Annotated in this window: 49 protein-coding genes (2 of these 49 running past the window's edge); 31 read left to right on the top strand and 18 right to left on the bottom strand. The window is 37.8% G+C overall.

What is annotated here, in order from left to right; all coding sequences use genetic code 11:
- The 6 genes from LVD47_RS05090 to LVD47_RS05065 all read left to right on the top strand — a co-directional run.
- A protein-coding gene (locus LVD47_RS05090; RefSeq protein WP_236974470.1) for a methyltransferase domain-containing protein crosses the window boundary here: on the top strand, window positions 1–670 show its 3' portion. The gene continues 200 nt to the left of window position 1, outside the view; 670 of the gene's 870 nt are visible here — the last part of the coding sequence; the start codon falls outside the window, past its left edge; the stop codon is at window positions 668–670.
- Between the two features lie 174 nt (window positions 671–844).
- A complete protein-coding gene (locus tag LVD47_RS05085; RefSeq protein WP_236974469.1) occupies window positions 845–2,422 on the top strand; it encodes a M28 family peptidase in 1,578 nt (525 codons plus the stop codon).
- An 819-nt stretch (window positions 2,423–3,241) separates the two neighbouring features.
- The gene (locus LVD47_RS05080; RefSeq protein ID WP_236974468.1) at window positions 3,242–5,050 is read left to right on the top strand and encodes a zinc-dependent metalloprotease; all 1,809 of its coding nucleotides are present in this window, start codon (window positions 3,242–3,244) and stop codon (window positions 5,048–5,050) included.
- On the top strand, window positions 5,047–5,625 hold the full coding sequence (locus LVD47_RS05075) for a hypothetical protein (protein ID WP_236974467.1): 579 nt from the start codon (window positions 5,047–5,049) through the stop codon (window positions 5,623–5,625). The genes LVD47_RS05080 and LVD47_RS05075 overlap by 4 nt, the downstream gene beginning before the upstream one ends.
- Window positions 5,626–5,676: 51 nt before the next feature.
- Complete coding sequence (locus tag LVD47_RS05070) at window positions 5,677–6,237, top strand: hypothetical protein (protein ID WP_236974466.1); 561 nt, start codon at window positions 5,677–5,679, stop codon at window positions 6,235–6,237.
- Window positions 6,238–6,278: 41 nt separating this feature from the next.
- Entirely contained in the window at window positions 6,279–6,839 is a 561-nt protein-coding gene (locus LVD47_RS05065) for a hypothetical protein (protein WP_236974465.1), read from the top strand.
- Window positions 6,840–7,096: 257 nt separating this feature from the next.
- On the opposite strand, the gene LVD47_RS05060 is transcribed toward LVD47_RS05065, so the two are convergent.
- The 6 genes from LVD47_RS05060 to hemA form a co-directional block, all read right to left on the bottom strand.
- Complete coding sequence (locus LVD47_RS05060; RefSeq protein ID WP_236974464.1) at window positions 7,097–7,588, bottom strand: gliding motility lipoprotein GldH; 492 nt, start codon at window positions 7,586–7,588, stop codon at window positions 7,097–7,099.
- Complete coding sequence (gene dnaJ, locus LVD47_RS05055; RefSeq protein ID WP_236974463.1) at window positions 7,575–8,735, bottom strand: molecular chaperone DnaJ; 1,161 nt, start codon at window positions 8,733–8,735, stop codon at window positions 7,575–7,577. The genes LVD47_RS05060 and dnaJ overlap by 14 nt, the downstream gene beginning before the upstream one ends.
- A 3-nt stretch (window positions 8,736–8,738) precedes the next feature.
- On the bottom strand, window positions 8,739–9,314 hold the full coding sequence (locus tag LVD47_RS05050; RefSeq protein ID WP_236974462.1) for a nucleotide exchange factor GrpE: 576 nt from the start codon (window positions 9,312–9,314) through the stop codon (window positions 8,739–8,741).
- Window positions 9,315–9,379: 65 nt separating this feature from the next.
- A complete protein-coding gene (locus tag LVD47_RS05045; RefSeq protein ID WP_236974461.1) occupies window positions 9,380–9,889 on the bottom strand; it encodes a TlpA family protein disulfide reductase in 510 nt (169 codons plus the stop codon).
- A 1-nt stretch (window position 9,890) separates the two neighbouring features.
- On the bottom strand, window positions 9,891–11,453 hold the full coding sequence (locus LVD47_RS05040) for a YifB family Mg chelatase-like AAA ATPase (protein ID WP_236974460.1): 1,563 nt from the start codon (window positions 11,451–11,453) through the stop codon (window positions 9,891–9,893).
- 190 nt (window positions 11,454–11,643) lie between these two features.
- The gene (hemA, locus tag LVD47_RS05035; protein WP_236974459.1) at window positions 11,644–12,900 is read right to left on the bottom strand and encodes a glutamyl-tRNA reductase; all 1,257 of its coding nucleotides are present in this window, start codon (window positions 12,898–12,900) and stop codon (window positions 11,644–11,646) included.
- Between the two features lie 173 nt (window positions 12,901–13,073).
- Here hemA and aspS point away from each other — a divergent pair, with 173 nt between their 5' ends.
- Window positions 13,074–14,864, top strand: coding sequence for an aspartate--tRNA ligase (gene aspS, locus LVD47_RS05030; RefSeq protein WP_236974458.1), 1,791 nt, complete (start codon window positions 13,074–13,076; stop codon window positions 14,862–14,864).
- A gap of 568 nt (window positions 14,865–15,432) precedes the next feature.
- Complete coding sequence (gene dinB / locus LVD47_RS05025) at window positions 15,433–16,632, top strand: DNA polymerase IV (RefSeq protein ID WP_236974457.1); 1,200 nt, start codon at window positions 15,433–15,435, stop codon at window positions 16,630–16,632.
- 425 nt (window positions 16,633–17,057) lie between these two features.
- Here dinB and LVD47_RS24015 read toward each other — a convergent pair whose 3' ends face one another.
- Window positions 17,058–17,276, bottom strand: a complete 219-nt coding sequence (locus tag LVD47_RS24015) for an Rpn family recombination-promoting nuclease/putative transposase (RefSeq protein WP_369427746.1) — start codon at window positions 17,274–17,276, stop codon at window positions 17,058–17,060.
- 137 nt (window positions 17,277–17,413) lie between these two features.
- Between LVD47_RS24015 and LVD47_RS05020 the strand changes: the two genes are divergently transcribed.
- Window positions 17,414–20,371 (top strand): DNA polymerase III subunit alpha, encoded by a 2,958-nt coding sequence (locus LVD47_RS05020; RefSeq protein WP_236974456.1) that lies wholly within the window; start codon window positions 17,414–17,416, stop codon window positions 20,369–20,371.
- 172 nt (window positions 20,372–20,543) lie between these two features.
- Here LVD47_RS05020 and serC read toward each other — a convergent pair whose 3' ends face one another.
- Window positions 20,544–21,614, bottom strand: coding sequence for a 3-phosphoserine/phosphohydroxythreonine transaminase (gene serC / locus LVD47_RS05015; protein WP_236974455.1), 1,071 nt, complete (start codon window positions 21,612–21,614; stop codon window positions 20,544–20,546).
- A 179-nt stretch (window positions 21,615–21,793) separates the two neighbouring features.
- Between serC and ald the strand changes: the two genes are divergently transcribed.
- The 5 genes from ald to LVD47_RS04990 all read left to right on the top strand — a co-directional run bounded on the left by ald (window position 21,794) and on the right by LVD47_RS04990 (window position 28,107).
- Window positions 21,794–22,906, top strand: coding sequence for an alanine dehydrogenase (gene ald / locus LVD47_RS05010; protein ID WP_236974454.1), 1,113 nt, complete (start codon window positions 21,794–21,796; stop codon window positions 22,904–22,906).
- Window positions 22,907–22,918: 12 nt separating this feature from the next.
- Complete coding sequence (locus LVD47_RS05005) at window positions 22,919–23,680, top strand: UDP-2,3-diacylglucosamine diphosphatase (RefSeq protein ID WP_236974453.1); 762 nt, start codon at window positions 22,919–22,921, stop codon at window positions 23,678–23,680.
- Window positions 23,655–24,479: a hypothetical protein gene (locus LVD47_RS05000; protein ID WP_236974452.1), complete on the top strand. Its 825-nt coding sequence runs from the start codon at window positions 23,655–23,657 to the stop codon at window positions 24,477–24,479. The genes LVD47_RS05005 and LVD47_RS05000 overlap by 26 nt, the downstream gene beginning before the upstream one ends.
- A 46-nt stretch (window positions 24,480–24,525) precedes the next feature.
- The gene (locus LVD47_RS04995) at window positions 24,526–26,997 is read left to right on the top strand and encodes a zinc-dependent metalloprotease (protein ID WP_236974451.1); all 2,472 of its coding nucleotides are present in this window, start codon (window positions 24,526–24,528) and stop codon (window positions 26,995–26,997) included.
- A 78-nt stretch (window positions 26,998–27,075) separates the two neighbouring features.
- The gene (locus LVD47_RS04990) at window positions 27,076–28,107 is read left to right on the top strand and encodes a S66 peptidase family protein (protein ID WP_236974450.1); all 1,032 of its coding nucleotides are present in this window, start codon (window positions 27,076–27,078) and stop codon (window positions 28,105–28,107) included.
- 243 nt (window positions 28,108–28,350) lie between these two features.
- On the opposite strand, the gene LVD47_RS04985 is transcribed toward LVD47_RS04990, so the two are convergent.
- Complete coding sequence (locus LVD47_RS04985) at window positions 28,351–29,820, bottom strand: M14 family zinc carboxypeptidase (RefSeq protein ID WP_236974449.1); 1,470 nt, start codon at window positions 29,818–29,820, stop codon at window positions 28,351–28,353.
- Window positions 29,821–29,946: 126 nt separating this feature from the next.
- On the opposite strand from LVD47_RS04985, the gene LVD47_RS04980 reads away from it, so the two are divergent.
- The 6 genes from LVD47_RS04980 (at window position 29,947) to smpB (ending at window position 37,672) form a co-directional block, all read left to right on the top strand.
- The gene (locus LVD47_RS04980) at window positions 29,947–31,209 is read left to right on the top strand and encodes a D-alanyl-D-alanine carboxypeptidase/D-alanyl-D-alanine-endopeptidase (RefSeq protein WP_236974448.1); all 1,263 of its coding nucleotides are present in this window, start codon (window positions 29,947–29,949) and stop codon (window positions 31,207–31,209) included.
- A 104-nt stretch (window positions 31,210–31,313) separates the two neighbouring features.
- Window positions 31,314–33,026, top strand: a complete 1,713-nt coding sequence (locus tag LVD47_RS04975) for a helix-turn-helix transcriptional regulator (protein WP_236974447.1) — start codon at window positions 31,314–31,316, stop codon at window positions 33,024–33,026.
- Window positions 33,027–33,047: 21 nt separating this feature from the next.
- A complete protein-coding gene (locus LVD47_RS04970; RefSeq protein ID WP_236974446.1) occupies window positions 33,048–34,304 on the top strand; it encodes a hypothetical protein in 1,257 nt (418 codons plus the stop codon).
- Between the two features lie 423 nt (window positions 34,305–34,727).
- On the top strand, window positions 34,728–36,863 hold the full coding sequence (locus LVD47_RS04965; protein ID WP_236974445.1) for a S9 family peptidase: 2,136 nt from the start codon (window positions 34,728–34,730) through the stop codon (window positions 36,861–36,863).
- Complete coding sequence (locus tag LVD47_RS04960; protein ID WP_236974444.1) at window positions 36,863–37,183, top strand: YbjQ family protein; 321 nt, start codon at window positions 36,863–36,865, stop codon at window positions 37,181–37,183. The genes LVD47_RS04965 and LVD47_RS04960 overlap by 1 nt, the downstream gene beginning before the upstream one ends.
- A 33-nt stretch (window positions 37,184–37,216) precedes the next feature.
- Entirely contained in the window at window positions 37,217–37,672 is a 456-nt protein-coding gene (gene smpB, locus LVD47_RS04955) for an SsrA-binding protein SmpB (protein WP_236974443.1), read from the top strand.
- A gap of 671 nt (window positions 37,673–38,343) precedes the next feature.
- Here smpB and LVD47_RS24010 read toward each other — a convergent pair.
- From LVD47_RS24010 to gltX, 6 genes are all read right to left on the bottom strand, one after another.
- Window positions 38,344–39,240, bottom strand: a complete 897-nt coding sequence (locus tag LVD47_RS24010) for an OmpA family protein (protein WP_236974442.1) — start codon at window positions 39,238–39,240, stop codon at window positions 38,344–38,346.
- A gap of 225 nt (window positions 39,241–39,465) precedes the next feature.
- Window positions 39,466–40,593: a DUF4097 family beta strand repeat-containing protein gene (locus tag LVD47_RS04945; RefSeq protein ID WP_236974441.1), complete on the bottom strand. Its 1,128-nt coding sequence runs from the start codon at window positions 40,591–40,593 to the stop codon at window positions 39,466–39,468.
- Window positions 40,571–41,095: a hypothetical protein gene (locus LVD47_RS04940; protein ID WP_236974440.1), complete on the bottom strand. Its 525-nt coding sequence runs from the start codon at window positions 41,093–41,095 to the stop codon at window positions 40,571–40,573. Before LVD47_RS04940 ends, LVD47_RS04945 begins: the two co-directional genes overlap by 23 nt.
- Before the next feature lie 23 nt (window positions 41,096–41,118).
- Complete coding sequence (locus LVD47_RS04935; protein ID WP_236974439.1) at window positions 41,119–41,688, bottom strand: RNA polymerase sigma factor; 570 nt, start codon at window positions 41,686–41,688, stop codon at window positions 41,119–41,121.
- 318 nt (window positions 41,689–42,006) lie between these two features.
- Window positions 42,007–42,204, bottom strand: coding sequence for a hypothetical protein (locus tag LVD47_RS04930; protein ID WP_236974438.1), 198 nt, complete (start codon window positions 42,202–42,204; stop codon window positions 42,007–42,009).
- A 2-nt stretch (window positions 42,205–42,206) separates the two neighbouring features.
- Window positions 42,207–43,748, bottom strand: a complete 1,542-nt coding sequence (gene gltX, locus LVD47_RS04925) for a glutamate--tRNA ligase (RefSeq protein WP_236974437.1) — start codon at window positions 43,746–43,748, stop codon at window positions 42,207–42,209.
- Between the two features lie 233 nt (window positions 43,749–43,981).
- Here gltX and LVD47_RS04920 point away from each other — a divergent pair, with 233 nt between their 5' ends.
- The 6 genes from LVD47_RS04920 to LVD47_RS04895 all read left to right on the top strand — a co-directional run bounded on the left by LVD47_RS04920 (window position 43,982) and on the right by LVD47_RS04895 (window position 49,802).
- Window positions 43,982–44,644, top strand: a complete 663-nt coding sequence (locus tag LVD47_RS04920) for a polysaccharide deacetylase family protein (protein ID WP_236974436.1) — start codon at window positions 43,982–43,984, stop codon at window positions 44,642–44,644.
- A gap of 155 nt (window positions 44,645–44,799) precedes the next feature.
- Window positions 44,800–45,153 (top strand): YkvA family protein, encoded by a 354-nt coding sequence (locus LVD47_RS04915; protein WP_236974435.1) that lies wholly within the window; start codon window positions 44,800–44,802, stop codon window positions 45,151–45,153.
- Between the two features lie 73 nt (window positions 45,154–45,226).
- Window positions 45,227–45,937 carry a RadC family protein gene (radC, locus tag LVD47_RS04910; protein WP_236974434.1) on the top strand — a complete coding sequence of 237 codons (711 nt, stop codon included), beginning with the start codon at window positions 45,227–45,229 and terminating at the stop codon, window positions 45,935–45,937.
- 345 nt (window positions 45,938–46,282) lie between these two features.
- A complete protein-coding gene (locus LVD47_RS04905; RefSeq protein WP_236974433.1) occupies window positions 46,283–48,028 on the top strand; it encodes an ABC transporter ATP-binding protein in 1,746 nt (581 codons plus the stop codon).
- 134 nt (window positions 48,029–48,162) lie between these two features.
- On the top strand, window positions 48,163–48,591 hold the full coding sequence (locus tag LVD47_RS04900; protein ID WP_236974432.1) for a hypothetical protein: 429 nt from the start codon (window positions 48,163–48,165) through the stop codon (window positions 48,589–48,591).
- Window positions 48,592–48,692: 101 nt separating this feature from the next.
- Window positions 48,693–49,802, top strand: a complete 1,110-nt coding sequence (locus tag LVD47_RS04895; protein WP_236974431.1) for a glycosyltransferase — start codon at window positions 48,693–48,695, stop codon at window positions 49,800–49,802.
- 73 nt (window positions 49,803–49,875) lie between these two features.
- Here LVD47_RS04895 and LVD47_RS04890 read toward each other — a convergent pair whose 3' ends face one another.
- Window positions 49,876–51,831, bottom strand: coding sequence for a M1 family metallopeptidase (locus tag LVD47_RS04890; RefSeq protein WP_236974430.1), 1,956 nt, complete (start codon window positions 51,829–51,831; stop codon window positions 49,876–49,878).
- Window positions 51,832–51,950: 119 nt separating this feature from the next.
- Complete coding sequence (locus tag LVD47_RS04885; protein WP_236974429.1) at window positions 51,951–52,550, bottom strand: hypothetical protein; 600 nt, start codon at window positions 52,548–52,550, stop codon at window positions 51,951–51,953.
- Between the two features lie 403 nt (window positions 52,551–52,953).
- On the opposite strand from LVD47_RS04885, the gene LVD47_RS04880 reads away from it, so the two are divergent.
- From LVD47_RS04880 to rpmA, 3 genes are all read left to right on the top strand, one after another.
- Window positions 52,954–54,099 carry a serine hydrolase domain-containing protein gene (locus LVD47_RS04880; protein ID WP_236974428.1) on the top strand — a complete coding sequence of 382 codons (1,146 nt, stop codon included), beginning with the start codon at window positions 52,954–52,956 and terminating at the stop codon, window positions 54,097–54,099.
- Between the two features lie 219 nt (window positions 54,100–54,318).
- On the top strand, window positions 54,319–54,624 hold the full coding sequence (gene rplU, locus LVD47_RS04875; RefSeq protein ID WP_236974427.1) for a 50S ribosomal protein L21: 306 nt from the start codon (window positions 54,319–54,321) through the stop codon (window positions 54,622–54,624).
- An 18-nt stretch (window positions 54,625–54,642) separates the two neighbouring features.
- Window positions 54,643–54,891, top strand: coding sequence for a 50S ribosomal protein L27 (gene rpmA / locus LVD47_RS04870; protein WP_236974426.1), 249 nt, complete (start codon window positions 54,643–54,645; stop codon window positions 54,889–54,891).
- 152 nt (window positions 54,892–55,043) lie between these two features.
- Here rpmA and LVD47_RS04865 read toward each other — a convergent pair whose 3' ends face one another.
- Window positions 55,044–56,303: a pyruvate dehydrogenase complex dihydrolipoamide acetyltransferase gene (locus tag LVD47_RS04865; RefSeq protein ID WP_236974425.1), complete on the bottom strand. Its 1,260-nt coding sequence runs from the start codon at window positions 56,301–56,303 to the stop codon at window positions 55,044–55,046.
- 106 nt (window positions 56,304–56,409) lie between these two features.
- Between LVD47_RS04865 and recR the strand changes: the two genes are divergently transcribed.
- Both recR and LVD47_RS04855 read left to right on the top strand, forming a co-directional pair.
- Window positions 56,410–57,030 carry a recombination mediator RecR gene (gene recR / locus LVD47_RS04860; RefSeq protein WP_236974424.1) on the top strand — a complete coding sequence of 207 codons (621 nt, stop codon included), beginning with the start codon at window positions 56,410–56,412 and terminating at the stop codon, window positions 57,028–57,030.
- A 2-nt stretch (window positions 57,031–57,032) separates the two neighbouring features.
- On the top strand, window positions 57,033–57,671 hold the 5' portion of the coding sequence (locus tag LVD47_RS04855; protein ID WP_236974423.1) for a glycosyltransferase family 2 protein. The gene runs 624 nt beyond the window's last position; 639 of the gene's 1,263 nt are visible here — the first part of the coding sequence; the start codon lies at window positions 57,033–57,035; its stop codon lies beyond the right edge, outside the window.

Raw genomic sequence — 57,671 nt, 5'->3', positions numbered from 1 at the left:
GGGTAGTGAGGTTTTGGATATCGGTTGCGGGGTTGGAGGCACTTCCATTTATATCAGTGAAACCACTGGAGGTAATTGCACAGGATTGAATATAAATTCGAGACAACTTAATCTGGCAAAAGAATATTCCCGGAAGTCAACTGCTTTAAATCGAATTTCGTTTTGCAAAGGAGATTATCACAATTTGCCTTTTGAGGACACAACATTTGATCACGTTTTGGCTATTGAGACCTTATCCCATGCTGTTGATATAGATGCTGTATTTTCGGAAGTTTCCAGGGTTTTGAGAAAAGGAGGAACATTTGTTTTCGCTGAAGCTTTAAGAAGTAAAAAAGAACTGGATATCGAAGAAAGTAAAGCCTTATATGACAGAGCATTTATGGGGTGTCAGGTGGATCATTTATACCACCCTGATGAGTTGAAACAGACCCTAGAGGATGTAGATTTTGATGTAAATGAGGTACGTGATTGGTCAGGTCTAGCGTGGCCGTCCGTAAAAAGACTCAAAAGGATCTCATATTTGAGTAAACTATATAACTTTTGGAAAGAACTTACAGGTGCTGATTTCAATGAATACAAAAAAGGAAATACACTATTGGCATCCGGACTCCAGCCGGCAATGAAAAAAAAGCTGTGGGGCTATTACATGTTTAAAGCTACAAAGCGATAGGATGAATTGAAGGTATAAGCACTTATGAGCTTATTCGCACCAAGTAGTATGTCGATTTTTTCTACAGAACTTGCAGATCCAACCGGTAAAGTCTTGGGTGTATATAAGGTGGGACCTATAATTATTCGTCAAATTCATCTTTATATATTAACTTTAGTTGTAAAATTGTTTTAGATGAGGAAAATATATGTGGCTTTTTCACTGATTTTGACGGTAATTTTTATTTACAGAGGACATGCCCAAATGTTGGAATCGGATCCCATGAAGATGAGTTATTTGGCGGATCGAATTTCGGAAGATAGTATAAGAAGTTACCTTGAAGTGTTGGCTTCGGATGAATTCGAGGGACGGGAAACGGGTATGGAAGGAAATTTCAAGGCTGCAGCATTTCTTGCTAAAAAATTGAAGCAATTCGGATATGAAACCCCTATTAATACAAGGGATTATTCACAATTTTTCCCACTGTATAAACAGAGCTGGAAAAAGGTGGATATCAAGATAGAGGGGAATGAATACCATGCCCAGAGAGATTTTTATGCACTTCCTTCCGGCAATCCTAATTTGCCTTCATTCAATGCGGGAGAGTTAGTGTATCTGGGGTTTGGTATACAGAATGATAATACGGATGATTTTTCGGAAGCGGATCTAGCAAACAAAGCAGTGATTATTCATGAAGGAAGTCCTCCGGAATTGAAATTGTCTGGTGGTGGGCAAAATGGGTTGTCAAATACCAAACTCAATGCGGCCACTGAAGCAGGTGTGAGACTGATATTAGTGATTTCCGAACACTTTTCTAGCCGGTTGGCTCGTTTGCGTCCCTTTTTGTTAAGTCCATCATTAACTACTAATATTCCTGAATCCAGCCGCACAAATGTCGTATATATTTCACCGGGAATGGCATCGTCGATTATGGCAGGATATGAAGATAAAATACTGAATTACAGAGAAGAGAAATATCAAAATAGAAAAAATAAGACCAGCCCAGTTGTTATTGAAAAGCCTGTGGTGGCAAACCTTCATAAAATAACAGAGTATGAATATGTTCCTAATGTAGTCGGATTCCTGGAAGGAAATGATAGAGACCTCAAGCATGAAGTATTGGTCATTTCCGCCCATTTTGACCACCTGGGAATACGCGGGAAAGATATATTTAACGGGGCCGATGATGATGGTTCCGGAACTTCTTCGGTTTTGGAAATAGCTCGCGTATTGGCAGATATTTCAAAGTCAGGAGAAGAAGGCTTGAAGAGATCTGTTTTAATCTTTTTTGCCAATGGGGAAGAAAAGGGTTTGCTTGGTTCTGCGTATTATTCTGACAATCCCCTTTATCCGGTATCGTCGACTATTACCAATCTGAATGTGGATATGATCGGGAGGCGTGATGAATTTCACGAGGATAATCCCTACTATGTATATATAATTGGGTCTGATAAGCTAAGCACAGATCTTCATGAAATTAACGAGTCGGTAAACAGTTCTCTTACCAATCTCGAGTTGGATTATAAATATAATGACCCAGCGGATCCCAATCGATTTTATTACCGTTCAGACCACTATAACTTTGCGAAGAAAAATATTCCTGTGATTTTTTATTTTACGGGTGTTCACGAAGATTATCACCGACCCACAGATACCATTGAAAAGATTGAGTTTGCGAAAATGACAAAAATTGTGGAATTAATTTTCGGTACTGCCTGGGAATTATTGAGTCGTGATGAAAGGCCTTTAGTGGATAAGAATGGGGAGCAGTAATTGGTGGCTTTCTTCCGCTAAAGCCTGTCAGAAGGAAGGCGGTTAACGGCGAACACAGTCTGTAATTAATGATCAGTAATCATCTGGTAGCTCGTGACTGGTGACTTAATCCGGAAAATTCACCATATTCCCCCCCCCCCCGAAGGGCAGGCGAATTGCAAAATATTAATTATGAGTCAGTTATAATATAAAGGATGATTTATCAATTTCGAGTCGTCCCCCAAATTTGGGGGATAGATATTTTGCAATTGCCTGGATTAACCCTGGCATATTCTATTGAAAATCAAATGTTTTTAATGGAATATCGCCATTATTTATGAATTTGTCATGAATAAAGCGGGTTAAAACTATTTGGTTGTTCCTTACTTTTTTTAAAAAACATCCTTTCTCCACCAACCTTTGGCTTACAAGCCCTGTCTTAATCAATGAGATAAGGTAAATCACGGACAACTGGTACCGGGAAATGGTAAAAATATATGTAATTTATCCTGGATCTATGAAAGAGCACAGAACATAGTTTTAGTTTGTTTTTATAGTATATTTTTCGATTTATCTGTAAGTAGTTATATTTTATTCTGTAGTTATTTTAATTATTAATTTTTTTATTTACATATTAGTTTTTTATCGATTGATTGTTATGATTTTGTTCCCGATTTCCGGTTGGTTAAATCCCATTATTTTTTAACCCATTTTAAATATTGAGGACAATGGAAAGATTAACTACTCTTAAGACCGAAGACCGAAGACCGAAGATATCTGAATCGTTTATTTTGTAAGTGGATATGTGCCGCTCTTTTTATCTTCGGCTTTTCACTGTCTATGAACGCACAGAAAACCGGATTCCTGGAGCCTGTACCTGCAGCAGAGTCAAGGCTGAATTTATCCGAAAACCAGCGATTTATGCAATTTAAGAACCGGGATGTTTACAAAGATGTGATCCTGGTAAATACCAGCGACCTCGCCGGGCATCAGGAGGACCAGGTGGTATCTTTTCGCATACCCGGTGTGGAGGGCGTAGTACGAGCCCGGGCAAAAAAGATCGAAGCCCGGTCTTTGGAGGATTATCTCTGGAACGGTGAGATTATCGGGGAGCATGGGGGATCAGTATACCTGCAGGCCGACAAAGGGGAAGTATATGGTATGATCCGGGTGGACGACCGGCCATTTGAATTGTACGCCCTCCAACAGGGGCTGAGCCTGTTGATGGAGTCAAATAGGTCTGCCGTAGCAGGACAGGTTTGTGGAAGTACCGGTGAGAGTGAAGGAAAAGAAACCGTCCGAGAACAGCCCCGGATTGAGGTGCGAAGTTGTGGATATCCTCGTATTTTGGTTGTGGCATCTCCGGATGCGGTAACGGCGAGAGGTGGGATTAATGGAATAGAACAGTTGGCCAACACGTGTATTTCTCAGTTGGACGATGCTTTTGATAATTCGGATTTAAATATTCATCTACAATTGGTCGGCGTGGAAGAATTGGATGGATTTTCTGAACCTTCTAGTATTGTTACTGCAGTTAGTATGCTTGAGAGTCAAGCATCAAGTTTACGGGATGATTATTATGCGGATTTAGTGGTAATGATATCTGATCGTTATGATGCTGGAGTAATTGGGAGAGCAGAGGGATTTGGTCCTCCTAATGCCTACGCAGTAGTAAATGAACATGCAGCTTCCACAGATTGGGTTTTTGTCCATGAAGTGGGGCATCTGTACGAGGCGCGGCACGAAGGGGGTGGAGATCTTGATATATGTTTACATCTTCCCGGTCAAGCCTGTGACAATCATCCGGATTATGCCCATGCACATCATTTTGAGACCGGCTTTATTTTCAAAGATGATCATTGGACAGTGATGAGATCTATTATTGATCTTCCGGGCCCGATTAATTACTTTTCGAACCCCGATGTGGAATTTGATGGTGAAGATACCGGTGTTGAGAACGTCCGGGATAATGCAAGACGGATCAATAACAACCGATGCGCCGTTGGAAACCTCAAAGGTGATCCCCCGCCACCCTTTAGCGTGGAAATTACGGGTCCTACCTATGGATATAATAATACCCTGTACACTTGGTGTTTTGATGAAGAAGGATGTAGTGGAACGGTGGATTATCTATGGGAGTACAGCACGGACGGCTTCCAGTACGATCCCTGGCTGATGGATGTACCGGTAGGATGCCAAATGGATGAATTACCCATGGACCAGGATCTGTACATTCGCCTGAGGGCGGATTGTTCTGACGGACAGGACGATACCGATTTTCATGTAGTGGAAAACCGGGATGCCTCGCCATTACCCGTTGCTAATGATGTATCGGAGGGAGCGCGTGTGGAATATACGGAGGATGTCAAGAATCGGGACGGGTCGGAAGGATTTGCAGTACGCGTATATCCTAATCCCACATCTGCGTCCACAGTTAATACTTCTATTACCTTACCACAAGAGGGAAAAGTGCAAATCAATCTGGTCAATCAACTGGGGCAGAGGGTAAAGTCATTTCCTGTACAAAATATCGGACAGGGAATCAGTAATATACCCCTAGATCTCGGTAGCTTGACTCCAGGACTATATTTCCTTCGTACGGTATGGAAGGACAGGGAACTAATGCAAAAATTTATCCTTACACAATGAGAGGATTTCGTGGCATAATGGTTTTAGGGATGCTGATGTCGTTTTGTTGTGAAAAGGCTTCTCTTCCCAGAGACACTTTCCCAAACAGAGGGACTGTTTCGGTTTTGAGGAATGGTGATTTTCTGCAAGAAAATATTAGGATAAATGGCACTGTGATCAAATATAATGGTAAGCAAGACTGCAATATTTTCATAATTAGGGAAAGACCCAACGACAGTATTGAAAGAAGGCAAGAAGAAATGAATTTCCTAGGGATTGATCTGAATGATCAAATTGGTGATACACTTTGTCTTTCTGATACGGATATATTTTTGCCGGAGGAAGATTTTCAGTGTGTTGGAAATGCGTATCATACATTGATTGGAGGGGATGTTCTGGGGGATCGATATAAGCTTCAGACTGGAGAAGATCATTATTTGATTATTACGGAATGGAATGCAGAAAATTTTACGGTCAGTGGAAAGTTTCAGGCAAGTTATGTATTTGCGGAAGAAAAACATGAAACGGAATGGATGGAAGATACGGTACGGTATACTAACGGGAAATTTACTACTACTCTTGAACTGAAAGAATAATGATCGTAAATAAATGGACCAGTAACAAATACAAAATTTGATCTTCAAACAATGAAAGCTTTCTATGTTATATTAATTTTGAGTGGATTAATGGTTTTATCCTGTGAAAAGGCTTCGCTACCACTGGAAGGACCGAAGTATGGGGAAGTGGATGCCTTACTCAATGGTACGGAGTGGGATGGTAATATCCTTGGATTAGAGCACAAAACTTATTATTCGACAGAATTGTTTTTGGATTTACATATTGACTGGGATATCGAGTTTAATGAAACGAGTATAAATTTTGGGAAAATTGACCCTGACCGCATTGGTGACACTATGAGGGTAGAGGCCAGGGACTCAGTGGAGAGGGATGATTTTACCCAGGTTAGTAGCAGTTTCTATACTTCTCTGGGGGATGTTTTACTGGATAAATTTATAGTATATGGAGAAGCGGACAATTATTTTATAGTCACGGACTGGGACGAAGAGAGTCGGGAATTGCAGGGGCGGTTCCATGCGACCTATGTTCGGGACTTTGGATGGAAAGATACGGCTATGGCACCGTGGATGCCGGATACGGTGGTATTTACGGACGGGATTTTTCGTGCCGAGGTAATCGATTATCCATAGAAATATATTCTAATAAAAAACAAAGACCCAATGTTTACACCATGAGATTAATTTACATCCCGATATTATTACTCTTTCTTTTCGTTGTACGTCCGGTTACTGCCCAGGAAAATATATCTATCCATACCCGGTCCAATGAGGTCTACGGGGAATTGCTTGGCACAGGGGGTGCGTACTCCCTGAATTACGGCCGACATTTATTGGGCAAAGGGAGTGTACAGGGCTGGGTGAAAATCGGGGGAGGTTACCTGGGACAGCTGAAGGCCCTGCGGGATCTGACCGATTATAGTATGGTTAGCGCGCATATAGAACCGGGTATATTGTGGGGAAAAGGCCGGAACCAATTGGAAGCGGGTATAAGCTATACCTATATCTATTATTTTGACATTACGCGCTGTATTCCCGAGCATCCGGGCTGTCATATGTATTCCCATTTCATTATTCCGCGACTTGGTTACCGTCATTATACGAAGAGCGGCCGTTGGTTTTTCTCTATTGCCTGGACTCCTGTATTTGAGATTATTCAGGGACAGTTCGGGGTGACGAATAAAGGGGACACATTCCCCCTGTTTGGTGGATTGGGCATAGGGTGGCGGTTCTAAGTTTATGTGCAATGGTTTATTCGTGGCCTAGAAAATTCTTATAGTATTTATTAATTACCGGATGAATAAACCCCTTTCAATCTTGGAAGCAATGAATAGAGATGTCCGGTGTTTTATGAAAAAATTAGGAAAAGTATTAATAAAGTGTTATTTTTGGTAGTATTGAGATGATTTATGTGACGTACAAATCGTTTGTGCGTATAAAATATAGCTGGTAGTTTTAAAAGGGTAAAATGTTGATTTTTCACATTTACCCTTTATTTTTTTGAGGGAAGTCGTTCCAATAGAATCGAAATTGAATTGATTCCCTGAAGTGTTGAATCCCGGGAATACTGTTCGATATTGAATTGGTATTCGCCGGTATTTTCAAATTTTATACTGTCCTGAATTACGATCTTTTGGATTATATTACTGGCTGAGCCTTTTCCGAGCCATACTCCGGTATTAGGATTGGCCAATTGCAACGAAATCTCTTTTTCCTGGCTTTTATTGCCCGGCATTTGGGATTTGACCAGGAGGTATAGATTTTGATATTTGAATTGATCGGAGTGGTCGACTGATATAGACCACCTGTATACAGCCTCGAGATCCTCAATTTCCCAATAGGCATTAAGTACTTCTCCAACCGGCCAGCTGCCTGAGTTAAATTGAATCTCTTCTTCAAGTACAATATTATTATTTTCACAGGAAAATATAGCCAGAAGAAGAATTGAAAAGAATCCCAACCAAAGGGAATTATGATTTACCACTAAAATAATCTTTCATTTTATCGAAAAAGCCTTTGTCGTGCTTCCCGGGTGTAGGGTGAAAATTGTCCATTTCTCTCATTTTTTTCAACAGTTCTTTTTCTTCTGAACTCAAATTTTTCGGGGTCCATACATTTACATGTATTAATTGGTCTCCGGTACCATACCCTTGAACCGTGGGAAGACCTTTACCTTTTAAACGGAAAATTTTTCCGGATTGTGTCCCCTCGGGGACTTTTATTTTAACCTTGCTGGATAAGGTGGGGACTTCGACACTTGTACCCAGGGCGGCATCGGCAAAGTTTAGGTAGAGTTCATAAATTATTTGATTCCCATCCCTTGTCAATACCGAATGGGATTTTTCTTCAATAAGCACTAACAGATCACCTGCAGGACCTCCATTGGATCCGGCATTTCCTTTTCCTCGAAGAGAGAGTTGCATACCTTCTTCTACTCCTGCCGGAATTTCTATTTCTACTGTTTCATCTCCATATACACTTCCGCTTCCGCGACAGGTATTACATTTATCCGTAACGATTTCTCCTGTTCCCTGGCAATTAGGGCAGGTAGTAGTTGTTTGCATTTGTCCCAGAAAAGTGCTTCTCACCTGGCGAACAACTCCATTCCCTCCACAAGTACCACAAGTTTTTACAGCGCCAGCATTTTTTGCACCAGAACCTTTACAGGTAGAACATTGCACCTGTTTTTTAACTTTTATTTTCTTGGTTACCCCCGAAGCAATTTCTTCCAGGGTAAGTGCTACTTTTATCCTGAGATTCGAACCTCTGGTTCCCCGTGTTCGCTTTCCTCCCTGTGCTCCTCCAAAGAAACTTCCGAATGGACTACCGCCTCCAAAAATGTCTCCAAATTGGTCGAAAATATCATCCATTGTCATACCTCCACTTGCACCGAATCCGCCTTGACCATTGACCCCGGCGTGACCGAATCGGTCATATTTTGCTTTTTTATCGGAGTCACTGAGTACTTCATAAGCCTCTGCTGCTTCTTTGAATTTATCTTCTGCTTCAGTATTTCCCGGATTTTTATCGGGGTGATACTTCATTGCGATTTTTCGATAGGCTTTTTTTATCTCTGATCCATCGGCGCTTTTCGAGACACCTAATACCTCGTAATAATCTCTTTTGCCCATATTTTATTTTTTGCCGGTTACTACCTTTGCGTGTCTTATAATTTTATCATTCAGATAGTATCCTTTTTCTATATAATCAACTATTTTTCCTTTTTTGGATTCATCGTCTACTGGAATTTCTGTAATTGCTTCGTGCAATTCCGGATTAAATTCTGGGTTTTCCTGATCCATTTCTTTTAATCCCTGTTGACGCAGTACACTTTTTAATTTTTGATATACTAATTTTACCCCCTCACTGAAGTATTCGTCATTGTCTTCTTCATCTGCTATTTTCTTTGCCCTGTCAAAGTCATCAATTACCGGCAACAGTGCTTTAATGACTTCCTGTCCTGCCATTTTTGACATTTCCATCTTTTCTTTTATAGATCTTTTCTTGAAATTGTCAAATTCAGCATATAGCCGGAGGTATTTATTTTTCAATTCCTGATATTCTTGTTGAAGAATTTCCAAAGGATTTTCTTCAACATTCTCTTTATTTGATATTTTTTCATCTTGAACATCTTCCTGTTCAACAGACTGTTTGGTTTCTCCGGTTTCCATAGCGGATTTGTCCTGAGTATCTTCTATCTTCTCATTCATACCGTATATATTTTTGAAAATAATAAGCGCAAACTACTTGCCATTACAGGAATTACGTCAAATTGTCAGTTTAAAAGGTCTTTGCGAGACAGGATTTCACTAATTTCCTGAAGTGCACCGGACCGTGCAATAATTTTTCTGTCCCTGTCCAATAGAAAATAGGTCGGGGTTTCATGGACGTGATACTCCTTTGCCAAATCTGCTTGAAACATCTCAAATGAAGAAGTATGTTGGGGCCAAAAAAGTGAATCTTTTCGGATTGCTTCTTTCCACTGGTCCTGGTTCTCTTCGATACCAATTGATATTATTTGAATTTGGGATGTATCAACTTGATTGATAAGTTTTACCAATTTACCATTGGATTTTCTACATGGTTGACACCAACTTCCCCAAAAGTCAATCAGGGTGTATTTCCCGGAGTAATCAGATAAGCTATGTGACTTGCCGATCATATCCGTGTATGAAAAATCAGGTGCTTTATCACCGACAATAAGATTTTTGCTTTCCGACCAATATTTGGCGAAAAGGATAAATGCAATCGTAATGAGCAATCCTATTAAATACCTTACTTCCATTTTATGAATTCCCCCAACTTTCTTTATCCAGACTTCTGTACTGAATGGCCTCAGCCAGATGTCCTATTTCTATTTCTTCTTTTTCCTCCAAATCAGCAGCTGTCCTGGCTACTTTAAGAATCCGGTCATACGCTCTTGCTGATAGCTTCAGTTTTTCCATAGCTGCTCGTAGTAACGTAATTCCAGACGGATTTATTTTACATACTTTTTTAACGATCCGAGCGGGCATTTCCGCATTGCTTTTAATATTTATCTCCATTTTTTCATACCGGTGCTTTTGAAATAACCTTGCCTTTACTACTTTTTCTGCGATTTCAACACTTGATTTGCCATTTGAGTTTTGCATGGTCATTTCATCAAATGAAACAGGGGTTACTTCCACATGAAGGTCAATACGATCCAGTAGTGGCCCGGAGATTTTGTTAAGATAGCGCTGGACTGCGGCAGGAGTACATACACATTCTTTTTCAGGATGGTTGAGAAATCCACATGGACATGGATTCATGGAAGCTACGAGAATGAATGAAGACGGATACTCTACAGTCATTCTGGCACGCGAGATTATTATCTTTCGTTCTTCCAGTGGTTGCCTCATTACTTCCAGGACCGTACGCTTGAATTCAGGAAGTTCATCGAGAAATAATACGCCGTTGTGTGCAAGGGATATTTCACCTGGTAATGGGTTGGAACCTCCACCTACCAGGGCGGCATCACTAATGGTATGATGTGGGGCTCGGAAAGGTCTTGTCTTGATTAATGATGCATCGTCATCCAGTAATCCGGAAACACTGTGAATTTTGGTAGTTTCCAATGCTTCGTGTAGAGATAATGGGGGAAGAATAGTAGGCAATCGTTTTGCAAGCATTGTTTTTCCCGCTCCCGGAGGCCCTATTAAGACGACATTGTGTCCTCCGGCTGCTGCTAGTTCCAGTGCTCTTTTTATGGATTCCTGGCCTTTTACATCTTTGAAATCAGAATTGTATTGGTTGTGTTGATGAAAGAATTCATCCCGGGTGTCTACCTTTGTAGCTTGCCAATCACCCTCTCCCTCAAAAAAGGATGCAACTTCGGAGATGTTTTGTACTCCGATAACTTGGAGGTCATTAACGATAGCCGCTTCCCTGGCATTTTGTTTGGGAAGTATCAGGCCCTTAAACTTTAATTTTCGCGCCATGATGGCAATTGACAATGCCCCTCTAATAGGGCGTATATTCCCGTCTAGAGCAAGTTCACCCATTATTATGTATTGGTCGAGAATATCGGATTTAATTTGTCCGGAGGATGCTAATATCCCGATAGCAATGGGTAAATCATACGCACTCCCTTCCTTGGGGATATTGGCGGGTGCCATATTAATTACTACTTTCTGTCTGGGCATGGACTTCCCAATAGATTTTATGGCAGATTCGATTCTTTGATTTCCTTCCCTGACAGCGTTATCAGGTAATCCAACCAAAAAATACGATGTTTTTTTTCCGACTACAATACCACCTACATTGACTTCAATGATGATCTTGATAGCATCTACTCCCTCAAGTGCGCCTGCAAATGTTTTTACTAACATGACAAGTTATATTATTATCGATTTCCATTTATTGCGATTGTTGATAAAGTGGATCGCAATAAATTACCTAATTATAGCGATTTACTAAGGGAATAATAATGAATGGGTAGGTCTAAACACCGGAGCAAATCTTTCAAGAAAAACCCGGCGAAATCCTGCCAAAACATATAACTTAGATATCCCTTGAGGTTTAAGATAGTGATTTTCTGATAACTGAATATTTTTCCCTTGCAGTCTTCATGGGAATACTAATACATTTTTTAGTCATATATTCCATCATTTCTTCAATCAGCTCGCGGGCTTCGGGATCCAATCCTTCCATTCTTTGGCGAAAAACTTCGTTAATAGCTTTATCTTTAGCCTGGTGCATAAGAGAAGGGATGTCCAGAAAGGCTTTTTCAATAAAACGTCGATGAATTTTCTCCTTGAAATCAGTGATTTGGAACTGAAGAATGTCCCTTGCTTTATCTATTTCTTTTCGTCGGAAGCCAATATTTTTATCTGCTACTTCTCGAAGGGATTCAACCTCAATGAGTCTGATAGGTCTATTTTCCAGAACTCCGGGATGAATATCTGCCGGAACGGCAAGGTCCAAAATGCCTTTGGTTTTGTGAAGGCCTTTACCATTCGTGGATAAATGGACGATTTCAGGAGTAAGGACATAACCGCTGGAACCTGTACAGGAAATAATAAAATCAGCGTCCAGATCCCGGTTAACCATTTCCTCCAAAGGAAATATTTCAGCAGTTGGGCATATTTCCAATAATCGATGTGCATTGAAAGTCGTTCGATTGAAGATCGTTATTTTTTCTACGCCCCATTCCGCAAGGAAATGACATGCCTTTTTAATGCTTTGTCCAGCGCCAATTAGAATTACTTCGTCATTTGCATTTAAACCAAAACGACGGAGCTTTTTCATAGCTAATGCGACTACACTTACAGCCTTTTCACCTATTCTTGTCTGGTTGTAAACGGACTTGGCCGATTGGATACAGCTTTGGAATAGAATCCTGATATTGTCATCCGTTAACCCATACTGATGGGATTTTTCATAAGCTTCTTTGACCTGCCGAATAATTTCCCGTTCTCCTACAATCATAGAATCCAGGGAGGAAGCTACTTCAAACAAGTGTTGAACTGCTTTTTCACCCTGATAAATTTTTGGCACAATTTGGGTTTGGACATCAGAGTTGTCTGAAGATGCATGAGAAACCAATTTTTTGACCTTATTCATCAAAAGATTGGTGCTATGTGGTGTATATACCAAATACAAAACGCGGTTGCAAGTATTTAGATAAAATAGCTCCTGTACGCCTAGAAGAGTCTTTATTTTTGTCAACTTTTCCTTTTCTTCTTCTGAATTTTCAGAAGAAACCATGTACATAGGAAGCCTGTCTAAAGTCGCATCCTGATAACTAAGTGTTAAAATTTTGTAATTATTAATCATACGCACATCTAAAAAACTTCATGCCCCGAAGGAACTGCAAATATACATTCAAAATACGTTTTTCAAAAATACTTGTTTAATAGGAAGCTTTATTTTGAATCATTTTAATTAGTGCTAAAACTGATAATCCGGAGATTAGTTTATAATTTTGCGAAGAAATTAAAAAGAAATCTATGTACAGAACACATAATTGTGGGGAATTGAGGTTAGAGCATATCGGAGCAAATGTTACTTTGAGTGGATGGATGGCAACCAAGCGTGACTTTGGAGGAATGACATTTATTGACTTGAGAGATCGGTACGGGATCACTCAATTAATATTTAATATGGATACAAATCAGGCGTTGTGTGAGCTTGCACGGAGTCTGGGGCGTGAAGATGTTATCAGTATTTCTGGTCAAGTACGTGAGCGGTCCAATAAGAATCCTGATCGTCTTACTGGAGATGTAGAAGTCGTAGTAGAGAAACTTTCTGTACTCAATAAAGCAAAATTACCGCCATTTACAATTGAAGACGAAACGGATGGGGGCGATGATTTGAGAATGAAATACCGGTATCTCGATATTCGCAGGCCGGTATTGCAAGATAAATTGAAATTCAGGAGTAAGCTTACCCTGGAAATCCGGAAGTATATGGATTCGTTGGAATTTTTGGAAATTGAAACTCCTGTACTAATCAAAAGTACTCCTGAAGGAGCGCGTGATTTTGTCGTCCCTTCCCGGCTCAATCCCGGGCAATTTTATGCGTTGCCCCAATCACCGCAGACTTTTAAACAAATCCTTATGGTGGCGGGGATGGACAAATATTTTCAAATTGTAAAGTGTTTCAGGGATGAAGACCTCCGAGCCGACCGTCAACCTGAATTTACGCAGATTGATTGCGAAATGTCTTTTGTTGACCAGGAAGAGGTATTGAATACGTTTGAAGGGCTTACAAAGCATTTGTTCAAATCTGTAAAAGATATCGAATTGCCCGAATTTACTAGGATGTCTTACGATGATGCGATTCGAAAATATGGATCTGATAAGCCGGATCTTAGATTTGGAATGGAAATTTTTGATCTTAATGAGTATGCGAAGGGACACGGATTCAACGTCTTTGATTCTGCTGAATTGGTTGCCGGTGTTTGTCTGCAAGGCAAAGCTGATGAGTATTCCAACAAAAATATGAAAGGGTTGACCGATTGGGTGAAGCGACCGCAAATCGGAGCAAAAGGCCTGGTATATGTTCAATGGAAAGAGGATGATTCTGTAAAATCTACAATTGGCAAGTTCTATTCTGATAATGTTCTGAAATCCTGGGTGGAAAAATCCGGTGGAGGTAAAGGGGATATCCTTTTTATATTAAGTGGTGCGGAGAATGTAACCCGTAAGCAATTGGGTGAGTTGAGATTGGAATTGGGAAGGCAGAATAACTTGATAGATCCGGGATTATATAAACCCCTTTGGGTGATGGATTTCCCGCTATTGGAATGGGATAAAGAAACTGGTCGTTTTTATGCGATGCACCATCCGTTTACGGCACCTAAGGCTGAAGATGTTGAGAAAATGACTGCGAAAGATCAGGCTGTATTGGAGAGTATAAGAGCTGATGCTTATGACCTGGTAATTAATGGTGCTGAAATAGGGGGAGGATCTATTCGAATCTTTGACAGGGATCTTCAGTCCAAGAACTTTGACTTGTTGGGTTTTTCCCGTGAAGAAGCTGAAGCACAGTTTGGATTTTTACTTAGTGCTTTTGAATACGGTGCTCCTCCTCACGGTGGAATTGCTTTTGGGTTGGACCGGTTGTGTGCAGTGATGAATGGTGTGGCTTCAATCAGGGATTTTATTGCTTTTCCCAAAAATAATACGGGTAGAGATGTGATGATTGATGCGCCTTCCCGTATCGATGATGGACAATTAGCAGATTTAGGTCTTCAAATAGATGATACTGCTTTGGAAGAAGCTTCGAGTGGTGAGTAGTTGACGATTTGATATTTTTGTGACACAAGTATAGTGATTCATAAATGGTATACTTTTTTTTAATGAAATTGTCTATTTCGTATATTTTTTCATACTGTTTTTATAAGCCGTTGGTTTTCTCAAAGTAGAGCAAGCGAGTAAAGCGGGAATGGTCAAAGACGATAAATCCATTTTTGATACCTAGAACCAAACCGCCCACGTTGAAGATGGGATAGGGTTAACTCTTAAGAAGCATTGAAGAGAGGTGGCTTATGGGTTGTAGTCCTGGTCTGATTCCCCTAGGATATGCCAGCCTAACTGCATTTGGGTAGGGAAGTTCCTTCATGAAACTGAATCTTAAATACGTATCTAGTTCCTTTTGATTAGTATTATATAAAAAGGGGAAATTAGAAAGCAGGACACTATATCGAGCGGAAAGCTTTGATCAAGGTGTCATCTTTTCCCGTTGTGGTTGTGACTTTTTGTTTGCTTTTAATTGATGACCAAGTTCAAAAAAACATCTATTTGTATTTTGCATTTTGAAAATTATTGTGATATTTGATATAGTCAATATGATTATATTTTTAAAATGTTTGATCGGGCAATTGTACATATGGATCTGGATTCTTTTTTCGTTTCGGTTGAGCGGTTGAAGAATTCGAGCTTTAAGGGTATTCCTCTTATCATTGGAGGTAAGAGTAGTCGAGGTGTGGTAGCGTCATGTAGTTATGAAGCCCGGAATTTCGGTGTACATTCGGCTATGCCTATGAAAATGGCTCTGAGGCTATGCCCACAGGCAACGGTACTTAAAGGGGATATGGATGAATATTCCCGGCATTCCAGGATTATTACGGAAATTATCGCAAGTGAGGCTCCAATGTTTGAAAAGTCATCCATTGATGAGTTTTATCTGGATATAAGCGGTATGGACCGTTTTTTCGGTTGTTATAAATGGACCCAGGAACTTCGTCAAAAGATTATCAAAGAAAGTGGTCTTCCTATATCTTGCGGATTGTCGGTCAATAAGTTGATCTCGAAGATTGGTACAGGTGAAGCTAAGCCTAATGGGGAAATTCAGATCGAAAAGGATAAGGAACGAAACTTTATTGCACCCTTGTCCATTCGAAAGATCCCCGGAGTCGGCCAAAAAACGTATAAGAAATTGAGTTTTATGGGTGTGCGGCAGGTGCATACCCTTCGGGATATTCCCATTCGTATGCTTGAAATGCACTTCGGGGAAACGGGGCGCCACTTATGGAATAAGGCCAATGCTATAGACCCTTCTCCCGTCATTCCGTATACCGAGCAAAAATCTATGTCCAAAGAACGGACTTTTCACGAAGATACACTTGACCTGGATTTTATCCGGCGGAAAATTATTACGATGGTAGATGATTTATCTTTTGAACTTCGCCAGTCTAATCGTCTGACCAGTCTTGTGTCCGTTAAGATTCGGTATGCGGATTTTAATACCTATACCCGGCAAAAGAAGATCCCTTATACGGCGAATAACCGAATTCTGATCCGGTACCTTTTAGAGTTGTTCCAGCAATTGTATCAACGTCGCCAATTGATCCGCCTGATCGGGGTGAAGTTCGGTGATTTGGTTCACGGAAATTTTCAGATCGATCTTTTTGAAGATACTATTCGGGATATTCAGTTGCTTCGTCAAATGGATCATATACGTGGACGGTTTGGTGCTGGAGCTATCCAGAGAGCCTCTTCGATCGATTTGAAAATGAAGGGAAAGGAGGAAAAGGAGACTGAAAAATTCTTTCCCATTGATTGAAATAAATGGGGAGGGGACGAACCATTTATTCAGGTAGGGTGATTTTATGTCGGGACAGGCACTTCAGAGCTTTCAATTTTACCATCTAACTAACGTTAGTCTAACGTAATTCCGACAGAGAAAAAAAGAGCCTGAAGGGGCGAAATATTCCTAACCCTGGGTGCCAACCCAGGGTGGAAAACAAGTTAAATCTTCGATTCTGGCATTGATTTCCACAAAGTGATGCCTTGGGCATTGCATTTTTTAGCAAAAATAATGACAGAATTAATTAATCGTCGAGTTCACGTTAGTCTAAGTTTTTTTAGCCACTGGTAAAGAGTCTTACTTATTGATCTCTTTTTGTATTTTCTCTACTAAATCCGGAGAAACTTCTAGTACGTCACAAATAAAGGAAATTGTTATCTTGATAATCGGGCTCACCAATCTTAGCTACGCACAATGACAGACCCACAGCTTAGCGATCCCTTTATATCCGCAAATATCTCCTCTTGTATTCCCGATATGAAACTTGTACCGGAATGGTATAGACCTTCCAGATATAAAATCTCCTTCAATTGTTGTGGTAAAAATTCTGTAAAATAACCCCGTGATACTTCTATATCACTCAGAAGAGCCTTTATAAACTTGTCGTGTGGATTGCGAATTTTTTTTTGTCACTACTCTTAAAATAGTAAAAATAAATAACAAATTATTTTGGTAGTCAAACTGGATAGCCAAGACTACAATGAGAATGCTTAAAATATAATCATTTTGACTATATTTGTTCTCTCTAAGATTGTTTATGTTTTTGAATTGCCACTCATATTACAGTTTAAGGTACGGGACACTCTCTCCGAAGGAATTGGCTGATAAAGCCGACGCTCTGGGGATACACCGCCTTGTCCTCACGGATATCAACAATACATCCGGAGTATTTGAATTCTATAAAGCGTGTTATGAGGAAGATGATAAGGGGAATAGAATAAGAGAGATCGAGCCTATTGTCGGGATTGAATTCCGGCAGGGTAATGAATTTCGTTATCTCGGTATTGCCCGGGATGAAGAAGGATTTCGCGAATTGAATACACTGCTTTCGGCACATCTTATGGAGCATAAACCGTTGCCTTCTATAGCCCCGGCCTGGAAGCATGCCTACGTCATTTACCGTTCCCTGCCCAAATCTATTGATCAATTTTCCGACAATGAATTTTACGGTATACGTCCTTCCGAAGCTGGGAAACTATACTCTTCAGATTTGGTGAACTACCTGGGTAAACTGGTCGTATTTTCCCCGGTAACTTTTCATAAAGAACACGGTTATCGCACACATAAGCTTCTTCGGTGTATAGATGAAAACATTATTTTGGGACAACTCAAGAAGTATCCAATAGCTGCTCAGTATGAATATTTTCATGCACCTGTGGTATTGAGAGAAAAGTATAAATTGTATCCCCGGATTATAGAGAATACGGAAGCATTACTGGACCAATGTTCTATAGCATTTCCAGAGGGAGAAGAGGTGAATCGTCAATATTTTACGGAGTCAAGGGACGAAGATTTTGCTTTGCTTCGCAAGCTGGCATTGCAAGGATGTGAAAGGAGGTATCGTAGTCATTCACGGGCTATGAAGCGGGTAGAGCAAGAGCTTTCTGTGATTCAAAAACTTGGATATGCTACCTATTTTCTCATTACCTGGGACATTATTCGCTATGCTCATAATGTAGGGTATTATCATGTGGGAAGAGGTAGTGGTGCCAATTCTATTGTGGCTTATTGTATGCGGATTACGGATGTGGACCCGTTGGAATTGGATCTTTACTTCGAAAGGTTTATCAATCAGCATCGGACTTCTCCGCCGGATTTCGACATTGACTTTAGTTGGGACGAACGCGACCACGTGACGGATTATGTGTTTAAGCGATACGGCAGGGATAAAACTGCCTTGCTGGCGACTTATAGTACGTTTAAAAGGCGGTCAGTGATTCGGGAGCTGGGAAAAGTATTTGGATTGCCCAAGGCGGATATCGATAAAATTGTCACTGCTCCTCACGCTGCGGATGAACATCATCCGTATGCCCGGCATATCTTTTATTATAGCCAAAGAATCGAGGGATTGCCTAATTATCTCAGTATTCACGCTGGGGGGATCCTGATTAGTGAGCGTTCGTTATTTTACCATACGGCTTTGCAAATGATGCCCAAGGGCTTTCCGATTGTACAGGTGGATATGTATACGGCCGAGGATATGGGATTTCACAAATATGATATCCTTAGTCAACGGGGATTGGGGCATATCAAAGAAGCAGTAGATCTTATCCGAGAGAATAAAGGGTGTACCGTTGATATACGCAATGTCAGTGCCATAAAGTCAGACCGGAAAGTGCGTGATAGACTGCGTTCCGGACAATGCATAGGATGTTTTTATATAGAGTCACCGGCTATGCGCGGGTTACTGACCAAGTTGCAATGTGATGATTATCTTCACCTCGTGGCGGCCAGTTCGATTATCCGGCCCGGTGTAGCCAAAAGTGGGATGATGCGGGAATATATATATCGTTTTCATTATCCCGAAAGCATTCAATACCTGCACCCGATTTTTGAAGAACATTTGGGCGAAACCTACGGCGTCATGGTATATCAGGAAGACGTGATGAAAATTGTACATCATTTTGCCGGTTTGGACCTGGATGAAAGTGATGTCCTTCGGCGCATCATGTCGGGAAAGCGGAAAAAATCGGATACCTTTCTCACCTTGCAGGAGAAGTTTTTTCGCAATTGCCAACAACGCGGTTATTCGGATGAACTTACAGCTGAAGTTTGGCGACAGGTAGAGAGTTTTAGTGGCTATTCTTTTTGCAAAGCCCACTCGGCAAGTTTTGCGGTGGAATCTTTTCAGAGTTTGTACCTGAAAGTTTATCACCCCCTGGAATTTATGGTAGCCGTGATCAATAATTTTGGTGGATTTTACAGGACGGAGCTATACGTTCACGAAGCCCGGATGTCGGGCGGGAATATTCATCCTCCTTGCATCAATCGGAGTCGTAATTTGACACATCTGTACGGAGAGGATATCTATCTGGGGTTTATACACTTGCGGGAGCTGGAAAAGAAGACCGTTCGTAATATACTTGATGAGCGCAGAGAAAATGGTTCCTTTCGCAATCTGGAAGATTTTGTCAATCGTGTCCCGATATCCGATACTCAACTCAATATACTGATCAGGATAGGGGCATTCCGTTTTACGGGGCTTAGTAAGTACGAATTAACCTGGGAAAGCGGTATCCTTTTGCCTTCTGTACGGGAACGCAATCGTCATCCGGTTTTTTTCGATCACGCTCACGAAGCTTTTACGTTACCAAAGATGGAAGGAGTTCTGCACGAACAAGCTTTTGATGAGATCGAGTTATTAGGGTTCCCGCTTTGCTCTCCGTTTGATTTGCAATCTGAAGAAATTCCTGACACTATTGCGGCATCGGATTTTTTGGTGTATAAAAATCGGACCGTCCGTATTTTGGGGTATTATGTTTGTCAAAAGAAAGTATCTACGGTCAACAGAAAATTGATGGCCTTTGGTACCTGGATCGATCGGGAGGGTCGGTTTTTTGATACTACGCATTTTCCCCCGGCATTAGAGGCATTTCCCTTTCAGGGTATAGGTTTGTATTTAATTACGGGGAAAATCGTTCTTGATTTCGACTTTCCGAGTGTAGAAGTGACGGAAATGCGGAAAATACCGTATATAAAGGACGGGCGGTATTGAAGAAGGGATTCCATGGGCGTATTCAGGGTTTATAATCGCCTCGATCGGGAAGAACTTGAAAAAGTGTATGAAATATACAAACATGTCCCGATGTAATTCCCGAAAAGAAAAAATCCGGTAAAGCGATTCACACCCACCGGATTCCTTGATATATTTTATCCTGAAGTGTAATTTACCCCATTTTCTTTTCAAATGCCTGCATTATATTAATTAAGTGGTCGACACTGTCTTTCTCCATAGCATTGTAGATACTTGCCCGGAAACCACCTACAGACCTGTGTCCTTTGACACCGACAATGTTGGCTTCTTTACAATCTTTCAGGAATTCATCGGACATTGATTCATCGTGAAGAAGGAAACAAACATTCATTTTTGAACGGTCTTCTTTTTCGGCGGTTCCATAAAATAATGAATTTCGATCGATCTCATCGTATAAAGCTTGTGCCTTAGCTGCATTTCGCTGCACCATACCATTTATGCCACCATTTTTCTTCAACCAACGAAGGGTAAGCAATGAAACATAAATAGGAAACACAGGCCCTGTGTTAAATAAAGAACCTTTGCCGATGTGAATTTTGTAATCCAGCATTGATGGTAATTCGCGGGAAACCTTTCCCAATGCTCCCTCCCTGACAATAACAAGGGTACACCCTGCAGGTCCTAAATTCTTTTGTGCACCGGCATAGATTACGTCAAATTTTGACACGTCAAAAGGACGGGAAAATATATCGGAAGACATGTCCGCTACCAGCGGAATATCATAGCTTGGCATGTCCTGATACTGGGTTCCGAAAATAGTGTTGTTAGTCGTAATATGCAGATAGGAAGAATTGGCTGAAATCGGAACATTCTTGGGTATGTAGTTGTAATTTTTATCTTTTGAACTGGCTACCACTTCTATATTTCCACATCTTTTTGCCTCTTTAATAGCTTTGGTCGACCATGATCCTGTATCGATGTATGATGCTGTACCATTGCTATCGAGTAAATTAAGCGCTGTCATATAGAATTGAAGACTGGCACCTCCCTGTAAAAACAAGACTTGATATCCTTCCGGAATATTAAGTAATTCTTTGATCAATGAAGTAGCTTCATCCATGATTGCAGAAACTTCAGGGGATCTGTGGGACATTTCCATTAAGGAAAGACCTGTTCCCTGATAATCCAATGCTGCTTTTGATGATTCTTGTTTTACCTCTTCAGCAAGAATTGCCGGCCCAGCGTAAAAATTGTGTTTTTTCATAGTTTGAACATTTGAAAAAGTTTATATTTTAATGCAAAAGTATGAATAATCATTAACCAAAAAAGGTTTTTAAAAGTGAATCTCCAAAAAAAACATCATAAAATTATAAAACCAGGCAGGAAGTATTTTTTGGAGAAATTTTAAATAATGTATTTTGCGTTCAAAACAATTCAAATTATATGAAGATAGGGATACCAACAGAGATAAAGCCCAGTGAAAACAGGGTCTCGCTAACCCCGGCAGGTGCACTTGAATTTTCCAAGAGGGGGCATAAAGTATTCGTGCAATTGGGAGCAGGAGAAGGTTCGGGTTTTCAGGATGAAGAATATCTAAATGCCGGAGCAGAAATATTACCTACTATTGAAGATGTTTACCGGGAATCTGAAATGATTATAAAGGTTAAAGAACCTATTGAACCGGAATACGAACTCATTCAGAAAGACCAGTTGGTATTTACGTACTTTCATTTTGCATCATCAGAGAAATTGACCAACGCTATGATGGAAAGGGAAGCCATTTGCCTTGCCTATGAGACCGTTCAGGCTGTCGATGGTTCACTACCCCTACTGGTGCCAATGTCAGAAGTGGCAGGACGGATGGCTGTTCAGGAAGGAGCTAAGTATCTCGAACGTCCTATGGGGGGGAAAGGAGTATTGTTAGGTGGTGTACCTGGAGTATCACCGGGAAAGGTGTTAGTACTTGGCGGTGGTGTCGTAGGTACTCAAGCGGCAAAAATGGCGGCAGGATTACGCGCGGAAGTAACTATTATGGACATTAATCTCAACAGGTTGAGATATCTATGTGATGTAATGGAGGCCAACGTACAGACTATGTATTCTAATGAATACAATATTCGCAGCCTGATAGGGGAGTGTGATTTAATCATAGGGGCAGTTTTGATTCCAGGTGCCAAAGCACCTAACCTGATTACCCGCGATATGCTCAAGAGCATGAAACCGGGTACAGTATTGGTGGACGTTGCCGTAGATCAGGGTGGATGTATCGAAACATGTGAGCCAACAACCCATGATGATCCTATATACGTAATAGATGAGGTAGTCCATTACTGCGTAGCTAATATGCCGGGTGCAGTACCACAGACTTCTACGATAGCATTAACCAATGCTACATTGCCCTATGGCTTATTGCTTGCTGATAAAGGATGGAAGGAAGCGTGCAGGCTCAGAAAGGACTTGTTATCCGGACTTAATATTGTCAAAGGGAATATTGTTTATAAAGGGGTAGCGGAAGCTTTTGATCTCCCTCTTGAGGATGTCAACAGATGGCTCTAAATAATCTGGATAATGGAGAAGGTCTATTTTGCGTCTGATTTCCATCTTGGGATTCAAAATTCCAAAGAGCGAGAAAAAAAGATAATATCATGGTTGGATAAGGCTGCGGTAGACGCTGATAAAATCTATTTATTAGGTGATCTTTTCGATTATTGGTTTGAATATAAATTTCATGTACCGAAAGGTTATGTTCGCTTTTTGGGGAAATTGGCAGAAATTCAGGATTCCGGTATATCGATTGAGATTTTTACAGGAAATCACGATGTTTGGATGTTTAAATACTTTCCTGAAGAATTTGGAATTCCCGTTCACAGAGAGGTTAGATTAGAGGAGTTAGGAGCCAAAAAAATTATGTTGGGACACGGTGATGGATTAGGCCCGGGAGATATGGGATATAAAAGGTTGAAAAAGGTTTTTACCAATCCGGTTCTACAATTTTTATATCGTCAGTTGCATCCGGATCTATCTTGGAGGATTGCCAATTTTTGGAGCCATAAAAGCCGTTCTCAGGAATTAAAACCCCCTCCTTTTTTGGGAAAGGAAAAAGAGTGGTTGATACAATATTGTGAATATAAGCTACAATCTTTTTCAGATATAGATTTCTTTGTTTTTGGTCATCGACATTTACCTATTTTTTATCAACTTTCCAATGAAAGGTCTTATTACATCAATATAGGAGATTGGTTGAACCATAACACATATGGTATGTTTGATGGCAATTTCTTCTATCTTTATGAATATGGTAGGGATGAACCATTATATAGGTCTCATTAGTGTAATTTGTTTCAATTTCTTATTGATGGGTTGCAGTGGAATGAGGACTCTTGGCTCGGGATCTTCCGTTTCCCGAAAATTAGTTTATATAGATGATGCTAAGAATGGATTTATTCTTGAAGCCAATAGAAGCCTGGTAAAACTAAATGCCAATGGCGATGAAATGTTCCGCTATGATTTTGAAATACCTGTTTTTAAAACAGGTATGTACAATGGTTTGCAATTTTACGCTTTTAACGAGAGTTTTCAGCGGTTTTTTATTCTCGATAAATATTTAAATCAAATTACTTCCATTGATTTTTCTATGCACTTTCCCAATATCGTAGAACATCCCGTACTGGATGGTAATCAATCTATATGGCTTTTTAATCGAAATGAAAATAAAGTACAAAGGTGGACCACACAATTCTCAATCCTGACAGAGACCCAAAATCTGGATTTAATCATCCCGGGCGTATCTATCGACCAGATTTTCATAAGAAAAAACATAGTATATTTAGTTGATTTTGACAAAGGATTGTATGAATTTGATTTTACCGGGCAATTAGTTGCTCAACATCTCTTGCCAGGAATAGCAGAAGAAGTTCAGATTGACGGAGACAGGTTGTATTTTTACCAAACAGGTAAGTGGTATTTCATTAATTTGTCTGACTCATTAATGTCTCCAAAAGTTGTTTTAAGTTTTGAAGATCAATCTAATAAGGATATAGTGAACGGCATTTTTTTTAATAATTCATTTTATTATTGGAATGAGAATACTTCAGAAGTTAAAATGATAGACTTTGCTGTCGGAAAGTGAATTTTTCATTTTATTTAAATGTTCAATTTAATTTAGTTTACTGGGGATGATAAGTGATATAATGCGAAGTTTTCTGTATTTGTTTTTGATATTGGGTCAGTTATACGGACAGGAGAATTCGTTGTTGTTTGATTGGCCAAAGGAGGAGTGGGTGCAAGCTACCACAAAGGATCGTACCGAAACTCAAAGGATAATACAAATCCCTTGTTGGGATAAAGCAAGCAACCCTGCAGATGTATCAAAAACGAAAATAGAAATGTTGACTTTTGATTTGAAACATTTCCCGGTAATGAATTCATTTGACAAATTATTGGAACACGATATTTCCTATTTCCATGGTCAAAGCCAGGATGGTGATAAATTGTATGGATATACTATTAACAACCGAATAAGGTTGTTTTTTTCAAGATTCGGTCAACTATACTATATTCGGCATGAATCCGGGGAAAACAAATATGTGTTGGGATCCCTGGAAATCAGGTCTTCCGGGGCCTTTACTTGCCTGTCCGAAGGATTGTCCTCTCGTCTTGGGGTAAGGTCAGGAGGACAATCAATTGATTGTCAGGAACAAAATTATGATTTTCTTACGTTGAGATTATTAGTAGCCTGTACCGGGGAATGGGGAGAAAATTTTGAAAAAAAAGAAGATGCTATAACGTCGATATTGGATAATGTAAGTGCTGCCAATGCTTTTTATAGCAAGGAAATGAATATCCAATTTGATGTTATCATACCAGATGATTTTATTTTTATGGATTCAGAAATAGACCCATTCACTTCTAATATTGACTCATTGACCATTAATTCCCGCAATTTTTTCAGGGATAGCGCCCAAGATATTGATTTTGATATTGGACATGTATTCCATAAATTACCGGATATCGGAGTCAATGCTGCCGGAGCTGCATTAATAGGTACTGCCTGTAGTGAAAGTGAAAAAGGAGCTGGATGGACGGGTACTGTGGATCCGGCTGATATTAATTTGAATTTGAAAGTAACAACCCATGAAATTGCTCATTCTTTGGGTGCTCATCATACCTTTTATGGATTAGGGGGGGAATGCGGATTATTGGGTAATCGGCATGAAGGCCATGGATTTGAACCGGGTAGCGGAAGTTCATTGATGGCTTACCCCGGTCGTTGTGACATGGATAACTTGGAAAATAACTCCAATGGTACATTATATTTTCATACCCATACGATCAATGAAATCCTTGAATACTTAAATTTTTATCGTTCTTGTGGTGTTCGGGAAGGTTTTGGGATACCATTAGATGTCGCCATACCCAATGATTTTTTATTGCCAACAGGTTCTTCATTTGAGTTGAAGGCTACAGGTGACGGAGGGATTCTTTATAATTGGGAGCAATACGATACTGATTCGGAAATACCAGACATGGCATCTGCAGACCCTATTAATGCAGGATATTATTTTGACAAGCCTGTATACAGAAGCTATCCACCGGGAGACAGGGGTTTTTACAGGTCATTCCCGTCAAGCGATGTTGTATTGACAGGCGAGGAGTACAACGGAGAAGTTTTTACCAGGGTGCCCCGGCTTTTGACCATGAGAATGACTGCCAGAAGGTCAGGTGTTTTATCTTGCCAGGAAGTCAATATAAATATGATTGACGGCAACCCCCTGGAAGTTAATTCCCCACGGGCAGATACTGTTTTTGAATTAATAGATTCAGCTAATTCGATTTCTCAGGATGACTATACCATTCCCATTGAATGGAATGTGGGCAGCACATTACACCCTGCATTGAATTACGATTCCGTATCTATATACTACAGTACGGATGGAGGAGTTTCATTCCCTTATCTTTTGGCTGAAAAGGTTCCGAATTCTGGAGCAGCCAGAGTCACTCTGCCTCCAATCGATACAGAGACAGGACGAATTAAAATTTCAATTTCCAATAATTCAGAAGGGTTTACTATTTATGATATTAATCCAGGTAATTTTTCAGTTGGTTTTTCAGTTACCCCAATTATTATAGAAAAATTCTTGGGTGAGAATTTGGAGGGAAGGCATAAACTTTATGGGAGGATATTTGATCCGGGTAATGAGATTTCAAAGATTGAGATAGAAAGGAGTATAGATGGTTATCAATTTCATTCAATTAAAGAGTTGGTGAAATCTAAAGATAGTTTTACCAGTGAATTTATTACCAGTTCAAGCTATTATTACCGAATTGCTGTTTATTTGAAATTGGGAAGAATTCAATATTCCCGGGTAATAGAATTAGCTGGTCTGGGTAATCAATCGAAAAAACCATTCTTCGTAGCCCCCAATCCCTTGCATTATAAAAATTCGTCCATAGAGTTTATAGAAGATTTTACTTGTAATAGCGGGCGCTTTTATTTACTCGATTTATCCGGTAAATGTATTTGGAGGCATCGAGTTAATTCTACTGATAAAATTTATCATTTACCATCAACTCTTGGTTCGGGATTCTATATATTAAAATTTGAGTGTGGCAAAGAACAGTTTATGGAGAAGCTAATTGTACCGTAATCCTACATATTTATAATATTTATTTGCAAACAAAATCGTTTTAATCCTTTATCTTACTTCAAAGTAGAATTAGGAGATATGAATAGAAGACAATTTGCCCGGATGTTGGGGGGTGCAACCGGTGGTGCCTGGTTGGCAGGTTGCCAGTCTAATAAGGGTATAACGGGCAGGACCGAGAATGTAGTTGCTAAGGAGGTCATTTACCCTGAGAAGTTAAAATATGGTTCAACCATTGGTTTGATTGCACCTGCGAGTTTTGCCAGTGAAGAGAAAGTAGATAGGGCGATTAAAAATCTTTCGGAATTGGGATTAAAAGTAATTGAAGGTAATTATTTGAGGGAAAAGAACGGGTTTGTTGCAGGTACTGATGAACAGCGATTGGAGGATTTGCATAATATGTTCGAAGATCCTGGAATAGACGGAATCTGGTGTGTGCGAGGAGGTTATGGTGCCGGCCGGTTGTTGGATAATATCGATTATGATCTGGTAAGGAAAAACCCCAAGGTATTTATTGGTTATAGTGACATTACAAGCCTGGTAAATGCCTTTTTTTATAAATCGGGATTGATTTGTTTTCATGGGCCTGTTGCAAGTTCGAAGTTTACATATTATACATCATTATATCTAAATCGTGCATTGTTTGATCCTGGGTTTACTTTTACAGTTCTTCCCAATAGGGATTATGATGAAGGTGGGGAAGTCTATACTGTTTTGAAACCGGGAGAAGCTGAAGGTATAATGGTGGGTGGCAACCTTTCACTTTTGGCATCAATGTGCGGAACCGGATTTTTACCGGATTTTAAGGATAAAATAGTATTTATTGAAGACATAGGGGAGTCGTCATATAGAGTGGACCGGATGATTGTTCAATTAAGGCAGGCTACAAATATAGATCTGGCTTCAGCACTTATTTTTGGAAACTTTACAAATTGTAAGGCAGAGAATGGAGATCAAACAGTGGAAGAAGTTATTACCAATCAATTCAAAGAACTTGCTTGTCCTCAGGTAATGGGGTATTCTATTGGGCATATAGATAATCATTGTACCATTCCAGTTGGAATAAATGCCAATTTCAGATCGAAAGACGGATTGATTCGTTTTAAAGCCTGAATTCAAGCTTTTTTAGGACTCTATACATGGAGGACTAGCGAAATTCGACCACATAGTTCGAAAATAGCAGACTGTTTCGAGACCAGTCTCAAGGATGGCGGGTGTTTTAAGGCATAGGTATTTAGGTTATACTATTCTTCTGATACGGTTTTAGAAAGATACCAATGGATTCTCTAAATAAATAAGACCTGAGAATGGCTTATCTCGTGTGAATATAGAATTCTTTTCTTCTTTCACAGCGGTTTAGTTTTCGAGGTAATGTTTGAAATTATCGATTATTTGCTGGATATCATATATCGTCCCATTTTTGACGACTTTAATGTCGTTTCCTTTTTTGAGAATGAAAGTAGGATTGCTATTAAAGTCGAATGAATGTAAAAAAGGTCTGAACGTGGATGCTGGTTCTTCCTGTAATAAATAGATCGATTCCCCTGGGATTTTTTCAGGTACTTTGTCCAGAATGAATGCAAGGTACCCATTTCGGACATTCTTCTCCCAATCTTCTTTACTCAACATCGAAATGTCAATATATTTTTCCGGGTAAACTTTAGGAATAATAAGATCATACCCTTCGGCATCAAATGTATTTATCCCGGTATAAACTGATAAGTCTCCAATATCTGCGATGCTTGATATTTTAGTAGTTTTGCCTTCGTTCTCAGTATCGTAATACCGGTAACCCAGGCTTGTTTTAACAGTCTTTTTTGATTTTTTGATTTTCAGATTATCAATAATAAGGGAAAGCATTTTGGATTCATTAAAAGGTATGGAATTGTAATCTCCAATAGTGTTTTCGAAATAATTTTGATTAATTATTCCTTCCAACGCTTTAATGTAGGTAATAAAGTTTAATTTTCTAAGTTCTTGTTTTTCCAGGTCACCGGGGTATCCTCCCGATTCGATTAATATCGTTGAAGTTCCCCACTTTTGGAAATTATCTCCGAAGGCTCTTGGTTCAAAGGTGTCATCGTATTTGGCAATGCGGTCGGGAATGAAATTTGACAGGCTGTCGTTTAGCATGGCTATCAATTGCATAGCTTCCATACGGACCCTGTTAATGTCTTTTGCATGATTGAAAGCAGGAGCCAAAAATGCCAGTGCAACTTGTTTCCCATTTTGTCCAGCTCTGTAAAATTGGCTTTGGTCGTGCAGATTAAATCCAAATTTAGGTCTTATGGAATCTCGAATGGATTTTAGAATTTCAGATTCAGGATTAGCTAGGTGAACGGCATCTCTATTGAGGTCTATATTTGCTGAATTTCTCCTTTGGAATTCCTCCGCCCCATCGGGGTTTAACATGGGTATAAAGTAAAGTGTGCACTTATTTTTAATTTGATCTAAAAGATTTTCATTTTGTTCTACATCTGAAACAAGCCAATGGAATAAGTCAACAAGGGCCATGGTTGCAGTTGATTCGTCTCCATGCATTTGAGACCAAAATAGAATAGGGATAGGTCCATTTCCATATTTGACAAGGTATATTGGCCTTTCTTCAATACTATATCCCGCCTTTCTGACCTCTAATTCCGGATGAAGTTTGAAATGTTCCAATAGGGGGGCTAATACCTTTATCCCAAACCTTTTTTTATCGATAGAAGTTTCTTTATATAAATGGTATGTACTATCCATTTCTTTAATCGAAGGCCATGTTACCTGCGCAACACCAGAATAGTGAATTAGAAATAAAATTATGAGTGTGAGTGAAAATTTCATTTTAGTAGATATATAGTTATATTTAATATAATTAAGCAAAATATAAATTTAATTCCAATGTTCAATGAGGTGATAGCCGGTTTAATATTTTGCTCACTAATAGTGAGTTGCGTTGGACCGAGAAGTATGTCAAAATCTAATGTAGAAGAATTGGAAAATTTGATTTTGACAAATTTTGACGGAGCGGATGTACATACAGGCTTTATATTGCGAGATTCAAAAAAGAAGGAAAAAGTCCTGTTTGACTATAAGGCAGACTACTTATTTACCCCCGCATCCAATACAAAAATTCTTACTTTCTATGCTTCCAAAATGTATTTAGATAAATATTTGAATGGATATAAATATTTTGAAAGAAATGATACGACATATTTTGTAGGGTGTGGAGACCCCGGGTTTTTGAATCAGCGTTTTGAAGATCAACTTGCTTTTAGTGAATTGCGCGATAAAGAGAATCTTGTATTTGTTGACCTATGGAATTCCGATCAGCGTTGGGGACCGGGTTGGTCCTGGGATGATTATTCCTATTATTACGCTACTGAAAGAAGTATTTTTCCGATTTATGGGAATACGGTTACTTTTAGTTCCACTCCTTCGGGACTTGAGATGGTTCCCGGTAATTTTCCTACTAGTGTGGGAAATTATAATAAGGGGGAATCGGTCCGGAGAGCTGAGAGTCAGAATATTTTTAACATAGACAAAAAATGGTTAAAAATGAATGATCAGGATACTGTTTATATACCCTTTAACTGGTCAGGAGAGTTGTTTGCGTCACTATTAAGTGATACATTAAGGAAGACTGTTAAATTAGTGCCTTCGAATTCAATTGGAAGGAAGATGGATTCCGGTGTATCATGGAAATTTGTAAATGGGTCTTCCAGGGATACGGTGCTTCGTAAAATGATGTATGATAGTGATAATTTTATCGCCGAACAGCTACTTTTCAATATATCTTCAAATTGGACAAATAAATTGTCATCAGAAGCTGTGATTGATACCATGTTTACTTCTGTCTTGAAAAAATGGAAAGGAAAAGTTCGTTGGGTTGACGGTTCAGGGCTTTCGAGGTATAATGCTTTTTCCCCGCGATTTATTAGCGAGGTTTTGTTGAATTTATACGACTTTTCTTCTGAAGAAGAGCTTTTTTCTTATTTCCCGGCAGGGGGTGTGCGGGGTACAATTCAAGATTGGTATGGAGATGATGATGGGCCGTTTGTTTTTGCAAAGACAGGGACCCTTACAGGGGTTCATTGTCTATCCGGGTATGTAAAAACAAAAAGTGGACGAACACTAATTTTTTCATTTATGCACAATGGCTATTTAGGAAGTTCATCAAAATATAAGCGTAAGATGGAAATAGTACTTCATTGGATAAGGCAAAATTTCTAAGTATATCTAATGTAAAACATGAAAATTACTTACTTTCGAAGTTTACAAGCTTAGTTTCAGAAAAGGAATTGTAAAAACTTTTGAAGATTGATCTAACTTAAGGTATGCGACTTAGTATTTTGGCGGGAGTATTCTTTTTACTAATACAAAATATTGCTTTTGGGCAATTGGACGAATGGTCAGGAAAGACAAAGCAGGAGCAAATACATTACGTCAGGAATATTTATCAACATATCGACGAAGATACTAATTTGGATTCGTTAATTTCAGAAGTGATAATGTTGGAAAAGGAAGTTGAAAAATCCAAGAACCTAGATCTTTGGCTAGAAATTTCATATCTAAAATTATATCTTCTTACCCACCAGAAAATAGTCTATCCGGAAGACTATCAAGATGTAAGAAAAGAAATTCCCGAATTAGCCAGTGAGACAAATAATTGGGCAATGCTGGCAAAAATGGAGGAGCTAGAGGCAGGATGGATGTGGAATATCAATGAATACGAGCAGGCTTTTGGGCATTGGTATAGAATGTTGGAATACAGTAAGAAGGCTGAAGGGGCGATGGATAAAAATCTAATAAACGGATTGCATCGACTTGCACGCGGGCATTACTTCTTTCATGATTATCGTTCAGCTGTCAAATATCTCAAAGAACTTTTAAAAGCTTTAGAAAAACATCCAATCGAGTATTTTGAACTTCAGACGAATAATACGTTGGGGTTGTGTTACAGGGAATTGGGTGAATTTGATACTGCCAACTATTATTTCAAAAATACAGAACGGTTGGCCGATCGTTATGATAGAATTCTCTGGAAGGGACTCGCGATAGGCAACCTTGGATATAATTATTATTTAAAGGGGGATTTGGATAATGCAGTACCCTTAATAAAAGAAGACTTTCAAATTAGTCTTGACAATGGTGGATATCAAAGTGCTGCATTTGGGGCCATTTTATTGGCAAGAATTAGTTTAGAACAAGATAAAAGTATTAGGGAAGTGGAAAAATCTGTTCAGCTGGCTAGAGACTGTATTCGGGAATCTGGCAGCCGAAAAGTATTTCTGAAGGATTATTATCCCTTATTGAGCAAATACTATGCGCGGTTAGGAAACTATCAACTTTCCAGCAAATACTTGGATTCCACCCTCTATGTGAAAGATAGCCTGGCCGAAGCATATAACTCCTTACAAATTTTAAGGGCCAGGCAAAAAGTCGAGGTGGAAAAGTCAAACACCCAGCTGACAAAAATTCAATTAGAAAACCAAAAAAAAACTATACAGAGAAATGCCGTATTGATAGTTCTTCTATTAATGGGAATTTCAGGAGTTTATATTTTTAAAAATCATAGGGCCAAACATCATAAGGAGCAAATGTTGAAAGATGCTCGTCTAAAGGAACAAAAGGCAGCCCTGGAATTGGCTGAAAAGAAATTATTTGATTACACGAGAAAAGTTTCGGAAACTAATGCTGTAATTGAGCACCTCAAACAACAAGCACAATCTGAGACCGATAGTAAAGACGCGAAAATTGGCATTTTGTATGAAAGTACCATTTTGACAGACAAGGATTGGGATGAATTCAGAGTACTTTTTGACAAAGTCTACCCTGGGTTTATTAGCAGATTGAAAATAAAAACACCCGGACTCAGTTCTAATGAAATCCGTTTTGTCGTGCTTTCAAAAATGAATCTCTCAGTTAAGGAAATGTCAGGGATGCTGGGGGTTAGCCAAAATGCTGTCTATAAAACAAAGAGCAGATTGAAAAATAAATTGGGCTTTGAAGATAATTATTATTTTGATCATTGGATTGCTGATATTTAGATATTCTATTAATTTTATAGAATGAAAAATATTTGTAAACTGCCAATAATAAAGTGGTTCATTGGATTTATAGCCTGCATGATTATCGTGTATGTTGCTGGAGGTAATAATTACATCTCGAATCAAGGTTCTTTTGAAATAGGAGATTTCAAGGATGGAAGAGTGATCAAAGTAACGAATTTGGAATCAAAAGGTGAAGGTTCCTTTCGGGATGCTGTAAATGAGTCGGGGGCGAGATATATTGTATTTGAGGTTTCAGGAGTCATTGATCTTAAAAAGGAAAATATAGTAATAGAGAATCCCTATTTATTTATTGCTGGGGAGACAGCACCTGGAGATGGAATTACTCTAATACGCGGTGGTATTTCCATACGGACACACGATGTGGTTGTCCGCCATTTGAAGGTTCGTCCCGGGGACGCAGGGGAAAATCGAAAAAGTGGTTGGGAGGTAGACGGAATTGCTGCTAGCGGAGCTAAGGCCTATAATATAAAAATTGACCATTGTTCAGTAACCTGGTCAACAGATGAAAATATCAGCGTTTCCGGCCCGCGACTGTTAGGTCCTGAGCATACAGCAAGAGATGTAGTGATCTCAAATTGTATAATTGCGGAAGGCCTGAGTAATTCTACGCATGCTAAAGGAGAGCATTCCAAGGGAAGCCTTATCCATGATAATTGTCAAAATGTATTGATTAAAGGAAACCTATATGCTCATAATAAAAGGAGAAATCCATATTTCAAAACAGGTGCATCGGGAACCATTATGAATAATTTGATTTATAACCCTGGAACCAAAGTCATCCATACATATTGGGTTCAGTCAGAATGGGAAGGGCATCCTGAGCCTAATCCTGCCAAAATTTCTATAATTGGCAATGTTTTAATTCCAGGAAAAGATACTAAGGCCGAATCAATGATTGATGCAAACCATGCCGAATTATTCATTGAGGATAATTCGATAGAGGAAAATACCAAGAATATTAAAATAGTTACCGGAGAGTTTAAAGATGTAAGTAATTATGGGACGAGTATAGCCGGTAACACCATATCTACAGCATCTGAAATTGTAGAATCAGTTTTGAAGAATGTAGGTGCCCGTCCCTGGAAGCGAGACAATATCGATTTGCGAATACTGGAGAATGTAGAAAATAGAGTAGGCCGGATTATTAATAGTCAGGATGATGTGGAAGGATATCCTCAGTATGAATCCGAGTATCGCAAACTAGATGTCCCTGAAGAAAATATTGAAAAATGGCTTAATACCTTTATTGAATAGTAACCAGTTGCTTGCTGAATTTTTTTTGTAAAATAATGGATGTAAGGTCTTAGAAAAAGATTAAAGAATGTAATAGTTTCAAGGGATTCAAATTTCTGATTTTTCATTTTGGAAGCCTCTTTCAGAAACATATTGTTAGGCAGTTGAAATGCTTTTTTTCAATCTGATTGTATTTGAGGCACCAGTTGTTCTTTGCCTGCAATAGGGGTGTTAGGATGTGCAAGTACGTTTGAGACAGGATTGGGGTAAAATTTATCTTGATAATCCATTACATATTATAAATTTTTGCATTCGTTATAAAACTTCTTTTGTATGATTATATTTGTTTCACAACTTTTTCAATATTAATTTGATTACATATAGTGGAAAATCAATAGCAACATGGTATTCAGATATTTCATATTAACAATAGTAAGTTTATTTATGATACATACGGTAACGGCCCAGAAAGAAATTTCATTAGAAAATATATGGGAGGATGGAACCTTTGCAGAGAAGACGATTCCTGGGTTTAATTTTATGGAGGATGGAAGGCATTTTACCCTTAAAAAGGAGAATAAAATAGTATCATACGATATTACTACAGGGAAGGAGGCAGATGTGATTTTTGACCCGGATATTCCAGAGGTAAAAAATGGGTTTTCAGGTACAAGCTACACATATTCTTTTTCTACGGATGAACAATTAGTGTTATTAGCAGAGAACCGGAAGAAGGTTTACAGGAGGTCATTTACAGCTGATTATTATATATATAATCGAAAAAGTAAAGAGATTATACCTTTGTTTGATAAGGGGCAACAAATGAATGCTCATTTTTCTCCTGATGGCAAAAATGTTGGTTTTGTGTATAACAATAATTTGTTTTATAAAAACCTGGATTCGGGTGAGATTATTCAAGTGACCAGGGATGGTAAAGAGAATTTGATAATCAATGGTGCTGCTGATTGGGTCTATGAGGAAGAATTTGCCATAACGAGGACTTTTGAATGGTCAGTTAATGGTAATTATATAGCATATATACGTTTCGATGAATCGGAAGTGGAAGAGTTCACCATGACTAATTACAAAAACGGTTTATATCCGGAATATGAGAAGTTTAAATATCCTAAAGTAGGAGAGAAAAATGCTGTAGTTAGTTTACACCTTTTTGATGTGCGAAATAAAAGATCTAAAAGGATATCAATTAATGTCGAGGATAACAATTTTTATATTCCCAGAATAAAATGGACAAAAGCAGAAAGTGAACTTTGTGTCTTTTTAATGAATAGACATCAAAATAATTTAAGATTAATGCTTGTTGATGCCCAAAATAGCACAACAAAATTACTTATGGAGGAAAATAACCCTTATTATATAGATGTACATGATAACTTAAAGTTTTTAAAAGGTGGGAAGCAGTTTGTATGGACAAGTGAAAGAGATGGATTTAATCAAATATATTTGTATAATATGGATGGTACGGTTGAAAAGAAACTAACACCTGGGACTTATGATGTAACTAATGTGTATGGAATTGATGAAGGAAGGAACAAAGTGTATTTTCAGGCTGCAAAGGAATCACCCCTGCAGCGTGAAATTTATAGTGTAGACTTGAGTGGTGGAGTTGTCGAACCTATGGAAGATCGTCCCGGTACAAATTCTGCTGAATTCAGTACCACATTCGATTACTATATTCTTACCTATTCAAAAGCGGGGATTCCTCCTTCTTATGCTGTCTTTACTAATGATGGTGAGGAAATCAGGGAATTGGAGAATAATAGTACATTGGCAGGAAGAATTGAAGAGTATCATTTCCAACCTATGGAATTTTTTACTTTTCATAATAGAGAAGGGACTGAATTAAATGGATATATGATCAAGCCGGAAGGGTTTGATTCAACGCGGGAATATCCATTATTCATGTTTTTATATGGGGGCCCGGGAAGCCAGCAAGTAACAGATAGCTGGGGAGGACGTAATTATTCGTGGTTTCAAATGCTTGCGCAAAAAGGATATGTAGTGGCTTGTGTTGATAACCGTGGAACCGGGGCTCGGGGTCAGGAATTTAAAAAAATCACTTATTTACAATTAGGGAAGTATGAGACAAGTGATCAAATTGATGCAGCCCGATATTTAGGAAATTTACATTTTATTGACAGAGATAGAATTGGTGTTTTTGGCTGGAGCTATGGAGGATATATGTCTACCAATTTGATTTTACATGGAAATGATGTTTTCTCATTAGCTATTGCCGTAGCACCGGTAACAAACTGGCGATGGTATGATACGATTTATACTGAGCGGTATATGAGAACAGAAGGTGAAAATGAAAAAGGGTATCATGATTACTCTCCAGTATATTATGCGGATAAATTGAAGGGGGATTATTTGTTAGTTCATGGGTTATCTGACGATAATGTGCATTTTCAACATTCTGCGGAAATGGCGGCTGCTTTAATTAGGGCAGGTAAAGACTTTGAGACAATGTACTACCCCAACAATAACCATAGTATAAATAACAAGGGGGCTCGTATGCATCTCTATCGCCTAATGACAAACTTTATTCAAAATAAATTATAATGGAAATTCTTATAACTAGCACTGACTTTATACCGGGAGAAGAAATTACAGAAATTTTGGATGTTGTAAGAGGAAGTACTGTCCGGGCCCGTAATTTTGGTCGTGATTTTACTGCTGTTTTCAGGAATTTAGTGGGGGGCGAAGTCAAAGAGTACACAAAGTTAATGTCCAGTGCAAGGGAACAAGCACTTGACAGAATGTTGGCAGATGCTGAAAGGATAGGGGCTGATGCGGTAATTAATGTTCGGTTTACTACGGCAATGGTAATGCAGGGTTGTTCAGAAATCTTGGCGTATGGAACAGCCGTTAAATTGAAATAAAGTAGGTTTTTTAAGGATATTATAGGATTTGAAATGAAGAATAAGATAAATATTGTCAATAGGAAGGCGAAATTTGAATATCAATTTTTAGAGGAATATATTGCAGGAATTCAACTACATGGCGCAGAAGTGAAATCCATCCGTGCGGGAAAAGCCAATATGGCTGATGCGTTTTGTTACTTTAGAAAAGGTGAATTATGGATGAAGAATATGCACATTGCTGAGTATAAGTATAACACAGTGATTTCGCTAAGTCCTAATAGACCTCGAAAGTTGTTATTGAAAAGAAGGGAGCTTAAAAAGCTTGAAAAAAAAGTAAAAGAAAAAGGCTTAACTATAATACCTTACCGGGTATTTGTCAATGAGCGTGGATTAGTAAAAGTTAAAGTAGCACTGGCACAAGGAAAAAAATTACACGATAAAAGACAATCTATTAAGGCTAGGGATACGAAAAGAGATGTGGAAAGAATTAATAGGATAAAACTTTAATTATCTAATGTATAAAAATTAGATAGAGCCGGTTTGCTCTTATCGTATACACATTTTTTACGATAACCTTGTGAATAAGTGATCATACCTGCAGAAAAAGCTGTAGGTATGAATAATTGTCGGGACACGATAATTCTGCAGATATTGCAAAACATTAAATTCATTCCTTAAACCTGATGTTCACTCCAAACCGATTATGTATCAATTTAATTAATACAAATACATTTTAGTATTTTACAATGGACCTTCAATCGGGGATTAATTTCTAAAATAAAAGGGCCGAAATGCCTGATCGCAAAGGGATGGTATTGCCAGAACGGAGGTGAGACCAATTGTACTTTCTCTATTAACATATCCTGATTCTACACAATCTTACGGGGTATGATGCCGACTACGGATTATTTTAGCTATGAGATTTAGAATTCTTACGGATTGATTTTACATAAAGTAAGGGATTCTATTACACGAATTTTACTAAAGATATGTGTGCTAAGAGGTATGAAAAGTAACTATTGGCAATGAAATGGTAGATTCATAGAGCGGGAAGAAAGGTACAAAAAGGATTCTTTTGTAAATTGATACTATGAGGGAACTGATCTTAATCAATTAAAAAAGCGGAACACAAATAATTGTAATTGTGCTCCGCTATCAAATTATTGTTATCCTAAAACTTATTCGTCAGCTGCCATTAAATTGAAATATTGATCCAATTTAGGTAATACGATGATTTCAGTTCTTCGGTTTAATGCTCTTCCTTCAGAATTGTCGTTAGTTGCTTTCGGAATAAACTCAGATCTTCCTCCTGCTGTCATCCTTTCAGGTGCTACGTTGTGGTTGTCCTGAAGAGACCGCACGATGGATGTAGCTCTCAACACACTAAGGTCCCAATTGTCTTTCATACAAGAAGTAGAAATCGGTACATTATCTGTGTGACCTTCGATAAGCACATCAAATTCAGAATGGTCATTGACAATTTTTGCGATTTTTCCAAGTACAGAATTAGCCTCTGTTGTGATAGCAGTACTTCCGCTTCTAAAGAGTAATTTATCAGATAAAGAAATATAAACAACTCCTTTTTTTACTTCGACGTTTACGTCTTCATCATTTACGTTGGAAAGAGATCTTTTTAGTTTTTGAACTAAAACAAGATTTAGTGAATCTTTCCTTCTCATGGTCGTGTTCAAATCCTGGATATACTTTCCCTGACGGTCTAATGCAGCAAGGGATTGCTTTATACTTTCCGCCCCGGTTCTGCTAATAATTGACATTTCTTCCAGACGTCCCAATAAGTTAGTATTGGTCTTTTTCAAGTAGGCAATTTCTTCTTCCAATGCACGCACCCTGTCTTCATTCGTGTTAGCAGCACTTCTAGCACTTTTTAGATCATCGTTTAATTCAACCAATCGGCGGTCAGCATCTTCTTTCTGGCGGAGTAGTTCTGCGATTTCTTGTTCGCAATCTTGTTTAGCTTTTTCTAATTCCATTTGTGCAGCCTCGTATTTTTTCTTGCTTACACATGAAGTCATCCCTAAAGCCAGGATTAAAAATAAAAGTAGATTTGTTTTCACGGTAAATATTTTTTCTATTTAAAATAACTGATTTGTAATGTACTGAACGAAAGTATTATAATTCTCTCAATTTTCCTAACTGTAAAATGAAAAAATGACAATTAAGAATAATTTCTTTCGAATTATCCATGCTTGGGCTGGTGTGCAGTGTACCATAATTTTGATTTGGTATTATGGTTTTTTTGCAAATAGGAAAATGTTTTCCTAAGTAAGAGAAATCAGTGGTCAATCGATTGTAATATTCCCATAACTATTACTAATATTTATGCTGGATTTTCCATTTCCAATGGATCCCACGATAAATGTTGATGTGTTAGTATCATCATTATTGTCAATGCGTGCATTAGGGGGAAGATTAATATTTCCATATCTTGTCTGAAGTTCAAAAGTCGTCTGTGCATTTTCTCCAATATTTAAATAACAATTTCCGTATTTGCCTTCTATATTTATGCTGGAGAAATTGGGGCTAACGTTGTGAATTTTAGTGCTTTGATAACTATTTACAATATCAGCACTTTCCTGAAGCTCATCAATATCAATGAGTGTATATTTTGAATTAATGATAATTTCCTTGGTTTTATCAATATCAATCTTGTCAAACTTCCCGTTCAAAAGCAATTTTTGAACTGAGGCTATATTTAGTTTGGAATATCGGGAGTCCATATCTAGTTTTTCACTGTGCTCAGATTCATATTTTGAGTATGAAATGTCCAACCTGCCATAATTTATATTATTGAAGGTGACATCTGAATATCGTATGGACGCATCACATTCTTTTACATTGTCTACGTGTCCATTGCTATAACCCAGATCGAGATATAAGTTCTCACTAATATTCCCACAGGTAAAAGACCCGTATTTTACATTCACTTCTGCATTGGATACATTGGGAAGGATTAAATCGCCATATTCATGTTTTAGGTCAAAATCAGCATTGAGGGGGACTTTAATAATTATATCCACTGTTAATTTGAGGTTGGACTCCCAAAACTTTACGGATGACCAAAAATTTGAACCCTGATTTTCATCTGAAAATTCAGTCAAAATATGAACTGCATTTCCAGATTTTTCCAACAATACATTTACTTTGTCTAGCCCGGATGTGGCCTCGGCATCCGAGTCTGCCTCAGCTGTTATGGTTGCATCCAATTTCACCATAGATTTATTCCAGGTTTCGAATTTCACCTGCCCTTTCTTTGTGTTTAATAATATGGAAGGGTCCAGGGAAGTGTTAACTTCTTTAGATACCTTTTTTTCTGCTCTTGATCTGGGTTCAATTGCTTGAACACTGGGTAGCAGAAAGTACATTCCCAGGAATAAGAAAATTATTTTATAGAGATTTAATGGATTCATTTTTAAATGACTTTTCTTTATTATCAAATTGGATCATTTCTTCGAGTATTCGAATCTTTAATTCATAAGATTGTATTAATGCATTCACTATCCAGTCTTTTTTATTGGCAGGAGCTTTTTCTAAAGCTTTCTTAAGTTCATTTTGGGTCTGTGTGATATTTGCCAGGTCTTTTTTAATATCTTCTGACAGGTTGATACCTTTGGTATGATAAGTTTGTACGAGACGGTTTTCTGTGATCTCAAAAAATTCTATTGATGAAGCAAGTTCAGGATTCATCGTCATCATGTGTGTATGATACTGGGTGTAAGACCAAACTGCTACTAATCCTAAAACGACCGCTGCTGCCATACCAATTATTTTTTTGCCGATGGAAAAAGCGTTTGGACGAGAATCCTTCAGTTGGGATTGAATATGGATCCAGCTCTCATTTTTGCCACTAAAGCTTAGTTCAAATTCTTCTTTGTTTTCAAGAATAAAACTTTCTAGCTTATCTTTTTTCATTTGCGATGATATTGTACAGATGATTAAAAATTGACTTTACTATTATTATTTAAAATCTTTCTCAATTTTTTTTTGGCTCTTATATATTGTGATCTGGATGTGGATTCGCTAATTCCTAAAATTTCCGAAATTTCACTGTGGTCATAGCCTTCAAAAAGGTAAAGATTAATTACGGTTTTATATCCTTCAGGCAATTGTTTAATTCCATTCTGAATTTTTTTTATAACTTCTTTTTTAGGTTTTTCGTCAAAAAAACTTGGAGGTTCTTCCCAAACTTCAATTTCAATATCATTCGCATCCAGACTGATGAACTTTATTTTTCTTTTTCTCAGGGCGTCAATGGAATGATTAACAACAATTCTTTTTAGCCAGCTCCCGAACATTTCATTGGATTCCAGACCGTCAATTTTTTTAAAAGCCTGAATAAAGGAATTTTGCAAAACATCTTCTGCCTCCCCTGTATTTCCCAGGATGCGTAAACTTACATTATACATAGAAACGGCATATCTATCATATAGAATATGTTGCGCCAATGGGTTCCCGGACCTGCATTTTTTTACCAGGGTCTCTTGCTCTGAAAGGCCTTCCTCCAATTTTCAGTGTATTTACCGTATAGACGAACAACAAAATATAAAAGTTGCACGAAGCCGGAAAAATAACATGAGCCTGAGTAATAAGTAGTTGCAAATGTGATTTATATGATCAACAAAGGCGTATACAAAAGAGGTAATCTTGTAGGCACTAGGTGTTGCAATTATAAATATCAAAGATTGGCTATACCTGGAAATGGGATGAAAATTAATAAAATGATGCAATTATTGCATTTGCCTATTGCCTGCTTACCAATTAGATAATTAAAGTGAGAACGAAAAAGGTAAGAAGCGTGTGGTCTTTCGGATGATTAAAAATCCTTATTCCTCTTCTTTTGACAATTGTTCAATTACTTTTTTATTAAATTTTTTATCTTCTACATTATCATTGAGAAAAGTATTTAATTTATCCTGCTGAAGCGTAGATTCTACCTGCCCAAATTCATTGATATGTATATTAAAACCCTTCAAGTCATCGTGGGTTTTGGGATCGTTTTTGGACTTTTTATTTTTTGCCATGATTAATTTTTTAATTCCTGGAAAATGGGAAGAGATCGGTCTAGTCGCTTCCTGGTCTTTTCTTTTCCGATTACCTCCATCATTGCAAACAAATCCGGACCTTGTAAAATTCCCGCAATGGCCAATCGCAAAATAGGAAGGACGACACCAAACTTAGTTTCTTTTTCGGAAATAAAACTTTCTACATTAGATTTAATACTTCTTTGCTCAAAAGGGTCTGTATTATTTATCGTTTCAAACAGGTCCAGGTACAATTCGTGGTTTTCAGGCTTATAGCGCTTTTTGATTTGTTTTGTATCGTATTCAAATTCTTCAGAAAAGAAAGGAAGAGCCTGATCCGGAAATTCCAAAATGGTATGTATTCTCTCCTTATATAATTCCAAAACTTTTGAGAGATACTCCTTTGATGCTAATCCTGAGATATTAGGAAAGTAATCTTCAATATAAGATAACAAGGATTGGGTATCTGAATGGATGATGTATTGTTGATTAAACCAAAGTGCTTTGTCATAATCAAATCTCGCTCCACTTTTACTGATTTGTTCTAGACTAAAAACTTTAACCAAATCTTCCACAGAAAATATTTCCTGGTCATTCCCCGGACTCCAACCAAGCAGCGCTATAAAATTAGCTAATGCTTCAGGAAGAATTCCTGCTTCCCTGAAACCTTTGTATGTATTTCCATCTGACGGTTCTTCCCATTGAAGTGGAAAGACAGGAAAACCAAATTTAGCTCCATCTCTTTTGCTCAGTTTTCCCCCACCTTCTGGCTTTAATAATAGGGGGAGATGCGCAAATTGAGGCATCCTTTCTGTCCATCCCAACATTTTGTACAATAATACATGATGACCTGTGCTGGACAACCACTCCTCACCTCGTATAACATGACTTATTTCCATTAAATAATCATCCACAATATTCGCTAGGTGATAAGTAGGCATTCCATCTGCTTTTAAGATCACTTTATCATCCAGTTCATTCGTATCAAATCGTACATCATCTCTAATTAAATCAGAAAAAATTACTTCATCGTCCTCCGGAATGAACATTCTTACCACATAGGGAACCTCCTGTTCTATTAAAGTGCTTACTTCTTCAGGAGAAAGATTTAGACTGTTCTTTAATTGATATCTGACCGTAGCGTCGTATTTAAAAGATATTTTTCTTTCCTTCTCGTATTCTTCTCTCAATTGAGTTAAATCATCAGGGGAATCAAAAGCATAATATGCATGCCCTTTTTCCACGAGTTGGTCAGCATACTTTTTGTAAAGTGATTTTCTATCAGATTGTCGATAGGGGCCATAATCCCCACCCTGTTCCGGACCTTCATCTGGTGTGATTCCTATCCAATCCAAACTTTTTTTTATGTATTCCTCAGCACCCTCGACAAAGCGTGTCTGATCCGTATCTTCTATCCTCAAAATAAAGTTTCCCCCATTCTGTTTGGCAAATAAATAATTATACAAAGCTGTACGTACTCCTCCTATGTGCAAAGCTCCTGTGGGACTAGGAGCAAATCGAACTCTTACTTTTTGTTTATTCATATCCGAAACGTAAGGATTTTTTTGTTAAATATTAAAAATATTTATAATGTGTATTATCAATTGGTTATTTTCACTAACAGGTTATTGTGATACTAACTATACATTTTTTTTATTGTTAGGCATTTCTACATTTCATATTTGTGTTGGCTCAACAATATAATTTTTTATAGTACGGATTAACAGTAGCAAAAGTAAAAAAATATTGATCCTAATTGCAAATTAAGTCCTATAGAATGTACCTGATCAAAACACCCCGGTTCGTAAAAGAATTTTTCCCACAGTTAATCTGGGAAAAAAGTTCTGAAAATAAAGTGATATACCTTACTTTCGACGATGGTCCCCATCCGGAAATAACTCCTATGGTTTTGGAGATTCTTAAGAATTTTGAAGCAAAAGCCACATTTTTCTTTGTAGGTGAAAACATTTCAAAGTATCGAGAAACGTATGATGTGGTACAAAAGGAAGGGCATTCAATTGGTAGCCACACCTATAACCATCTCAATGGATGGGCAACAGATAACACTACCTATTTTAATAATGTAAAAAAAGGAGCATCTGAAGCTCATTCTCGATTATTTCGTCCTCCATATGGTCGAATTAAACCTTCTCAGGTAACATTTCTGACCCGGCATTACCAAATAGTCATGTGGGATGTCCTCAGTGGAGATTTTGATAAAAAGATCAATGGTGATGATTGCTATTTGAATGTTATAAAACATGGAAGACCCGGTTCAATTGTGGTTTTTCACGATAGTGATAAATCAAAAGATAGAATGTTGTATGCATTGCCCAAGGTATTAGAATACTATTCCGGTAAAGGTTTTTCATTTCTCCCGATTACAGATGATGTGACAAATAAAAATAAATCAATGAAAGAAGTTGAATCTTTTAGGTAGCAGGGTTTAAATACTTGAATATTAATTATTTATGTGATCTGTATTTTACTTATTCAATCTTTAAGGAAACTTATTTTTATATTCGAATGTTGAAGAAGTTGGTTTTACGCGGAATTCATTCTTGTTTGTAAAAACTTACTTGTTAAAAAAAAGATATGAAGGAGAAAAAAATTTTTGAATTTCTTAAAGATAAATTGAGGGCACTTGGTTTCAAACTGGGGTACTCTGCTCTTTTATTATTTTATGCATATAGGAATCCGGATACCCCGAGATGGGCAAAAAATGTGGTGCTTGGAGCATTGGGATATTTATTAACACCTTTTGATTCAGTGGTAGATTTTACACCAGTACTGGGATATACAGATGATTTTGGAGTACTGTCGTTTGCCTTGGTTACAATAGGTGCTTATATTTCGGATGATGTAAAAATCAATGCAAGAAAGAAATTACGGAGTTGGACTGGAGATTTAGATTTGAAAGAGTTACAGCGTATTGAAGAAAAATTGTAAAGTGTCTTGCCTTATTTTTTAGTCTTTAGATAATCTTTTTGTATATTCTGCAAAGGTAGATTATATTCTAAAAGTGAAAATTGATAAAAAAAACTCTTTTTCTTCAAGATCTCTAAAGTCCTGGCATATTGCTGACAGACCTAGAGAAAAGTTATTTCAAAAAGGTTCCGCTCATCTTACGTCATCGGAATTACTGGCTATTCTTATCGGGAAGGGAAATGCTAAGGAAAATGCAGTTCAATTAAGTCAAAGAATTTTGAGCAGTGTAAATTACAATCTCGTACATCTTAGCAAAATGGGGCTGTCCGAGTTGACAAAATTTAAAGGAATTGGAATGACAAAAGCCGTAACTATTGCGGCAGCACTGGAATTGGGAAGAAGGCGTCAACGAGCAGAGACAATTGACTCTCCTCAAGTGAAGAGTAGTAAAGATGCCTATCAGTATATCAAGACATATGTGGAAGACTTAAATCATGAAGAATTTTGGATTCTTTTACTCAACAGGTCAAATAAAATCATAGATCAAATTTTAATAAGTAAAGGCGGTGTGTCAGGAACTATTGTAGATCCCAAATTGGTCTTTAAACCAGCACTTCAAAAATCTGCAAGTGGTATTATTTTGACCCACAATCATCCTTCGGGAAATCTCAACCCTTCTAAGGATGATATAAGATTAACCCATAAAATAAAAGTTGCTGGAAAATACCTGGAGCTTGAGGTTTTGGATCATTTGATAGTCACATCTACAGGGTATTACAGTTTTGCAGATGAAGGGACTTTATAGGACATATTTTTCCCCTTAAATGGCCGACAAATACCGGTAGGTTTTAATACATGAACCAATCCATTGTAAAGTAGTTGTCGGCAATTAAGATCCCTATGCGTTCCGTGAATATTTCTGTGTTAATTTTTTGAATTCCTAAACTCCAATTCAAAAAAATTTGGGGAATGCAAGTCAGCATTTATATTTATTTTACATTTTTTATGTAATTGTACATTTGAAGTTTATACTAATGACTGAATTGGATTGACTTGAAATCTTTTTTTAGTCCAATCAAAGTACGGGGATAAACAAAAAAGATAGTTTCTGGTTGACATATATTATCTTCGTAGTTTCATGGTAAAAAATGTGAAAGGAAATAAGTTTGATTGGACCATTCTGAGGCGTATTTTAGCTTTGGGTGGGAATTATAAAGGATTATTTATAATCTCTGGCTTGCTCGCTATAGTGCTGGCTCCATTGAGTGTAGTAAGGCCTCTTCTTATTAATAAAGCAGTTGATGACTATATCTTAAAATTTGATTTTGACGGACTTTTGACCATTACAATGGTCATGATTGGTATTTTACTGGTCGAGGTTGTTGTACGTTATTTTTTCGTTTTTTTATCAAACTTATTAGGTCAGAATGTTATTAGGGACTTACGAGCCAGTGTTTTTCGCCAGGTATTATCGCTCAAGCTTACGTATTTTGACCGGACACCCGTAGGTACTTCTACCACACGGACAATTAATGATATTGAATCCATTAATCAGGTGTTTACACAGGGGGTATTAATTATGATAGCTGATGTCCTGAGGATTGTCGCTGTATTAATTACTATGTTGGTCGTTAGTTTGCGTTTGACTATTATTGTACTTCTTACCTTACCCCTAATTGTAATAGCCACTTATATTTTTAAGGAAAAAGTAAAAGTTGCCTATCAGAAGGTAAGAGCACAGATTGCCAGAATGAATGCTTTTTTGCAAGAGCGATTAAGCGGGATGTATATAGTGCAAATATTTAATGCGGAAGATAAAGAGCGTGGGAAATTTAGAATTATTAATAGAGAATATACCCAGGCAAACCTTGATTCTATTTTGTATTATGCAGTTTTTTTTCCCGTGGTAGAGATTATTTCAGCCCTGGCTTTAGCCTTGTTGGTTTGGTGGGGGGCAAGGGGAATTATTGGTGATGATTTGACATTTGGTAGTTTGGTAATATTCCCAATTTTTTTGAATATGTTGTTTCGTCCAATGCGAATGCTGGCGGATAAGTTTAACACTTTGCAAATGGGAATTGTAGCCGGTGAAAGAATTTTTAACCTTCTGGATCGGAAAGATCGGATTTTTGATGAAGGAAGCTACAGGCCGGAGCGATTAAAAGGTTGTATCCAATTTGATAATGTTTACTTCTCCTATGACGGGGAAAATGACATATTAAAAAATATCAACTTTAGAATAGAACCAGGAGAGACCCTGGCAGTAGTCGGAAGTACGGGGTCGGGTAAAACTACATTGATAAATATACTATCACGATTTTACGAGATACAAAGCGGGGTCATTAAAATTGATAACAGGGATGTGAGAGAATATCAATTAGATAGCCTCCGACATCGAATTGGGTTGGTCTTACAAGATGTTTTCCTTTTTTCAGGGACTATCCTCGAAAATATAAGGATGATGGACGAAACGGTTCCCAGGGAAGATGTGGTAGAATGTGCTAAAATGATAGGTGCTCACGAACTAATTATGGATCTTCCGAATAATTATGACTTTGTAGTTACGGAACGAGGATCTAATCTTTCATCCGGACAAAGACAATTAATTTCATTTGTGCGATTGTTGATCTTTAATCCGGACATACTTATTTTGGATGAAGCTACATCAAATATCGACCTGGAAACCGAAAATTTAATTCAATATGCCATCGAAAAATTGATTACTCGCAGAACATCAATTATAATTGCACATCGATTAAGTACTATCAAGCATGCAGACAAGATTCTGGTACTGGAGAAAGGGGAAATTGTGGAATTTGGAACTATGGATGAGTTGTTGAATAAAGAGGAAGGAAAATTTCGAAAACTATATGAGCTTCAATTTGAAGAAATATAAATTCTTTTAGGACTATTGTTACCATTGGAATTGTCGAATAAACGACATAATTAATCGAATAAATATTCCAATTATTCAACATAAATCAGGGAATTTAGTTAGATTCTCGAATAAGTAACAAATATTAGCAAATAATGATTTATTATAGATCTCCAAATAATAATCCTTTTAGTTTTGTTCAAATACTTTTCGGACTATTAATTTTCTTTGCTCTTTTATATATTGGTTTTTATATTGCCAAGGGGGTACTTATAGGACTTGCTTTTGCTGCACCCATCTTATTAGTAGCTGCTTCAATTATGAACTTTAGTACTATCAAAAATTTTGGAAAGTACCTTGTGCAATTAACTCGAATGAAACCAGTAATGGGTATTGGATTGGGATTAATTTCATTAATCGCATTTCCCGTAACATGCCTTATTTTATTCTTAAGGGCCAGATCGCAATGGTCAAATAGAAGAACGAATAAAGAAGAGTCTGTAGCAGATGGAAGTGAATATATTGATTATGTTGAAATCGAAGAAGAAAGCAAGAATTTTGATTCAGTAAAAAACTATCGTTAAATTTATCTAGTACTTTTTATTGTAAATTGTGCATCTTAGAAGTACGGTAATAATTAAAAGAGCTGATATCAATGTTTGGCTTTTAACCCAAAAAAAATTCTATGCTGCTTTTCTTGGCTGCAGTTGCTTCCGTTTACCTTATAATGCAGCTGTTTTTATTTTATTCATGGAAACGGTCTGCAGATATTAATATTGCTGCTGAGGATTTGCCGCATGTTACAGTCAGCATTGTGATTCCTGTTCGCAATGAAGAAACCAATATCCTGGACTGCATACAGGCCCTCCTTAGACAGAAATTTCCTGCAGAAGATTACGAAATAATAGTAATTAATGATCATAGTACTGACCACACAAGAAAAAAAGTGGAGACGGTACCCAAGGTTAAGATTATTGATCTTCCTGAAGGAGTTTTTGGGAAGAAAGAAGCCTTAATTCGGGGGATTAATGAGGCTAATGGAGAGATAATATTGACTACGGACGGTGATTGTATAGTGGGTGAAAATTGGGTAGTATCAATGGTAGGGACACTCATTGGAAAGTCTGTGGACCTGGTGACGGGTCCGATAGTACTTACTCGCCAAAACCAAAATAGATTTATTGAATATTACCAGCAATTAGAACAAGCTTCCCTGAATGTCTTAACCAGTGGTGGAATCAAGAGCAAATTAATGTATTCTTCCAATGGTGCCAACATGGGATTTTTAAAATCATTTTATAAACAGGTTCAGCCCTATGAGGATAATGTGGACATCCCCTCAGGTGATGATGTGTTTTTTATACAGAAAGGTAAATTAGAGGAGGGAAGAATAACATTTGTCAAATCCCGTGACGCTATTGCATATACGCCGGCTTTGACATCTTTTGAGTCTTTTCTCAATCAACGATTGCGTTGGGGAGGAAAGGCTAAAGCCTATCGTCACCTTGGCACTAAATTTTACCTTGGAACCTTTTTGACATTTCTTTTTATTTTTTTAATATTTTTATTATTGAGTATAGGCCTTCAGGATGCCCGTTCTGTATTTTTGTATTTGATTATTTCTAAATTATTAGCAGATTATATGGTAATTCGATCAGGTATGAGATGGGTTAAGCAAAAGTATGTGTGGACCGATATAGTCAAGGCCAGTTACTTTCAGATCCTGTATAGTTATATTATTATGTATCGGTTAATAGTTGGTATGAATTATAAATGGAAAGGTAGGAAAGGATAGAGCCGGCATTAGTGAAAAAAGGAGTAGAAATAATTAATAATCTCTACTCCGATTATAAGGTTAATTCTGGTTTTTAGTTGTCATAAATATCGGCAGGCCACATGTCGTTTGATCCATTAATATCGGGAAGTATTTTACGAGGGTCTATTTCTACCGTATCTATTGTTTTGTCTGTAATGTGTAGATAATTCCAATTATTTCCACGTTGCCAAATTTCGACAGGTAGAACCACTTCTTCTGATGTATTGTCCTTATATGATATTTTTAGTAGTACGGGCATGGGAATTTCACCATTATTTCCCAAATTGATAATATAATTTCCGTCTCGCTGATTGATATGATTTATGCTAAGATCTATATTCCCATTTCCATAAAACCATGTTCTCCAAAACCAACTAAGGTTTTCCCCGGATACATTGTCAATAGTATTGAAAAAGTCAACAGGTCGGGGGTGTTTGTATGCCCATCTTTCGATATATGCTTTAAATGCTGGATCAAAGCGTTCGGGGCCGAGGATATATTCACGCAATAAGATTAATCCCATTCCGGGTTTCCGATATCCTATCATTCCCAAATTACTAAGGTCGACTATATCGGGATACGTAGCAATAGATTCTCTTGATTCATTAGTCAACCACCCCGTAAAACGTCGGGTTTGGTCGAGTGTCGCCGCATACTCACCGTTATTAAATTCCTTGGTACTGTAGTGATTAATAAAAGTATTAAAACCCTCGTCCATCCAGGCATATTTTCTCTCATTGGAGCCAACAATCATAGGAAACCAGTTATGGCCAAATTCGTGATCTGTAACACCCCATAACCCCCTGTTCGTTGCCCGGTAATGACAAAAAGATACCCCGGGATATTCCATGCCACCCACATTACAGGCTACATTAATAGCAGTAGGGTAAGGGTAGGGGTACCACATGTCCGAGTAATGTTCTATAGAAGCTTTAGTATATTCTGTAGATCGTCCCCAGGCATGGTCTCCCATGCTTTCTTCAGGGTAAACAGATTGTGCCATACCTGTTTTACCTTCGGATAAATTTATTTTGGAAGCATCCCAGATAAATGATCTCGAACTGGCAAATGCAATATCACGTGCATTCTCTATCCTATAGCGCCACGTAATAGTACCTTTATTCTTCGGACGGGTTATATTGTATTTATTGACTTCATCCGGCTGGATAAGAAATACCGTCGTATCGCTTGCCATTGCTTTTTCCCATCTTGCTAGCAACGTCTTTGACAATACTTCCTTTTTGTTGAGAAGTTCACCTGATCCTACAACAATGTGATTATATGGAGCTGTTATTTCATAGTCAAAATTACCGTATTCCAGATAAAATTCTCCTGCTCCCAAATACGGCTCATTGTTCCATCCCTGGATATCGTCAAATACTGCTACCTTTGGATACCACTGAGCAAGGGCGTAAATAGTGCCATTTTCTGTTTCAAGGCGCCCCATTCTATCCATTCCCCGTTCAGGTATTTGAAAAGTGAAATCCATCGAAATTATAGCTTTACCTCCATTGGGTTCGATAGGATTAGCAAGGTTAATTTTCATCCTTGTGTCATTGATAAGATAGTCTTCACTTTTAGCACCGTTATTTGATTTTGCGGAGAAGTTCGAAATATTATAACCACCATATATGTCTCCGGAATACCGGTTCCCGGCGATAGGGGTTGTAAGTGTTCCCCTGGAATTTTTGGTAAAACGATTTTGTTCTAATTGCAACCAAATGAAGGGCAAACCTTCCGGACTGTTATTAATGTATTCAATAGACACATTTCCTGATATTGAGTGAGTGGTAGTATCTAACGCGACTTTAATTTTATAGTGTGCCTCGTTCTGCCAATACTTGGGGCCCGGTTGTCCGGATGCACTTCGATAAATGGTACTGGAACGATCCATGAAATCTTCAAAAATATCCTGGTTATTGTCGTTGACTTTCTGAGAATAACCAATGGAACAAAATATAAAAATGCCGAAAAAAACTGGGACTATTGCCTGTAAGATCTTAATCATAAGCCGTTTATTAAAATATTTAAAAAGTGCAAATATAATTGTTCTTGCCCTCTTTACTAATCTGATTTGCAAAAAAGAAACAAAGTAGCTTGGTGAATGATCATCATTTGTGGTAAAATTCAGTTATTGACCGGTGTTTTGGAGTTTTTTTTCTTGTATTTATGCCATATTCGTATGGAAAAATATAAGAAGTACACTGGCCATAATTTTATTAAAAACATAATTCCATTTAACAGAAAATTCCATCCCATTATAAAGTTTGATACGATGGTTGGATAAGAAATATCTTGCTTTGGATAGGGACTCTTTAATTCAATATTCACATAAGATAATTGTTGGGGTAATTGGTTCCTTTCTTTTTGGAATTCCAAATAAGTAATAGCCTTATGAATTTGTGTTAACCTTCTTTGAAGGATATGTGATTCAGATAATTTGAGTGAGCGGCTTAATTGATCTAAATATTTTATCTCGAGGTTTGTTAATTTTTCTAATTCATTATTTAATATAGAATTTGAATTTTTGGTTGGTCTTAATTGTATTTTCTTGTTTTCATATCCATCAATATTTTGAACTAGTTTTGATACTAATGGATCAAAGTGATCATCAGTTACTCCGACGAGAATTTTGTTTTCAATTATATCATCATGTTTGTTTTCTTCCTCAAAAAATATCCTGCCGTTTTCAGAGATGAGTAGTTCCATGATTCTTTTTTTTGACATTTCCAGGTTGGATAAAGTAAAAGTTAATTTGGCATCCCTGAAGATTAATTTGTCGCACATAGTATCGGTTGTAGTAGTTTTTGTCCGCAGGAAGCAGCTACTCCAATTATTTTTTACCTTGCAATAGAGCGTTGAAGTAAATAGAATAGAAAGAAACACAGATAAAAGCAAAACTTTAATATAGTTTTGATCCAGAGTGATGGATGGATCAATTTTATACTGAATATAGACTTTTAAGGAAATTGGAAACGACATGATGATGATATTATATTCTGAAATAACCAGAAAATAAACTTATTAAGTGAACGATATTTGTGATTGCTTTAAGAATGTGAGGTGTGGTCTTCTAATATAGTGAAATTATATTGTGTTTTCTATTGATATAATATGAAAATTTATTTTTGTGGATAGAATAGTATGGTTAATAATAGTTAGTTTAGGGATTTTTATTCTTATCTATTTATATCTGCGTGTTTATCACAAATATATTTTTAGAGCGATCCGGCTTACCTTGTTACGAGGACGAAAGACAAGTTCCATTGATGACTATAAATATTTTCCGGTTCGGGACATTTATTCAGTTCATCCATCTTCATTTCCCAAGACCGATTCCAATGATATTCTTGAAATAGAAGATGCATATATTGGACTTTTGGGAAAAATGGATTCAGTGGCTTTTTTGGTAGCAAAAGACGGTCTTTTAATTTTTGAGAAATACTGGAATGGACATCAGGTTGGTACACTATCCAACTCTTTTTCTATGGCTAAATCGGTAGTAGTTATGCTTTTGGGGTGTGCTATAAAAGATGGTTTTATCGAGAGTTTGCAAACAAATGTTTCTGATTATTTTCCCGTGTATAGTAAAGGGAAAGGAAGCCGTCTCACGGTAGGAGACCTGGCGAGGATGAGTACTGGGATGGATTGGCAAGAGGAGTACTATTTACCGTTTAATGTAACTACGCAGGCTTACTACGGAGATCAATTGAATAAGCTTATTCTAGGTAGAAAAATAAAGGAAGATCCGGGTAAATCATTTACTTATCTCAGTGGAAATACACAATTACTGGCTATGGTATTGTCGGAAGTATTACCCTGCACGTTGAGTGAATATCTAACAAAAAAGATCTGGAGTCCGTTGGGTATGGAATCAGATGCCAAATGGATGATTGATGAGTCGGTGGGCATGGAAAGGGCGTATTGCTGCATCAATGCTACGGCCCGTGATTTTCTGAGATTGGGGCAATTGCTATTACAGAAGGGGCAATGGGATAATAAGATCATATTGGATGAAGAATATGTAGATTTGATGACGCGTCCAGCGTTTTTGGAAAGCCCTCAATATGGGTATGGACTTTGGTTGGATTTACATTATGAATATCCTTTCTACATGATGAGGGGACATTTGGGGCAATATGTAATTGTTATTCCTTCTATGGATTTGGTAATTACACGATTGGGGAAAAAAAACGCTAAAAGGGAAGTGGAAGGAAAGCAGATTCCGGAAGATGTATACAGTTATATTGAAGGAGTGATGTCGGCGGTCTCATAAATCTTTTTCCTTCGAATAAACGGATTGCAGGGATGTACCTTGCTTTTTTTTATAAGTTGTAATTTATAGAAGTTGTATGTTTACAACCGGACTTGATTGATAATTATCCGTTTCAGAAGTGTCTTTGCCAAAATATATTTACTTATCTCCTTGTTTATTACAAAGCTTTCCTTATCTTTGCAGCCCAATAATAAATTAATCAATTTTAATTCAAATAATATGTTTGCTGTAGTATCGATAGCGGGTAAGCAATTTAAAGTGACGGAAGGCCAGGAGTTGTATGTCCACCGTTTGGATGCCAAAGAAGGCGATGAAGTTACCTTCGAAGATGTGCTTCTTACCAGTCAGGATGGAGATGTAGCTGTGGGTGCCCCCCAGCTTGATGTAAATGTTTCTGCTACGGTCCTGGAACATTTGAAAGACGATAAAGTAATTGTTTTTAAGAAAAAGCGAAGAAAGGGTTATCGCCGTAAAAACGGACATCGTCAGCAATTGACCCGATTGAAAATTGACAAAATTGCATAACTAAAAAATATTTGAACCATGGCACATAAGAAAGGTGTAGGTAGTACGGATAATGGTCGCGATAGTAACAGTAAAAGATTAGGTGTGAAATTATTTGGTGGCCAGGCTGCCATTGCCGGGAATATTATTGTTCGCCAAAGAGGAACAAAATTTCATGCAGGTAATAACGTAGGAATGGGAAGAGATCATACCTTGTTTGCATTATCTGATGGAACAGTTACCTTTAAAAAAGGAAAACAAGACAGGACGTTCGTTCACGTCTTGTAGTTGTATAAAGAATTTTCAAAAGCGGAAAGGCAGTATTTTCTTCGGAGAATATTGCCTTTTTTTATTTATATGTTTTGAATGAGTTTTATATAAAAAAAGGCTTTGTGATAGAATCCCACAAAGCCTGTAAAAATTTATTTTCTATTGGCTGATCAAAGAAGTAATTTCATAGGGTTTTCAAGATAAGATCTCAACGTTTGTAAAAATTGAGCTCCTACGGCACCGTCTACTATTCTATGATCACAGGATAATGTTATTTTCATAGTATTTCCTACAACAATTTGATCGTCTTTGACAACTGGTTTTTTATTAATTGCCCCTACTGCTAAAATACATGAATTAGGTGGGTTAATAATTCCTGTAAATTCGTCAATTCCGAACATGCCAAGGTTGGACACAGTAAAAGTACTGCCCTCCATTTCATCGGGTTTGAGTTTTTTATTGCGGGCTTTTCCTGCTAATTCCTTTACTTCCGCTTTTATCTGAGAGAGAGATTTATAGTCAGCATTGTTAACTACAGGAACTAGCAATCCTTCATCTACAGCTACAGCGACACCAATATTCACGTCTCCGTGCAAAGTCATTTTGTCGCCGTTCCATGAACCATTAACATAGGGATGTTTGCGAAGAGCAATGGCAACGGCCTTAATTACCATATCATTGAAAGAAATACGGACTTCTTCACCCTCATTGATCATTTTTCGGGCTTCTACAGCTTTATCCATATCCAGTTCTGCCGTAAGGTAGAAATGCGGTGCACTATATTTACTCTCTCCTAATCTACGAGCTATTGCTTTGCGCATTTGGGATACTGTAACTGTCTCATCTTCTCCGGATGGAATTGCCATTGCTGGTGCTGTAACGGATTTTATCCCCTGACCAGATTGTGCAGCTGCTTCTACGTCTTTTTTAATAATTCTACCTCCATCTCCCGATCCTTGAATTTGTTGAAGGTCAATACCTTTATCAGAGGCAATCCTCTTGGCCAGAGGAGAAGCTTTTAAGCGATCATCTCCTGAGGTGTCAGCAGTAGTATTCTGTTTTTCTTGGGAAGTCGATTCTTCCTGGGCTTTTGATGACTCAGTAGGTTCTTTTTCTTCCTCTTTTTCTTCTTTCTCGTTTTCGGAAGATTTTCCTTCATTTTCTACTTTTTCGAGTAGAGGTTTGTAATCTTCGCCTTCCTCTCCGATGATAGCTACGACAGAGTCAACAGGTACCGGCCCTTCTTTTACACCGATATACAGGAGTGTACCTTCCTGATAACTTTCCAGTTCCATGGTTGCTTTGTCTGTCTCTACTTCTGCCAATACATCTCCGGGTTCAATCGTATCTCCTTCTTGTTTTAGCCATCCTACGATGACACCTTCTTCCATGGTGTCACTCATCCTCGGCATTCGAATTACTTCTGCCATATTTTTTGTTATTATTTCAATTTATGATATACAAGCTACAAATATAAGTAAACAATTATAAAAGTTTTTTCAATGAATAGCATAAAGAAAATGTTATTTTTGGAAAATGAACAGATTACCGAATAGTTTAGAGAAACTTACTGAAGTTTTAGGAAAATTACCGGGTATAGGCAAAAAATCTGCTTTACGTCTTTCAATGCATCTGGCCAATAATCGTTATGAAATGATTCCAGACTTTGTAAAAGCCCTTGAAAGTGTGAAAAGTGATCTTAAATTTTGTAAGCATTGTGGCAATTTTTCTGACAATGATATTTGTGAGATATGTATTGACCCTAAACGTGATACTGGAGTTTTGTGTATAGTAGAATCTGTTAAGGATCTAATTGCGATTGAGGAGACGGGACAATATCAGGGAAAATATCATATTTTAGGTGGATTGATTTCTCCCATAGATGGTATTGGCCCCGAAGAATTGAATATCTCATCCTTGATGACCCGAGTCGAAGAAGAAGGAATTAATGAATTGATAATGGCCATTAGTTCAACAATCGAAGGTGATACAACCTTATTTTATCTATCGAGACAGTTTAGGGATAATGTGAAAATTAGCGCAATTGCCAGGGGAGTATCATTTGGTGGTGAGCTCGAATATGCTGATGAATTTACACTTGGAAGAGCTATACACTCTCGATTACCCGTTCAAAATATTTTCAATGGAGAAGGCTAAGTATGGATATTTCGGTAATTGTTGTCAGTTATAATGTCCGGGATTATTTGAGTCTGTGTCTGGATTCATTGATTCGGTCGGTTCGATTGTTGTCAGGTGAGATTATCGTTGTTGATAATTGTTCGGAAGACGGTTCTGTTGAGTATTTGAAAATGAATTATCCGGACGTGAAACTGATGTTGAATTCAACGAATGTGGGGTTTGGTGTAGCGTGTAATCAGGGATTAGAGGCAGCTCAAGGAAAATTTATTTTATTTATAAATCCCGATACAATTATTCCGGAGGATATGCTTGTTCAAAGTATTGATTTTTTGAATCGAAGAGAAGATGCAGGAGCGTTGGGAGTATGTCTAATCGATGGGACAGGAGGAATATTGAGAGAATCAAAGAGATCCATACCTACATTATGGTCCTCTATTTGCAAGTTTTCAGGGCTATCTGACCGATTTCCGCAAATATCTTTTTTCAACGGATATTATGCACCGGAAATTGAATACGAAGAGATAGGGGAAATTGAAGTCCTGCCTGGTGCATTTATGTTGATAAGGAAACATATTCTGTATACATTGAATGGATTTGATCCACGTTTTTTTATGTATGCTGAAGATATAGACCTTAGTTATAGGATTAAAAAATTGGGA

Origin of the sequence: Membranihabitans maritimus (genome assembly GCF_021729145.1) — a bacterium.
Lineage (GTDB): Bacteria > Bacteroidota > Bacteroidia > Chitinophagales > Saprospiraceae > Membranihabitans > Membranihabitans maritimus.
This window is presented reverse-complemented; position numbering and strand designations above follow the sequence as displayed.

Excerpts from the sequence above, each read along its gene's own strand:
- LVD47_RS05085 (WP_236974469.1), top strand. The coding sequence starts at position 845 with ATGAGGAAAATATATGTGGCTTTTTCACTGATTTTGACGGTAATTTTT.
- LVD47_RS05080 (WP_236974468.1), top strand. The coding sequence starts at position 3,242 with ATGAACGCACAGAAAACCGGATTCCTGGAGCCTGTACCTGCAGCAGAG.
- LVD47_RS05075 (WP_236974467.1), top strand. The coding sequence starts at position 5,047 with ATGAGAGGATTTCGTGGCATAATGGTTTTAGGGATGCTGATGTCGTTT.
- LVD47_RS05070 (WP_236974466.1), top strand. The coding sequence starts at position 5,677 with ATGAAAGCTTTCTATGTTATATTAATTTTGAGTGGATTAATGGTTTTA.
- LVD47_RS05065 (WP_236974465.1), top strand. The coding sequence starts at position 6,279 with ATGAGATTAATTTACATCCCGATATTATTACTCTTTCTTTTCGTTGTA.
- dnaJ (WP_236974463.1), bottom strand. The coding sequence starts at position 8,735 with ATGGGCAAAAGAGATTATTACGAGGTATTAGGTGTCTCGAAAAGCGCC.
- LVD47_RS05050 (WP_236974462.1), bottom strand. The coding sequence starts at position 9,314 with ATGAATGAGAAGATAGAAGATACTCAGGACAAATCCGCTATGGAAACC.
- LVD47_RS05045 (WP_236974461.1), bottom strand. The coding sequence starts at position 9,889 with ATGGAAGTAAGGTATTTAATAGGATTGCTCATTACGATTGCATTTATC.
- LVD47_RS05040 (WP_236974460.1), bottom strand. The coding sequence starts at position 11,453 with ATGTTAGTAAAAACATTTGCAGGCGCACTTGAGGGAGTAGATGCTATC.
- hemA (WP_236974459.1), bottom strand. The coding sequence starts at position 12,900 with ATGATTAATAATTACAAAATTTTAACACTTAGTTATCAGGATGCGACT.
- aspS (WP_236974458.1), top strand. The coding sequence starts at position 13,074 with ATGTACAGAACACATAATTGTGGGGAATTGAGGTTAGAGCATATCGGA.
- dinB (WP_236974457.1), top strand. The coding sequence starts at position 15,433 with ATGTTTGATCGGGCAATTGTACATATGGATCTGGATTCTTTTTTCGTT.
- LVD47_RS05020 (WP_236974456.1), top strand. The coding sequence starts at position 17,414 with ATGTTTTTGAATTGCCACTCATATTACAGTTTAAGGTACGGGACACTC.
- serC (WP_236974455.1), bottom strand. The coding sequence starts at position 21,614 with ATGAAAAAACACAATTTTTACGCTGGGCCGGCAATTCTTGCTGAAGAG.
- ald (WP_236974454.1), top strand. The coding sequence starts at position 21,794 with ATGAAGATAGGGATACCAACAGAGATAAAGCCCAGTGAAAACAGGGTC.
- LVD47_RS05005 (WP_236974453.1), top strand. The coding sequence starts at position 22,919 with ATGGAGAAGGTCTATTTTGCGTCTGATTTCCATCTTGGGATTCAAAAT.
- LVD47_RS05000 (WP_236974452.1), top strand. The coding sequence starts at position 23,655 with ATGAACCATTATATAGGTCTCATTAGTGTAATTTGTTTCAATTTCTTA.
- LVD47_RS04995 (WP_236974451.1), top strand. The coding sequence starts at position 24,526 with ATGATAAGTGATATAATGCGAAGTTTTCTGTATTTGTTTTTGATATTG.
- LVD47_RS04990 (WP_236974450.1), top strand. The coding sequence starts at position 27,076 with ATGAATAGAAGACAATTTGCCCGGATGTTGGGGGGTGCAACCGGTGGT.
- LVD47_RS04985 (WP_236974449.1), bottom strand. The coding sequence starts at position 29,820 with ATGAAATTTTCACTCACACTCATAATTTTATTTCTAATTCACTATTCT.
- LVD47_RS04980 (WP_236974448.1), top strand. The coding sequence starts at position 29,947 with ATGTCAAAATCTAATGTAGAAGAATTGGAAAATTTGATTTTGACAAAT.
- LVD47_RS04975 (WP_236974447.1), top strand. The coding sequence starts at position 31,314 with ATGCGACTTAGTATTTTGGCGGGAGTATTCTTTTTACTAATACAAAAT.
- LVD47_RS04970 (WP_236974446.1), top strand. The coding sequence starts at position 33,048 with ATGAAAAATATTTGTAAACTGCCAATAATAAAGTGGTTCATTGGATTT.
- LVD47_RS04965 (WP_236974445.1), top strand. The coding sequence starts at position 34,728 with ATGATACATACGGTAACGGCCCAGAAAGAAATTTCATTAGAAAATATA.
- LVD47_RS04960 (WP_236974444.1), top strand. The coding sequence starts at position 36,863 with ATGGAAATTCTTATAACTAGCACTGACTTTATACCGGGAGAAGAAATT.
- smpB (WP_236974443.1), top strand. The coding sequence starts at position 37,217 with ATGAAGAATAAGATAAATATTGTCAATAGGAAGGCGAAATTTGAATAT.
- LVD47_RS04945 (WP_236974441.1), bottom strand. The coding sequence starts at position 40,593 with ATGAATCCATTAAATCTCTATAAAATAATTTTCTTATTCCTGGGAATG.
- LVD47_RS04940 (WP_236974440.1), bottom strand. The coding sequence starts at position 41,095 with ATGAAAAAAGATAAGCTAGAAAGTTTTATTCTTGAAAACAAAGAAGAA.
- LVD47_RS04930 (WP_236974438.1), bottom strand. The coding sequence starts at position 42,204 with ATGGCAAAAAATAAAAAGTCCAAAAACGATCCCAAAACCCACGATGAC.
- gltX (WP_236974437.1), bottom strand. The coding sequence starts at position 43,748 with ATGAATAAACAAAAAGTAAGAGTTCGATTTGCTCCTAGTCCCACAGGA.
- LVD47_RS04920 (WP_236974436.1), top strand. The coding sequence starts at position 43,982 with ATGTACCTGATCAAAACACCCCGGTTCGTAAAAGAATTTTTCCCACAG.
- LVD47_RS04915 (WP_236974435.1), top strand. The coding sequence starts at position 44,800 with ATGAAGGAGAAAAAAATTTTTGAATTTCTTAAAGATAAATTGAGGGCA.
- LVD47_RS04900 (WP_236974432.1), top strand. The coding sequence starts at position 48,163 with ATGATTTATTATAGATCTCCAAATAATAATCCTTTTAGTTTTGTTCAA.
- LVD47_RS04895 (WP_236974431.1), top strand. The coding sequence starts at position 48,693 with ATGCTGCTTTTCTTGGCTGCAGTTGCTTCCGTTTACCTTATAATGCAG.
- LVD47_RS04890 (WP_236974430.1), bottom strand. The coding sequence starts at position 51,831 with ATGATTAAGATCTTACAGGCAATAGTCCCAGTTTTTTTCGGCATTTTT.
- LVD47_RS04885 (WP_236974429.1), bottom strand. The coding sequence starts at position 52,550 with ATGTCAAAAAAAAGAATCATGGAACTACTCATCTCTGAAAACGGCAGG.
- rplU (WP_236974427.1), top strand. The coding sequence starts at position 54,319 with ATGTTTGCTGTAGTATCGATAGCGGGTAAGCAATTTAAAGTGACGGAA.
- rpmA (WP_236974426.1), top strand. The coding sequence starts at position 54,643 with ATGGCACATAAGAAAGGTGTAGGTAGTACGGATAATGGTCGCGATAGT.
- LVD47_RS04865 (WP_236974425.1), bottom strand. The coding sequence starts at position 56,303 with ATGGCAGAAGTAATTCGAATGCCGAGGATGAGTGACACCATGGAAGAA.
- recR (WP_236974424.1), top strand. The coding sequence starts at position 56,410 with ATGAACAGATTACCGAATAGTTTAGAGAAACTTACTGAAGTTTTAGGA.